The 57,671-nt window shown below is 53.6% G+C and carries 48 protein-coding genes, 1 other RNA gene, 3 pseudogenes and 1 riboswitch (1 of these 53 running past the window's edge); of the genes and pseudogenes, 28 read left to right on the forward strand and 24 right to left on the reverse strand.

Annotated features, from left to right (window positions below; genetic code table 11):
• From QN359_RS10170 to QN359_RS10185, 4 genes and pseudogenes are all read right to left on the reverse strand, one after another.
• Positions 1 to 200 (reverse strand): annotated as a pseudogene (locus QN359_RS10170) (IS21 family transposase); the annotation flags it as partial.
• Positions 201 to 587: 387 nt separating this feature from the next.
• Positions 588 to 1,403 carry an SDR family oxidoreductase gene (locus QN359_RS10175; protein WP_322249438.1) on the reverse strand — a complete coding sequence of 272 codons (816 nt, stop codon included), beginning with the start codon at positions 1,401 to 1,403 and terminating at the stop codon, positions 588 to 590.
• A 586-nt stretch (positions 1,404 to 1,989) separates the two neighbouring features.
• Entirely contained in the window at positions 1,990 to 2,349 is a 360-nt protein-coding gene (locus tag QN359_RS10180; protein ID WP_323493384.1) for a nuclear transport factor 2 family protein, read from the reverse strand.
• A gap of 47 nt (positions 2,350 to 2,396) precedes the next feature.
• Positions 2,397 to 2,612: a hypothetical protein gene (locus QN359_RS10185; protein ID WP_323493385.1), complete on the reverse strand. Its 216-nt coding sequence runs from the start codon at positions 2,610 to 2,612 to the stop codon at positions 2,397 to 2,399.
• Between the two features lie 126 nt (positions 2,613 to 2,738).
• On the opposite strand from QN359_RS10185, the pseudogene QN359_RS10190 reads away from it, so the two are divergent.
• Positions 2,739 to 2,924 (forward strand): annotated as a pseudogene (locus QN359_RS10190) (NCS2 family permease); the annotation flags it as partial.
• A 26-nt stretch (positions 2,925 to 2,950) separates the two neighbouring features.
• On the opposite strand, the gene QN359_RS20080 reads toward QN359_RS10190, so the two are convergent.
• Positions 2,951 to 3,394: a MarR family winged helix-turn-helix transcriptional regulator gene (locus QN359_RS20080; RefSeq protein ID WP_369124408.1), complete on the reverse strand. Its 444-nt coding sequence runs from the start codon at positions 3,392 to 3,394 to the stop codon at positions 2,951 to 2,953.
• 79 nt (positions 3,395 to 3,473) lie between these two features.
• On the opposite strand from QN359_RS20080, the gene QN359_RS10195 reads away from it, so the two are divergent.
• The 4 genes and pseudogenes from QN359_RS10195 to QN359_RS10210 all read left to right on the forward strand — a co-directional run.
• Positions 3,474 to 4,133, forward strand: coding sequence for a cupin domain-containing protein (locus tag QN359_RS10195; RefSeq protein WP_322249436.1), 660 nt, complete (start codon positions 3,474 to 3,476; stop codon positions 4,131 to 4,133).
• Positions 4,127 to 5,353 (forward strand): MFS transporter, encoded by a 1,227-nt coding sequence (locus QN359_RS10200; protein WP_322249435.1) that lies wholly within the window; start codon positions 4,127 to 4,129, stop codon positions 5,351 to 5,353. Before QN359_RS10195 ends, QN359_RS10200 begins: the two co-directional genes overlap by 7 nt.
• Before the next feature lie 343 nt (positions 5,354 to 5,696).
• Complete coding sequence (locus tag QN359_RS10205; protein WP_322249434.1) at positions 5,697 to 6,275, forward strand: recombinase family protein; 579 nt, start codon at positions 5,697 to 5,699, stop codon at positions 6,273 to 6,275.
• 3 nt (positions 6,276 to 6,278) lie between these two features.
• Positions 6,279 to 6,875 (forward strand): annotated as a pseudogene (locus QN359_RS10210) (DUF4158 domain-containing protein); the annotation flags it as partial.
• A 210-nt stretch (positions 6,876 to 7,085) separates the two neighbouring features.
• Here the strand turns inward: QN359_RS10210 and istB are convergent.
• The 7 genes from istB to ompA form a co-directional block, all read right to left on the reverse strand.
• Positions 7,086 to 7,892: an IS21-like element helper ATPase IstB gene (gene istB, locus QN359_RS10215; RefSeq protein ID WP_322249433.1), complete on the reverse strand. Its 807-nt coding sequence runs from the start codon at positions 7,890 to 7,892 to the stop codon at positions 7,086 to 7,088.
• Positions 7,892 to 9,409: an IS21 family transposase gene (gene istA / locus QN359_RS10220; protein WP_322249432.1), complete on the reverse strand. Its 1,518-nt coding sequence runs from the start codon at positions 9,407 to 9,409 to the stop codon at positions 7,892 to 7,894. The genes istB and istA overlap by 1 nt, the downstream gene beginning before the upstream one ends.
• Positions 9,410 to 9,632: 223 nt before the next feature.
• Positions 9,633 to 11,123 (reverse strand): site-specific integrase, encoded by a 1,491-nt coding sequence (locus tag QN359_RS10225; protein ID WP_322249431.1) that lies wholly within the window; start codon positions 11,121 to 11,123, stop codon positions 9,633 to 9,635.
• A 91-nt stretch (positions 11,124 to 11,214) separates the two neighbouring features.
• Positions 11,215 to 11,575, reverse strand: a transfer-messenger RNA (tmRNA) gene (gene ssrA / locus QN359_RS10230).
• A 9-nt stretch (positions 11,576 to 11,584) separates the two neighbouring features.
• Positions 11,585 to 12,298: an HAD-IA family hydrolase gene (locus QN359_RS10235; RefSeq protein ID WP_322249430.1), complete on the reverse strand. Its 714-nt coding sequence runs from the start codon at positions 12,296 to 12,298 to the stop codon at positions 11,585 to 11,587.
• A 47-nt stretch (positions 12,299 to 12,345) separates the two neighbouring features.
• A complete protein-coding gene (ubiG, locus tag QN359_RS10240; RefSeq protein ID WP_323493278.1) occupies positions 12,346 to 13,050 on the reverse strand; it encodes a bifunctional 2-polyprenyl-6-hydroxyphenol methylase/3-demethylubiquinol 3-O-methyltransferase UbiG in 705 nt (234 codons plus the stop codon).
• Positions 13,051 to 13,239: 189 nt separating this feature from the next.
• The gene (ompA, locus tag QN359_RS10245; protein ID WP_322249429.1) at positions 13,240 to 13,902 is read right to left on the reverse strand and encodes an outer membrane protein OmpA; all 663 of its coding nucleotides are present in this window, start codon (positions 13,900 to 13,902) and stop codon (positions 13,240 to 13,242) included.
• A 636-nt stretch (positions 13,903 to 14,538) separates the two neighbouring features.
• On the opposite strand from ompA, the gene gyrA reads away from it, so the two are divergent.
• The 13 genes from gyrA (at position 14,539) to cysM (ending at position 30,138) form a co-directional block, all read left to right on the forward strand.
• Positions 14,539 to 17,181, forward strand: a complete 2,643-nt coding sequence (gene gyrA, locus QN359_RS10250) for a DNA gyrase subunit A (RefSeq protein ID WP_322249428.1) — start codon at positions 14,539 to 14,541, stop codon at positions 17,179 to 17,181.
• A gap of 42 nt (positions 17,182 to 17,223) precedes the next feature.
• Positions 17,224 to 18,327 (forward strand): 3-phosphoserine/phosphohydroxythreonine transaminase, encoded by a 1,104-nt coding sequence (gene serC / locus QN359_RS10255; RefSeq protein WP_322249427.1) that lies wholly within the window; start codon positions 17,224 to 17,226, stop codon positions 18,325 to 18,327.
• Between the two features lie 178 nt (positions 18,328 to 18,505).
• Positions 18,506 to 19,579, forward strand: coding sequence for a prephenate dehydratase (pheA, locus tag QN359_RS10260; RefSeq protein WP_322249426.1), 1,074 nt, complete (start codon positions 18,506 to 18,508; stop codon positions 19,577 to 19,579).
• Between the two features lie 7 nt (positions 19,580 to 19,586).
• Positions 19,587 to 20,495 (forward strand): prephenate dehydrogenase, encoded by a 909-nt coding sequence (locus QN359_RS10265; protein WP_322249425.1) that lies wholly within the window; start codon positions 19,587 to 19,589, stop codon positions 20,493 to 20,495.
• Between the two features lie 42 nt (positions 20,496 to 20,537).
• A complete protein-coding gene (gene aroA, locus QN359_RS10270; RefSeq protein WP_322249424.1) occupies positions 20,538 to 21,869 on the forward strand; it encodes a 3-phosphoshikimate 1-carboxyvinyltransferase in 1,332 nt (443 codons plus the stop codon).
• Positions 21,870 to 21,920: 51 nt separating this feature from the next.
• Positions 21,921 to 22,595 (forward strand): (d)CMP kinase, encoded by a 675-nt coding sequence (cmk, locus tag QN359_RS10275; protein ID WP_322249423.1) that lies wholly within the window; start codon positions 21,921 to 21,923, stop codon positions 22,593 to 22,595.
• 309 nt (positions 22,596 to 22,904) lie between these two features.
• Positions 22,905 to 24,605, forward strand: coding sequence for a 30S ribosomal protein S1 (gene rpsA / locus QN359_RS10280; RefSeq protein WP_322249422.1), 1,701 nt, complete (start codon positions 22,905 to 22,907; stop codon positions 24,603 to 24,605).
• Positions 24,606 to 24,635: 30 nt separating this feature from the next.
• Entirely contained in the window at positions 24,636 to 24,941 is a 306-nt protein-coding gene (locus QN359_RS10285; RefSeq protein WP_322249421.1) for an integration host factor subunit beta, read from the forward strand.
• 161 nt (positions 24,942 to 25,102) lie between these two features.
• Entirely contained in the window at positions 25,103 to 25,417 is a 315-nt protein-coding gene (locus QN359_RS10290) for a LapA family protein (RefSeq protein WP_322249420.1), read from the forward strand.
• 62 nt (positions 25,418 to 25,479) lie between these two features.
• Entirely contained in the window at positions 25,480 to 26,655 is a 1,176-nt protein-coding gene (gene lapB / locus QN359_RS10295) for a lipopolysaccharide assembly protein LapB (RefSeq protein WP_322249419.1), read from the forward strand.
• Between the two features lie 98 nt (positions 26,656 to 26,753).
• A complete protein-coding gene (locus tag QN359_RS10300; RefSeq protein WP_322249418.1) occupies positions 26,754 to 28,127 on the forward strand; it encodes a UDP-glucose/GDP-mannose dehydrogenase family protein in 1,374 nt (457 codons plus the stop codon).
• Between the two features lie 8 nt (positions 28,128 to 28,135).
• Positions 28,136 to 29,068, forward strand: coding sequence for a D-glycero-beta-D-manno-heptose-7-phosphate kinase (rfaE1, locus tag QN359_RS10305; RefSeq protein ID WP_323493275.1), 933 nt, complete (start codon positions 28,136 to 28,138; stop codon positions 29,066 to 29,068).
• 167 nt (positions 29,069 to 29,235) lie between these two features.
• Entirely contained in the window at positions 29,236 to 30,138 is a 903-nt protein-coding gene (gene cysM / locus QN359_RS10310; protein WP_322249417.1) for a cysteine synthase CysM, read from the forward strand.
• Between the two features lie 122 nt (positions 30,139 to 30,260).
• Here cysM and QN359_RS10315 read toward each other — a convergent pair whose 3' ends face one another.
• The 5 genes from QN359_RS10315 to QN359_RS10335 form a co-directional block, all read right to left on the reverse strand.
• Positions 30,261 to 30,560, reverse strand: coding sequence for a hypothetical protein (locus QN359_RS10315; protein ID WP_110257001.1), 300 nt, complete (start codon positions 30,558 to 30,560; stop codon positions 30,261 to 30,263).
• A 360-nt stretch (positions 30,561 to 30,920) separates the two neighbouring features.
• A complete protein-coding gene (mltB, locus tag QN359_RS10320; protein WP_322249416.1) occupies positions 30,921 to 32,000 on the reverse strand; it encodes a lytic murein transglycosylase B in 1,080 nt (359 codons plus the stop codon).
• Between the two features lie 23 nt (positions 32,001 to 32,023).
• Positions 32,024 to 34,018: a DUF3488 and transglutaminase-like domain-containing protein gene (locus tag QN359_RS10325; protein ID WP_322249415.1), complete on the reverse strand. Its 1,995-nt coding sequence runs from the start codon at positions 34,016 to 34,018 to the stop codon at positions 32,024 to 32,026.
• A gap of 2 nt (positions 34,019 to 34,020) precedes the next feature.
• The gene (locus QN359_RS10330; RefSeq protein WP_322249414.1) at positions 34,021 to 34,992 is read right to left on the reverse strand and encodes a DUF58 domain-containing protein; all 972 of its coding nucleotides are present in this window, start codon (positions 34,990 to 34,992) and stop codon (positions 34,021 to 34,023) included.
• 12 nt (positions 34,993 to 35,004) lie between these two features.
• Entirely contained in the window at positions 35,005 to 35,925 is a 921-nt protein-coding gene (locus tag QN359_RS10335; protein ID WP_322249413.1) for an AAA family ATPase, read from the reverse strand.
• Between the two features lie 191 nt (positions 35,926 to 36,116).
• On the opposite strand from QN359_RS10335, the gene QN359_RS10340 reads away from it, so the two are divergent.
• The 3 genes from QN359_RS10340 (at position 36,117) to ylqF (ending at position 41,052) form a co-directional block, all read left to right on the forward strand.
• Positions 36,117 to 37,055: a histone deacetylase family protein gene (locus tag QN359_RS10340; protein ID WP_322249412.1), complete on the forward strand. Its 939-nt coding sequence runs from the start codon at positions 36,117 to 36,119 to the stop codon at positions 37,053 to 37,055.
• A 136-nt stretch (positions 37,056 to 37,191) separates the two neighbouring features.
• Positions 37,192 to 37,278, forward strand: a riboswitch (cyclic di-GMP riboswitch).
• Positions 37,279 to 37,332: 54 nt separating this feature from the next.
• Positions 37,333 to 39,954, forward strand: a complete 2,622-nt coding sequence (locus QN359_RS10345; protein ID WP_322249411.1) for a S53 family peptidase — start codon at positions 37,333 to 37,335, stop codon at positions 39,952 to 39,954.
• Between the two features lie 162 nt (positions 39,955 to 40,116).
• On the forward strand, positions 40,117 to 41,052 hold the full coding sequence (gene ylqF / locus QN359_RS10350; RefSeq protein ID WP_322249410.1) for a ribosome biogenesis GTPase YlqF: 936 nt from the start codon (positions 40,117 to 40,119) through the stop codon (positions 41,050 to 41,052).
• A gap of 6 nt (positions 41,053 to 41,058) precedes the next feature.
• Here ylqF and QN359_RS10355 read toward each other — a convergent pair whose 3' ends face one another.
• On the reverse strand, positions 41,059 to 41,727 hold the full coding sequence (locus tag QN359_RS10355) for a GntR family transcriptional regulator (protein WP_322249409.1): 669 nt from the start codon (positions 41,725 to 41,727) through the stop codon (positions 41,059 to 41,061).
• A gap of 201 nt (positions 41,728 to 41,928) precedes the next feature.
• Between QN359_RS10355 and QN359_RS10360 the strand changes: the two genes are divergently transcribed.
• A complete protein-coding gene (locus tag QN359_RS10360; protein WP_322249408.1) occupies positions 41,929 to 42,699 on the forward strand; it encodes an AraC family transcriptional regulator in 771 nt (256 codons plus the stop codon).
• Here the strand turns inward: QN359_RS10360 and QN359_RS10365 are convergent, their stop codons facing one another.
• Positions 42,700 to 43,662, reverse strand: a complete 963-nt coding sequence (locus QN359_RS10365; RefSeq protein WP_322249407.1) for a 4-hydroxyproline epimerase — start codon at positions 43,660 to 43,662, stop codon at positions 42,700 to 42,702. It abuts the gene before it with no gap.
• A 212-nt stretch (positions 43,663 to 43,874) separates the two neighbouring features.
• Between QN359_RS10365 and QN359_RS10370 the strand changes: the two genes are divergently transcribed.
• Positions 43,875 to 45,644: a TonB family protein gene (locus QN359_RS10370; protein ID WP_322249406.1), complete on the forward strand. Its 1,770-nt coding sequence runs from the start codon at positions 43,875 to 43,877 to the stop codon at positions 45,642 to 45,644.
• Positions 45,645 to 45,711: 67 nt separating this feature from the next.
• Positions 45,712 to 46,614, forward strand: coding sequence for a TIGR01777 family oxidoreductase (locus tag QN359_RS10375; RefSeq protein ID WP_322249405.1), 903 nt, complete (start codon positions 45,712 to 45,714; stop codon positions 46,612 to 46,614).
• Here the strand turns inward: QN359_RS10375 and QN359_RS10380 are convergent.
• A complete protein-coding gene (locus QN359_RS10380; RefSeq protein ID WP_322249404.1) occupies positions 46,606 to 47,868 on the reverse strand; it encodes a hypothetical protein in 1,263 nt (420 codons plus the stop codon). The two genes, QN359_RS10375 and QN359_RS10380, sit on opposite strands and share 9 nt — an antisense overlap.
• Before the next feature lie 32 nt (positions 47,869 to 47,900).
• Between QN359_RS10380 and QN359_RS10385 the strand changes: the two genes are divergently transcribed.
• Positions 47,901 to 48,578 carry a tRNA-uridine aminocarboxypropyltransferase gene (locus QN359_RS10385; RefSeq protein ID WP_322249403.1) on the forward strand — a complete coding sequence of 226 codons (678 nt, stop codon included), beginning with the start codon at positions 47,901 to 47,903 and terminating at the stop codon, positions 48,576 to 48,578.
• Positions 48,579 to 48,634: 56 nt separating this feature from the next.
• On the opposite strand, the gene QN359_RS10390 is transcribed toward QN359_RS10385, so the two are convergent.
• The 3 genes from QN359_RS10390 to groES all read right to left on the reverse strand — a co-directional run bounded on the left by QN359_RS10390 (position 48,635) and on the right by groES (position 53,341).
• Positions 48,635 to 50,629, reverse strand: a complete 1,995-nt coding sequence (locus QN359_RS10390; protein ID WP_322249402.1) for an OPT family oligopeptide transporter — start codon at positions 50,627 to 50,629, stop codon at positions 48,635 to 48,637.
• A 722-nt stretch (positions 50,630 to 51,351) separates the two neighbouring features.
• On the reverse strand, positions 51,352 to 53,001 hold the full coding sequence (groL, locus tag QN359_RS10395) for a chaperonin GroEL (RefSeq protein WP_322249401.1): 1,650 nt from the start codon (positions 52,999 to 53,001) through the stop codon (positions 51,352 to 51,354).
• A 49-nt stretch (positions 53,002 to 53,050) separates the two neighbouring features.
• On the reverse strand, positions 53,051 to 53,341 hold the full coding sequence (gene groES / locus QN359_RS10400; protein WP_322249400.1) for a co-chaperone GroES: 291 nt from the start codon (positions 53,339 to 53,341) through the stop codon (positions 53,051 to 53,053).
• Positions 53,342 to 53,752: 411 nt separating this feature from the next.
• Between groES and QN359_RS10405 the strand changes: the two genes are divergently transcribed.
• Entirely contained in the window at positions 53,753 to 54,925 is a 1,173-nt protein-coding gene (locus QN359_RS10405; RefSeq protein ID WP_322249399.1) for an ABC transporter substrate-binding protein, read from the forward strand.
• Positions 54,922 to 56,205, forward strand: a complete 1,284-nt coding sequence (locus QN359_RS10410) for a diguanylate cyclase (protein ID WP_322249398.1) — start codon at positions 54,922 to 54,924, stop codon at positions 56,203 to 56,205. The genes QN359_RS10405 and QN359_RS10410 overlap by 4 nt, the downstream gene beginning before the upstream one ends.
• On the opposite strand, the gene argP is transcribed toward QN359_RS10410, so the two are convergent.
• Positions 56,177 to 57,127 (reverse strand): HTH-type transcriptional regulator ArgP, encoded by a 951-nt coding sequence (gene argP / locus QN359_RS10415; RefSeq protein ID WP_322249397.1) that lies wholly within the window; start codon positions 57,125 to 57,127, stop codon positions 56,177 to 56,179. The two genes, QN359_RS10410 and argP, sit on opposite strands and share 29 nt — an antisense overlap.
• Positions 57,128 to 57,253: 126 nt before the next feature.
• On the opposite strand from argP, the gene QN359_RS10420 reads away from it, so the two are divergent.
• A protein-coding gene (locus QN359_RS10420) for a LysE/ArgO family amino acid transporter (RefSeq protein WP_322251018.1) crosses the window boundary here: on the forward strand, positions 57,254 to 57,671 show its 5' portion. It continues 176 nt past the right edge of the window; 418 of the gene's 594 nt are visible here — the first part of the coding sequence; the start codon lies at positions 57,254 to 57,256; its stop codon lies off the right edge, out of view.

Below are 57,671 nucleotides of genomic sequence, written 5' to 3' on the forward strand. Positions count from 1 at the left end.
TTTTGGGAGCCAACCAACAGGCGTCGCTCCAGCGCGGCCTCATCGAGGCTCTGTACTGCGGCCCAGTCCAGAGCGGCGGCAGCAGCTAGGCCTACGTACTTGGTAACGACACCCTTGGATAGCCCCAACGCATCGGCGATCTGTTGGTGCGACAGTTTGGCGTCAAGCTTAAGCCGTAATACATCCTTGATTTTACGCATATTGATCCTTGGTGCGGGCACACTTTCTCCAGTCAAAAGGCTAGAAGCGTACCCGGTAGATTGCAAAATGCGTAACACTATTATTGGGCAGTACAACGCCATTCCGGCATCGTGACCGTTGATTCCGGTATCGTGACCGCTGATTCCGCAAAAGGCATGAAATCGGTCACGTTCGCCCGGAATGGGCGGTCACGTTAAAATGGAATGACTGGTCACGATGCCGGAATCACTGGTCACGTTCCTCCGGAATACCCAGGAATCCTTACGGGCAAATAAATTCCCCGGCAAATCGGCGCGTCGAAGGACCTCGGCTAGATTGAGCCCCATATCGGCAATCATTAGTTTCCAGCCAGGCTGGACGAGAAACTCAGTGGCGTATTTCACCTATCAGAGCCCCATCTGCGCCTTGAGCCCACCGATGAAAGTGTCGTCGTCCTGAGACTTGCGATTCGCGATAAACTGCCGCGCGTCCTCACCAGCGGTGTAACGAAGCTGCTTCGTTCCGTCGGTTACTGCGCCAAAGATCACATCAGCCACGAGCTCTGGTGCCGATGCCTGCCGGGCCATGAAGCCAAACGCGGAAAACAGATGTTGCACCGTAGGCTGATATTCAACAATCGACTCGTCATTGCGGAAGTCGAAGGAACGACCGCCAAAATCGGTATGAATCAAGCCTGGTTCAACAATTTTCATTTTGACACCGATGGCTTCGAGTTCGTAGTAGAGGGCTTCAGACAGCCCTTCGACGGCGAATTTTGTACCGTGGTAAAGCGCGCCCAATGGAAATGCCATCTTGCCACCGATGGACGAAATGTTGACAATCGTGCCCGATCGGTGACTACGCATGTGAGGCAGTACCGCTTTGGTAACCGCAAGAAGACCAATGACATTGGTGTCGAACTGACGCCGAATTCTGTCCATGTCGAACGCTTCGAGCGGCCCGTAGGCACCGTACCCGGCATTGTTCAACAATGCATCGATCCGTCCAAAGCGTTCGATACCGCGGGTCATCGCTTGATCGATTGACTCCTTGTCGAGTACGTCAAGGCGCGTGACAAGTGTGTTCTCGAGGGCACTAAGTTCCTTCTCCCGATCAGGATTGCGCATGGTCGCGACGACGTTCCAGCCTTGGGCACAAAAATGTTTAGCGGTCGCTTTACCAATGCCACTGCTCGCACCGGTAATCAAAATGGTTTTGTTCATCTCAGTCTTCTCCAAAAAAACCGCGTGTTAACGGCGAACTGAATTTTAGAATACTATTTATATCTGATAACTGGCAAATGATGCCAATCCACATACATATCGCGTCATATTTGGTCCGCCAATCACACGTGCGAAGATTTTGGACTGCTGATCGGGGTTCAAATCCCTAATCTACGGATTTTTTAGAAACTGCTATCGGGCAACCAAGATTAGAAGGTTTTCGTATGAGATTGCAAACCAACAGTGTTTTTCGCGCATATTCGTAACTAAAAACAGCGAAAATTTATAGTTAGTAACTGTGGGTCCGCGAAAAGATATTTTCTTTGAAAAAAATGCACCAATATTCGGTTTCAAGTCTGTTCTGAAATTTTCATGGATTAGTGCTTGGAACCCTTCTATTGCGTTAGGAGTCCGTTTGTGCTTCGCTGAAAAGACCGAATCCTAATGGTTCGGAGCTCACCATCTGGTTCAGGCCTATGTGGATGACGTTGACCATTTCACCCTGTCTGGCAGCACTGCGGGCCATGTCTGGGGCATTAACAAAAACCCCGCCAAAGCGGGGTTCTGAAACAGGATTTCAGCAACATCAGCCATTACGATGCGAGGATGCGTCTTCTACCAGTTCCATTCCGAAACGACGTTCTACTGACTGGATACGCCAGCCTGACTCGGTTCGCACATAACCGATAACGTCTTCTAGATAGACCATATTGGGCGGCCCGGCATGACGACGGCTTGCGATGAATAGTAGCCAACGCGCATGCGCTCTTTCGCCATCGATCTGGATCACGGGATTGGTATAGCTGTGCATCGCGAAGTCGGTTGCACGGGTTCCCTCTTCTACGCCTACGACAATGGCCTCCAAACCTGCGGCGCGAACTCCCATCATCCGGCTTTGCCAAACGGCATCGGGCGCGAAAATGTCAGAAAGCGCGTTGATATCCACTGCGGCGCCCTCCCAGCCCTGGTTGACTCCAAGGGCATATTGTGCAGTTAGCTCGGCGATACGGCCAGCACCTTCAAGGCAGCCTCGGCGCTGTACAGCTCGCGCTCTACCCGCAAGGCCACGCTGTTGGCGGTTTCGCCCAGCGATCCAAGGGCGGCATCACGTTCGGCATTCTGCAGCAAGTTCAGCGCCATTCCCGAAGCCAGGATGACGGGAACTAAAATCCCGGTGGCCATCATTAAAAGGTAAGCGCGAATGTGCATCCAAAATACTCGGAAGTTGGAACCGAGGGGCTATAAAAGTATTGAAAATCAGCAAGTATAACGGGAAAACGTTGCTGGCACCGCTGGCAACACGCCGGAGCCCGAGACATGTGCATAATGTTTGCCATGCCGAACCGATATTTCAAGCTCGATGCCCACTTCACCGACGTGCGTACCGCTCTGGTCGCGGGTCTGACCACTTTCCTGACAAAGGCCTACATCACCTTCGTCAATCCGACCGTCCTCGGCGGTGCCGGCATGCCCAAAGCGGCCGTCTTCGCCGCGACCTGCCTGGCAGCCGCGCTGGGCAGCGCGAGGCGTAATTAATCAGCGGTTCCCTAGGGACATTGTTCTGCATTGTCTACGATTGTGCTTAACCTACTAAACGCTTCACGCTGTACCGCAGACAATTTTGAAGTGAAATGCTTCGCCACTATGGCTGCATGTATAGGATCTGCCTCCAACCGAAGCACGTCACCATAGTTTGTAATCTTGACAATCGTCCCAGCTGACGTGACCTTTTCACGCTCAACCAAACCTCTTTCTTCCATTCGGTGGAGGTGGTGGGAAAGTCTCGTCCTATCCCATCGCATCGAGTTGGCCAAATCCTGTTGTCGGCACGATGCGCCAGGTGACTCAGCAAGACGAGAAAGTATGCCGTGATCTGCCCCAGAAAGTTGGGTTAAATGCACCAACTCGCGTTCTATAACGAAGTTGATTTTTTCATACGTCTGGCGAAAGCTGCGCCAAAGATCCCGGTCTGCTGTAGCTGAACTTTTCATATGCCCCTATAATTTATGTTGACATGTCTACAGAATTTAGGCATTGTGTAGATACGTCAACATTATATAGGGTTTCATTATGAACGCAATGATCGTTAACGCGGATGCCAGCCCGTCCGCTACGCAAGTAGACCGTCCTGTAGAAACGACGCCGGGAAATTTCCACAACCTTGGGCTTCCTTTTGTTCTGCAGAACCAATCCGGGTTCAACTTTTGGGACGTAAAAACCGGCGACTACTTCATTGAGATGGAAGGTCGATACTATGGTTGGGATAACGCTACAGTTCAGATATCTGAAGTCGGCTGTGGTTATGGTGCACCTTCGCACATGCATAGCGTAGAAGAAATTTTCGTACTAGTCGAGGGGGAAGGCGCTATCGTAATCGATGGTAAAACTTTCCCAATCAAAGCACCATGTGTCGTCCGAGTTCCACCTAATACTCCTCACGCGATCGTCTCGCTGGGCACGGGTCGGATGAAAATGGTCGATTTTTTTCCGACTAATCATTCTGGCGGCGCTCCTAGTGACATGCTTGATCCCTTCGAATACATTAAAACTGGAGGAAATGAGCGAAATGCCATGATCGACAATTTTAAGAAAATTCTTGCTGATTTTGATGCCGACCGGGATGGAAAGCTTTCGAAAGACGAGGCGCCGATCATGTTACGAGATTCCTTTGAAAGGTATGATACCGACGGAGATGGATTTATTACCCTCGACGATGCAAAGACATGGTAGCCTGGAAGGTGGATACTTCCATTGTCGAAAAGCTCGACTCCAAGATCATGATTCCGCTGTTCGCTATTGTGGCAGTGGACGCTATAGGAGCTGGAGTTATATTGCCGTTGCTTCCCTTCTATGCTCTTCATTTCGGATGCACGCCCATCGTATTAGGTATCTTGGTGGCATCATTCGCGTTAAGTCAATTTATCGCGGCACCTTGGATTGGGCAGTTATCCGATCAGCATGGTCGTAAGCCAATACTGCTTGTTAGTCAATGCGGCACATTTTTAAGCCTCATACTTTTAGCATGTGCTAACAATCTTTGGCTCTTATTTATAGCACGCATAATTGATGGAATTACATCTGGAAATATTTCTGTTGCTGCCGCACTAGCAATAGATCATAGCACGCAGCGAACGCGGAAGCAGGCCATTGGGGTTATCAGTGCGGCGATTGGCGTTGGAATGGTGATCGGGCCATCACTCTCCAGCGTTTTGGTGCGTTACTCAATAACCGCTCCAATCTGGGGCGCTGCCTGTCTTTCAGCGTTGAGTTTTTTTACAACTTGGCTGATGCTGAACAAAAATACTTCCCGTCCCTCAAACGTTACGGTTACAAAGGCAGAAATTTCTATTTGGAAGTTCAGAGATATTGCCGGGTTGCCGCAAGTGTTAGCAATACTGGCGGCGTTTTATCTGGTTATGGCGATGTACATTTCACAGGCCGCGCTGTTCTTGAGTTCACGATTTTCCTTTCACAGCCAGCCCTTCGGTCCTAAGGAAATAGGAATCGTCTTTGCTTGTTCTGGTGCAATCAATATATTCGTTCAGTTAGTAGCAATAAAAAAAATCGGAAGAATTATTAACGATAAAATGATCAGCGTCTGGGGCTTTGTATTTTTAGGGTCGGGATTTATTATCCTCGGTACAGCGCAAACTCTAGTCACACTTGCGACGTCAATCATTTTAATCAGTCTAGGTGGATCGGTAATCCGACCTACACTCACCGCGGCTCTAACAAATTTAGTGCCGCGCAGCCAGCAGGGAGCAATTATGGGGCTAAACACTTCAATTATGGCCATGTTTAACGTTTTAGGCCCTCTCATTGCCGGTGTCGCAATAAATCGAGGATGGTACGCTGGCTGGGCATATTCCCTTTTTGCTATTTCAGCATGTGCAACACTATTCATGGTGGGGTTTATCATTAATAGGGTCTGGCCGTTAGCGACGCAATAATTAATTACCTATAGAAACCCCTAACTTTGCAGTTGCCACCTTTGGCATATATCGATAATCGTTAACACACGAAAAAACGTTAAAAGGATGCCATAATCATTGATTTTTATTATTTTAGCCACTTGACCGGATTAACCAAGATAAGTGAAGGCGAGGCCGAGAAATCTTAGTCAAGTCCGCTCAGTGCGGAATACAACCAGTCGGAAAACAAGTGTTTGGCGACAGATCGACAGGCGACACCGGAAGCTTACACGTGAAGGCGTGTGAAGGCGTAAAAAATATGCGGAAAACTATGTCGTCATGAGTTAGCATACGCCAACCACACTGCATAGGTTTTCCGTATATGCTTATCGGGTACATGCGAGTTTCGTCCGAGTCGGACCGTCAAAACACCGATTTGCAGCGCGACGCGCTGCTGGCGGCGGGTGTCGATGCCCGGCACCTGTATGAAGATCGCGCTTCCGGTGCCAAGGATGATCGGCCCGGCTTGGTCCAGGCGCTTGAATTCGTGCGGCCTGGTGACGTGCTCGTTGTCTGGAAGCTAGACCGGCTTGGACGTTCGCTGCCGAACTTGCTCACCATCGTGAACACGCTGAAAGACACACAGGTTGCTTTTCGTTCCCTCACCGAAGGCATGGACACCACGACAGCGTCAGGCGAATTGCTGTTCCATGTGTTCGGCGCGCTCGCCCAGTACGAACGCGGCTTGACCAAGGAGCGCGTGACCGCCGGGCTCGCAGCCGCGCGCCGGCGCGGCCGTGTAGGTGGCCGTCCGCCAGCGATCACCGGTGAGAAGCTGGACTCCATTGTTGCCGCCCTGAACGGTGGCATGTCCAAGGCTGCTGTATGTCGAACCTTCGGAGTCAAGCGCACCACGCTGATTGAAACGATCGCACGAATCGGCGGAACCGGGAAAACGTAACGCATGCCGCGCCGATCCATACTTTCCGCGACGGAGCGGGACAGCCTGCTGGCACTCCCGGAAAGCCAGGACGACCTAATTCAGCATTACAGCTTCACTGAGTCCGATTTGTCCTTGATTCGGCAGCGTCGAGGCGACGCCAACCGGCTCGGCTTCGCCGTTCAGTTGTGCCTGCTGCGCTATCCGGGCTATGCGCTGGCGGTCGACATGCCGGTGCCGGCCCCGATCATCCAGTGGATATCCCGCCAGATACAAAGCGATGCCGCCGCTTGGTCGCAGTATGGCGTGCGCGATCAGACCCGACGCGAACACTTTCAGGAATTGCGCGCCTACCTTAGCCTGTCCGCGTTCGGCCTGCCGGATTTTCGCAAGCTGGCGCATAGCCTTGCAGATCTCGCCATGCAGACCGATAAAGGGTTGGTGCTCGCAGCCCAAGCCTTGGAGACATTACGGCAGCGTAATATCATTCTACCGACTCTGGCGGTGATTGAGCGGGCCTGCGCGGAAGCCGTGACGCGCGCCAACCGCCGCATCTATCGGGCATTACTGGAGCCGCTACAGCCGCATCACCTGCGGGGATTGGATAATCTGCTCAACGTTGCGCCGCACTGTTGGCGCCGACTGAATATTGACCCACCCTGCCGATTGAATATTGACCCAGGGCGAGTTGCTGTTTTGTGAACCAGCAATTGTGGATAAGTCTAACAAACAGTTGGTTTTTAACCTATTCATTTGTCGTGTTACCCAGGTTAAGTAGTTGCGGGGTAGTCACTTCGGGCGTAGCCCGAAGTGACTACCCCGCGCGCAAACTTAACGTGCCTCTTCTTCCTTTTCTGCTTTTCCTCCTCCCTTGCGCCCTTGTTCACGCGATTGAATTCTGACTTTGGCTGCCGAACTGCTGTGATGGAAACGGTAGGATTCGTTACCCGTTTCGACGATATGGCAGTGATGCGTCAGTCGATCCAACAACGCTGTCGTCATCTTGGCATCACCAAATACACTAGACCATTCCGAGAAGCTGAGGTTGGTCGTGATGATCACGCTGGTATGTTCGTACAATTTAGAGAGCAGGTGGAACAGTAACGCACCACCAACCTGGCTGAATGGGAGGTAACCTAGTTCATCCAGAATGACGAGGTCCAAACGACTCATCTGCAGCGCAAGTCGTCCTGCCTTGCCGTCCCGTTTTTCCTTTTCCAGTAGATTGACTAGATCCACGGTCGAATAAAAACGAACCCGTTTTCCTTTTGTGGTAATGCCAGAGACAGCAATGGCCGTAGCAATGTGGGTCTTGCCTGTACCTGGCCCACCAATAAATACCGCGTTCTGTGCTGTGTCCGTAAACGCCAATGTGGCCAGTTGTTTGACCAGCACCTGATCGACACTGGATGAGCTAAAGTCAAATCCGGCCAGATCACGATGTACCGGAAACTTGGCCATGGCCATTTGATGACGTATTGATTTCATGCCGCGCTCTGTAAATTCAGCCTTTAGAAGATGTTCAATAATCCATTGGAGCGGCTCTGTGGGTGTGGTGCCCTGCGTTACCAATTCTGCCCAGGCGCTGGACATGCCGTGCAGGCGTAAGGAATTTAATTCTGCTGTGATGTTGTTCATTATTGCTCTCCCTGTGTGCTGGTTGTGACGTCATCCAGCTCTCGTAAGCTGTCATAGCGCTCAGTATTTGCTACTGGCGCTTCTTTTAATTCCAGACTGGTTTCGACAGTCTCTGATACTGGGCTTCCATCTAATCTGGCCAATACATTCAGAATGTGTTCAGCACTGAGCGCGCCGGATTCGTTGACCAACTCAACCGCAACCAGCACGACATCCAACCCTACAGTCGGCACGGTGGCCAATACTTGCGCCATAATCCGGTCACCGCCTGCATGACGCATCAACCCTTGTTTCAATCGCATCAAAGGCGCTGGCATGTCTGCAAAGGGTGCGCCGTTTCGAAGTGCGCCGGGCTTACGCTGGATTAGAGGGATGTAGTGTTGCCAGTCATAGCAAATCAGCGCACGTTCCGTTAACCGGAGATGACGGGCAACGATGACATCATTGGCGATGACGCTGACGTGGTTGGGATAGAGACGCGTGCTGACCAGTTGACCGGCCAATTCGCAGGGGACGGAGTATCGATTGCGGTGCGCGCTGATCAAGCAGGTTGATGATACACGCGCCAGTTTCTCAACGTAACCGTCAAATGGTGCTGGCATCGGCATCATTTCAGCGCGCTCATGTTCCAGCATTTCTGCCACACTAAACGCATCATGCTCTGGGTGTCGCAACTCACTCCAGAGAGCACGGCAGCGTTCGCCCAGCCAGACATTGAGCTCGGCAAAGGATGAGAATTGACGTTGCTGCGCCTCGATCCAGATTCGCCGTCGGCTGTCTTGCACGTTCTTTTCGACGATGCCTTTCTCCCAACCTGACGCCACATTGCAGAAATCGGAATCAAACAAATAGTGGGCGCACATCACGGCAAAGCGAGCATTGACCGTGCGGCCTTTGCTTTTGTTGACCTTGTCGACGGCCGTCTTCATGTTGTCGTAAATGCCGCGCCGGGGAATGCCACCCAGCGCCGTGAAGGACCGGGTGTGGGCATCAAACAGCATTTCATGGCCCTGGCTGGGATACGCAACCAACCAGAACGCACGGCTGGCGCACAGTTTGAGATGGGACACCTGCATGCGCCGATATACGCCGCCGATGACTAAACCTTCTTCGCTCCAGTCGAACTGAAAGGCTTCACCCAGTTCAAATTTTAATGGCACAAAGGCATGAGGTGCTTTGCCTTCACGGCCGCGCCAGTCACGGATGAAATCGGTGACGCCACTATAACTACCGTCGTAACCTTGGCCCTTGATTTGAGTAAACAGAGCTTTGGCGGTTCGCCGGTCTTGTTTGAGGCGATGTGCATCCGCTTTGAGAGCTTGCTCCAATTCGGCATGATAAGGACTGAGTTTCAGCGGCCCAAGTCCGCGCCGGTAGGATGGAACTGATAATTCACCTTCTGGTTTCCTGAGCCAGGTGCGTATCGTATTGCGCGACAGACCTGTGCGCCTGGAAATTTCATGCAGCGACAGTTTGTCGCGTAAAAACATCCGCCGTATCTTGCCTAACATGTCCATAGTGATCACCTTTTTCTCCCTGCCTAACTATTAGGCAGGGTAAGTAGAACACCTGGGTCAATTTTGAGTCGGCATAACTCCTGTTAGTGGGTCAATTTTCGGTCGGCGGCAACAGGGGTCATGAGCGTGCCAAATGTGCCTGCCGCTGTGGCGGGAGCCTTTCAATTTATTTTAAGGTTGTTCTTCAGTGCCCGTGACCTGCAACTGCATATTTTCTGTAATATTACTTTCGACGGTTGCCGTACAATCCAAAGGCAAACGGTACTTTTAACTTAAAATCAAATTCATCGATCGCGGCTTTGAGTACTTTTAACGGTTTTTGGTGCTGGTAGTTTTCAGCATGTGCAGACTCGACAATCTTTCTGCTGACACCAATGGCGGTCAAAATGTTGGCATCAATATGTCCGACCAACGCCATGTTCAAGATAATGTTGTTGCTGGTCGTTGATATCGATGAAATAAATGTATGCCTGAACGAATGGAATACAAGTTGCGGATCAGATAAATTGATCGAGTCCATATACTCCCCAAATCGCCGAGATGGATTCTTTCCATAATTGGAAGGTGGAATAAGTTCGCCGGTCTTAGCGTCATATTTTGGTTCCTTTTTCAGTTCTGGAAATAGCAATTGTTCGTTGCGTTTGCGCACAGTTTCCACGTAGTCCAGAAATCCACTGTTAATAATTTCCTTGTGCAACGGCACTTTACGTTCCGAGTTATCGTTTTTCATGCGAGGAATATCAAAATACCAGATTCCGTCCTCCTGTTTTATATTCTTGATTTCTAGCGAAGCAAGCTCTTCAAGTCGTGCACCTGTATAAAGGGCAAGAAATGGTAGCCAGTAGTAGTTCGGCTTTAGATTGTTAAAATTGCAATATGTCTCTTTTGAAAATATCTGATCAATTTGCTCGGAGTTGAATGCCAGGTAAGATACTTCTTTTTCGACTTTGGGAAATAGCTTGCCCTCAAATGGATTATAAAATTCGATGCGCTGATTCCAGCCTTGTGCTGTTCTGAATAACTCCGTCAGAGCACCGATTTTTTTGTTGATGGTTTTTTTCTGAATTTGTGTAGCTTGCAGGTGCTTGCGGTACGCCATTACGTCTTGATCTTCAAATTTGTTAACACGTCGATCACCAGCAAATTTCATGAAGTGATGAAACTGAGAACGCTTGTTTCGCCGTGATTTTATCGTCTGATCGGTTATTTCTTCGTCAATATAGGCATCAATCATCGCCGAAAGCAGGGGTAACTCAGTCTGTGCGGGTGCTGGTTGGTTGAGGATTTTTGTGATGATGTTTTGTTCTGTCTGAATCCGTGTTTCTCGCATGGCTCGTTCAGCAGCTTCTATTTTTAGATTTTCCTGTTCTAAAAGCTTCAGAGCAATTTCGTGGTCGCGTTCTTCTTTGCGATAGGCTCTGTACTCGGCGGCATCGGCTGAACTGGTCGTTTCGACCTCGACCGTACCATCGGAATGTGTCTTTTCCTTCCATTGCTTGATGTTATCAATATCGATATTCAAGTCAGACAAGTCAGGTTTGGATGATGCCGATTGTATTGCCATATGTTTTTTTAGATTAAATGTCAGAGCAATAATTCTAGCTCTAGTTGGGTCTTTTGTGCGCAAAGAAAATTTTTGCGACTTACCTTGATGGTAGACGCGGAGATAGAACACGCCGTGGCGTGACACACATAAGTGGTTTATTTTGAGCATGACGGTCTCACTGACCGTCTCACTTGAAGGGTAAAAACCCATCAATTTACATAGCTCTAGTCTATATAAATCAATGGGTTACGGTGAAAATTGGTGGAGTCGGCGGGAATCGAACCCGCGTCCAGAAGCACTCTACAGACAGTTCTACATACTTAGTGCTGCCATTTGATTTAACCCGTACCACGCGGACGCACGCGCTTGGGACAGACGAGTAACCTATTATTTAAGCCCTGACCAAGTTACCCGGCCTGAGACGATTCCATATGAATGTCCTTACTGCTGTTGCCAGCCCACCCTATGGACGAGGTGGTGTAAGGTTAGCCGGTATTACGCGGCTAATGCGTACGAATTATCGTTTGCAGTTGTAAATGTTCAGATTGTATTTACGAGGTAGTCTGGCCTCGGTATGCCCTGCGCTGCTTTGCAACCCCTGTCGAAACCTGGTCGACCCCTAAGCTCTGCTAGTATAGCGCAATTTTGTCAACCGTGTTGTTGCTTTCAGCTTCACAAGCTTGTTCATGCTTGGCGCGTATCAGTTCCAGCAATTCCAGCGGGCTATCGACGATGGCGTCGGCATTCCATTGTCGTGGTGTGGTCGCGCCACAATAGCCCCAGGCGGCGGCGATGCTGGTCATCTCGGCGGCTGCGGCGGCTTCGATGTCGCGCAGGTCATCGCCGACGTACCAACAATCCTTGGCGGCAATGCCAAGCTGTCGCGCAGCTTCGAATAAAGGTGCGGGATGCGGTTTCGGGTGTGCCGTCGTGTCACCGGAAATCACACAGCGTGCTTGTTCAAGCTCAAGCAGGGGAATGAGCGGCTGGGTGAAGCGCATGGCTTTGTTGGTGACGATGCCCCAGGCAATGCCGAGCGAGTCGAGACCGTGCAAGAGTGCCGGGATGTGCTCAAACAATTGGCTGTGCTCGGCAATGGAGGCGGCGTATTGATCGAGAAATTCCATGCGCATCGCTTCATACGTTGGGTCGTCGGGGGTGAGTTGGAAACCGGCCGCGAGCAGGCCGCGTGCACCGGCTGAAGCGTGCGGGCGCAGGCTTTGGTAATGGGCGGGAGGCAGATCGCGGCGTTCGCGCATGACGTTGATGGCGGCGGCCAGGTCGGGCGCGGTATCGGCAAGGGTGCCGTCGAGATCGAATAGTATGGCTTGGGGATTATGCATTGGGCCTTGGTGGTAGGCACGGGCTGTAGCAGCCCGTGCGGGTGGACTCAGAGCGGGCGAGTGCAGGCAATCATGTAATTGACGCTGGTATCTTGGTTGAGGCTGTAGATCTTACTCAGCGGATTGTAGCTCATGCCTTTGATGGCCTGTAATTCCAGGCCGGCGTTACGTACGTCTTGTATCAGTTCGGCCGGGGTGATGAATTTTGCGTAATCATGGGTGCCCTTGGGTAGTAGTTGCAGCAGGTATTCGGCACCGATGATAGCGAACAAGTACGATTTGACGTTACGGTTGAGGGTGGAAAAAAACACCCGCCCACCTGGTTTGACTAAGCGCGCGCAAGCGCGGATCACTGAGGCGGGATCGGGCACGTGTTCCAGCATTTCCATGCAAGTGACGATGTCGTACTGAGCCGTTTCGGCTTCGGCCATTTCTTCGGCGGCGATTTTTTGGTAGCGCACCTTGACGCCGGATTCCAAGCCGTGCAGATCGGCTACCTTGAGGGCTTTCTCGGACAGGTCGATGCCAGTCACGAGTGCGCCTTTGTTGGCCATGGATTCGGCCAGAATACCGCCACCGCAGCCAATATCAATAACTTGCTTGCCTGCCAGTGGCGCGAGGTGGTTGATCCATTCCAGACGCAGCGGGTTGATGTCATGGAGCGGACGGAATTCTGAGCTCGGATCCCACCAACGATGGGCGAGGTCACTGAATTTTTGAATTTCTGCTGGGTCGGCGTTGAGAGTAGACATGAGTGATCGCTGTGCACCGTGGTGCGAAGGGCAAAGACCGTATTGTAGGCCATACTCGCGTCGGCCGCATTGTTGACGTGTGTCGTTGAGCGGGATGGGTAGTTTGTATGTAGTTATCGGGCAATAAAAAACCCCGCCGTGGCGGGGTTTTTTCCTGAAACAAAACCAGGTTTTGTCAGAACTTAATGCTTATTTGCTTACGCTGCGGGTACCAACAACTTCGATTTCCACGCGACGGTTTTTGCTGCGGCCATCGGCTGTTTTATTGTCAGCAACAGGTTGTTTTTCGCCTTTGCCTTCAGTGTAAACACGGTTGGCTGCGATACCTTTGCTTACCAGATATGCTTTGACTGCTTCAGCACGACGGATAGACAATTTTTGGTTATAAGCAGCGGAACCGACGGAGTCAGTGTGACCAACAGCAACAACTACTTCCAGGTTGATAGCTTGCAATTTCGAAGCCATGTCGTCCAGTTGTTTTTTGCCTTCTGATTTCAGTACAGCTTTATCGAAATCAAACAGTGCGCTGGCAGCAAAACTGACTTTTTCCGAAGTAACAACAGGAACGATCACTTTCGGAGCTGGTGCAGGAGTGACAACAGGAGCTGGGGCAGGAGCTGGAGCAGGAGCGGCTTCGGCTACCAATGGTGCATCGCAACCTGGCAATGCATCAGCTGGTGTCCAGAAGCCAGTGCGCCAGCACAGACCGAACGGATCACGTGCAACAACACCACGGCTGTCTTGGACGTAAGCACTTGTTGGTGTGCTTGCTTTGATGTCTTGTTGTTGTGCGGAAGCAGAAAAGGATGCCACTGCGGACGCTGCGATAACGAGCTTAACTAAAATTTTCATATTTCTCCTCTCGAGTGAGATTGAATTACCGCAGATACACTGCGCAAATTACTGCATAAAAACCAGATAATACCACGTGCTTGATCACAATACTATTTCACTAAACAGGCTTTTCGTCAATCTTCGATATTCTGCCATATTTCATGGCTTTGTAACTGCTGTCGCTATGTCGGTAAAGTAAGGCATGGTTAAATATGTCGTGATTTGGCAACATAATGCAGGCAGTTTCTCGGTAGTAAGCCGATTGATGTCATTTTATTATAATTATTTTTCTGCAGAGAAATTGATCTGTATCATGTGCAATCGCGCGTAGCTGGCGAAGTTAATTGCGCCGGCGCTCTAATGTTTGTGCTTTGCGGCAAATTCATGCGCTCATCCACGGTGTTTATACGCGCTGTTCTGAGTGGCCGCGCTTGTTCTTCTGGCTGCTTAGTGCTCGCTGCCGTGGTAGTGCCCATGGTTTGGCGTGGTCCAATTTGCTAGAAATGGCGCTGATGGCCCTGCAGGCATGTTAGAATCAAGAGTTAAACCTCAGGTCAATTCGGGTCGGCTGAAATTTTTACCCAGCTCACAAAGCCCGCTACGGATTGTCATTGATGTCATCAATTAACCAAGCTTTAACTTGCCGGCCTGCCAATGGATCAATTCGCAAAAGAAACACTCCCGATTTCCCTTGAAGAAGAAATGCGCAAGAGCTACCTCGATTACGCCATGAGCGTGATCGTCGGTCGTGCCTTGCCGGATGTGCGTGATGGCTTGAAGCCTGTGCATCGTCGCGTGCTCTTCGCGATGCATGAAATGAATAATGTGTATAACCGTCCTTTCGTCAAATGCGCGCGCGTTGTCGGTGAAGTGATGGGTAAGTATCACCCGCATGGTGACGCCTCGATTTACGATACGCTGGTGCGCATGGCGCAAGATTTTTCTTTGCGGTATACATTAGTCGATGGTCAGGGGAACTTCGGTTCGGTCGATGGCGATAATGCGGCGGCGATGCGCTACACCGAGTGCCGACTCGATAAAATCGCTAATGAAATTCTGGCTGACATCGAAAAAGAAACCGTCGATTTCGTGCCTAACTATGATGGCAAGGAAAGAGAACCATCGGTGCTGCCGACGCGGATCCCGAATCTGCTCATCAACGGTGCTTCCGGTATTGCGGTTGGTATGGCGACGAATATTCCGCCGCATAATATTACTGAGGTCATCAACGGTGCCTTGCATGTATTGCGTAATGCCGATTGCAGCATCGATGATTTGATCGAAATCATTCCGGCACCGGATTTTCCTACCGCCGGTATTATTTATGGCGTCTCCGGTGTGCGTGATGGTTATCGTACCGGGCGCGGCCGAGTAGTCATGCGCGCTAAAACGCATTTCGAAGAGTATGGGAAAGAAAATCGCACGGCCTTGATCGTTGACGAATTGCCTTACCAAGTGAATAAAAAATCGCTGCTTGAGCGCATCGCCGAGCTGGTGCGTGATAAAAAGCTTGAAGGCATTTCCGATATTCGCGATGAATCGGATAAGTCGGGCATGCGTGTTGTGATTGAGCTCAAGCGTGGCGAAGTGCCGGACGTGGTCTTGAATAATCTGTACAAGCAAACGCAGTTGCAAGATACCTTCGGCATGAATATGGTAGCGCTGGTCAATGGCCAGCCTAAGCTGCTTAATCTCAAGCAAATGCTCGAGTGTTTCCTGTCGCATAGGCGTGAAGTGGTGACGCGTCGTACCGTGTTCGAATTGCGCAAAGCGCGCGATCGCGGTCATGTGCTCGAAGGTTTGGCGGTCGCCTTGGCGAATATCGATGATTTCATCGCCATCATCAAAGCGGCACCGACGCCACCTATCGCCAAGCAAGAATTGATGACGCGGGCCTGGGACAGTTCCATGGTGCGTGAAATGTTGACTCGTACCGCTGCCGATAATCCGGCCGGTATCGCTGCCTTCCGTCCGGAAAATTTACCGGTACATTACGGCATACAAACCGACGGTCTGTATAAATTGTCGGATGATCAGGCGCAAGAAATTCTGCAGATGCGTTTGCAACGCTTGACTGGTCTGGAGCAGGATAAGATCGTCAACGAGTATAAAGACGTGATGGCAGAAATCGCTGATTTACTCGATATTTTGTCTAAGCCTGAACGTGTCACCGTGATCATCACCGATGAGTTGACCTTGGCTAAAAACGAATACGGCGAAGGCAACAAGGATGTACGTCGTTCTGAAATTACGCACAACGCTACCGATCTCGAAACCGAAGATTTGATCACGCCGCAAGATATGGTCGTAACCTTGTCGCATACCGGTTACATGAAGTCGCAGCCCTTGTCGGAATACCGTGCACAAAAACGCGGCGGCCGTGGCAAGCAAGCTACTGCTACCAAAGATGATGACTGGATCGAACAACTATTTGTTGCTAATACTCATGATTACATCTTGTGTTTCAGTAATCGTGGCCGTTTGTATTGGCTCAAAGTGTGGGAAGTGCCGCAGGGTTCGCGTACTTCGCGCGGCAAGCCTATCGTCAATATGTTCCCCTTGCAAGATGGTGAAAAAATCACCGTGATTCTGCCTTTGTCGGGCGTGAATCGCAGCTTCCCGGAAGACCATTATGTCTTTATGGCGACTAGTCTTGGTACGGTCAAGAAAACACCACTGAAGGATTTCAGTAATCCGCGTAAAGCCGGCATCATCGCCGTCGATCTCGATGACGGTGATTTCCTCATCGGTGCCGCGCTGACTGATGGCAAGCATGATGTGATGCTGTTTTCTGATTCCGGCAAAGCGGTGCGCTTCGATGAAAATGATGTGCGTCCTATGGGCCGTACGGCGCGTGGTGTACGCGGTATGAATCTTGATGAAGCGCAGCAGGTTATTGCCTTGTTGGTCGCAGAAAACGAACAGCAATCGGTACTGACGGCAACCGAAAATGGTTACGGCAAACGCACGCCGATTCTTGAGTATACGCGCCACGGTCGTGGTACCAAGGGCATGATTGCGATTCAAACGTCCGAGCGTAACGGCAAGGTCGTCGCTGCGACGCTGGTGGAAGCGGCGGATGAAATCATGCTCATCACTACGGGCGGCGTACTGATACGCACACGGGTAGCGGAAATTCGCGAAATGGGCCGCGCCACACAAGGTGTGACTTTGATCGCTGTGGAAGATGGCACCAAGCTTTCCGGCTTGCAGCGCATTGTTGAAACCGATGCCGATACCGATGCCGTGGAAGCGATCGGTGAGGCGGACGACGGCGCGGAAGCGGCCAGCGAGTAATCACGAGGTAAGTAAGAACGAGGCAAGTAAGGGATGAGCGCGATGACGACGATTTATAATTTTTCAGCAGGTCCGGCCGTGTTGCCGCAAGCGGTATTGCAACAGGCTGCGGCCGAAATGCTCGATTGGCATGGCAGCGGTATGTCGGTCATGGAGATGAGTCATCGTGGTAGCGAGTTCATGTCGATTCTGGCAGCAGCACAGCGCGATTTACGCGATTTGCTGGCGATTCCCGATAATTATAAAGTCTTGTTCTTGCAAGGCGGCGCGATCGCAGAAAATGCGATCATTCCGATGAATTTAGTCGGACGCAAAGCACAGCCGGCCACAGTTGACTATATCAATACCGGTTCTTGGTCGAGCAAGTCGATCAAGGAAGCGGCCAAATATTGTCAGGTCAATGTGGCGGCTTCGTCTGCGGCGCAGCAGTTTTCCAGCATTCCGCCGCGTGCCGACTGGCAGCTTAGCGCTGATGCGGCTTACGTGCATATCTGCAGCAATGAAACCATCGATGGGGTGGAATACCAGTTCGCCCCTGAGGTTGCCGCCGCCACTCATGGCGCGCCGCTGGTGGCCGATATGTCGTCACATATTTTGTCGCGCGTCATCGATGTCTCGGCGTATGGTGTCATTTATGGTGGGGCGCAAAAAAATATCGGTCCGGCCGGTTTGACTATTGTCATTGTGCGCGAAGATTTGCTCGGTCATGCTTTGCCGTGTTGCCCCTCGGCATTTGACTGGAAGCTGATCGCCGATAATGATTCCATGTACAACACCCCGCCGACCTATGCGATCTATATTGCCGGCTTGGTATTCCAGTGGCTTAAGCGGCAGGGCGGTGTGGCGGCGATGGAGCAACAGAATATTGCCAAGGCCAAGCTCTTGTATGATTATCTCGACCAGAGTGATTTTTATGAAAACCGCATCGCACCCGATTGCCGCTCGCGCATGAATGTGCCCTTCTTTCTTAAAGATGAAAGTTTGAATGCGGCCTTCTTGGCCGCGGCCAAAGAGCGCGGTTTGCTGCAATTGAAGGGACATAAATCGGTAGGCGGCATGCGCGCCTCGATTTATAACGCCATGCCACTGGCTGGCGTACAGGCGCTGCTTAGTTTTATGCATGATTTTGCACTGACGCCTGCCTGAGTAGTCCAAGGATGTGCCCGGCGTTGATCGACGCCTGCGGCAACCCATTGCCAGCTTGGTTCTGGACCGTGTGGTGTTGCCGGACCCGACCACAAGTCTGGTGAGCGGACAGTCTTATTCTCCGCAGTGCGCTGCCGGCGCACTGTCATCATTATTCAACACGGTTTTCAGGTATTCCATGAGCGACAATAAATTACTCCCTTTGCGTCATCAAATTGACGCCATCGATACACAAATTCTCGATTTACTCAATGCCCGTGCGCGCGTAGCCGAGCAGGTTGGTCACGTCAAAGCAGAAACCAATGCACCGGTGTTTCGCCCGGAGCGCGAAGCGCAGGTTTTGCGCAGCGTGGCCGAACGTAACCCGGGGCCTTTGCTGAGTGCCGATATTCAATTGATTTTCCGCGAAATCATGTCGGCTTGCCGGGCCTTGGAGCGGCGTGTGGTCGTGGCCTTTTTGGGCCCGATCGGTACCTTCAGCGAACAAGCGGTGTATCAACAATTCGGCCACGCCATCGAAGCCTTGCCATGTGTGTCGATTGATGAAGTGTTTCGCGCTACCGAAGCGGGTACGGCTGATTTTGGCGTGGTGCCGATAGAAAATTCGACCGAAGGGGCGGTGAATCGTACCCTCGATTTACTGTTGCAAACCAGTTTGATTATCAGCGGCGAGTTGGCCATTCCGGTGCAGCACAGTTTGATGAGTAAGTCGGGCGGCATGGCTGGGGTGACGCGCATTTGCGCCCATTCGCAAGCGCTGGCGCAATGTCAAACTTGGCTCAATCAGCATTATCCGCAAATCGAGCGGCAAGCGGTGGCCTCGAATGCCGAAGCGGCGCGTATGGCCAGCGGAGACGCTGGTGTGGCGGCGATTGCCGGTGAAATCGCCGGCCAACAATATGCGCTCGGCATTGTCAGTACCCATATTCAAGATGATCCACATAACCGCACCCGTTTTGCCGTGATTGGTCGCTTGCAGACCACGCCGAGCGGGAAAGATCAAACCTCGATCGTGCTGGCCACGCCCAACAAGGCTGGTGCCGTATACAAGTTGCTCGCACCTTTAGAGGTGCATGGGGTGTCGATGACGCGCTTCGAGTCGCGTCCTGCTCGTACCGGCAATTGGGAATATTATTTCTATGTCGATGTCGAAGGGCATGTGCAAGAGGCCAAGGTCGCTGCGGCCATGGCCGAGCTCAAGGATCAAGCCGCCTTCTTCAAGGTGCTCGGTTCCTATCCTTGCACCTTGTGAGGCAGTGATGCAGACAGGGTTTCAGAAAATCGCCATCTTCGGCGTCGGACTGATAGGTGGCTCGTTTGCGCTGGCGTTGAAACAAGCCGGTGCCGTTGCCCACATCGTTGGGGCCGGACGCAGCCGCGCTTCCTTGCAGACGGCATTGGAACTTGGCATCATCGACAGTATTGCCGATTCACCGGCGCAGGCGGTGCGCGATGCCGACTTGGTATTGATTGCCGCACCGGTGGCACAGACCGAGGCCATTTTAGCGAGCATTGCGCCATTTTTAGCACCGACCACCATCGTTACCGATGCCGGCAGCACCAAGTCGGATGTCGTAGCCGCCGCGCGTGCTGCACTGGGCGAGCGTATCGGCCAGTTTGTGCCAGCCCATCCGATTGCCGGGCGTGAACTCAATGGACCGCAAGCGGCCTTGAGCGATTTGTATCGCGGCAAAAAAGCAGTGATCACCGCCTTGGCGGAAAATCGCCCGGCCGATGTCGCCCGGGTTGCCGCTGCGTGGCAGCAGTGCGGTGCGATTATTCATTATCTCGATCCGAGCACGCACGACACCGTGTTTGCTGCGGTTAGTCATTTGCCGCATTTGCTGGCGTATGCCTTAGTCGATGATATTGCGAAAAAGCCGCATGCCGATACCTTGTTCCAGTATGCGGCCAGCGGTTTTCGAGATTTCACACGCATTGCCGGTTCGTCGCCGGAAATGTGGCGCGATATCAGTTTGGCCAATCGCAGTGCCTTGCTGGCTGAATTGGATTCCTATATGAGTAATCTGCAGGCCTTGCGTGGGCATTTGCTGCAGGCCGATGGTGCGGCCATTAACGCGGTGTATGCCAATGCGCAAAGCGCGCGGCATAACTGGATTAGCGCAATTGAAGCGGCCGAACAACAGCGCGCCGGAGGCGGTGACTGAGGTCGCCGCGAGTTTGAACTGAGCAATGAAAGCAGAAGAGCCATGAATCAAAAACATTTCCCCCCTTATATTGACTTGGCACCAGTGATGCGTGTGCAGGGCACGGTGCGCTTGCCGGGTTCCAAGAGTATTTCGAATCGTACTTTGCTGCTGGCAGCCTTGTCTGAAGGGACTACCGAGATCAAGGATTTGTTGGCTTCGGATGACACCATGGTGATGTTGTCTGCCTTGCAAAAACTCGGCGTGCGCTGGCAACAACATGGCGATAGCCATGATTATCAAGTCATCGGTGCCGCTGGGAATTTTCCTCAGCATCAGGCAGATTTGTTCATGGGCAATGCCGGTACGGCGATACGCCCACTGGTCGCGGCGCTGGCGGTGTTGGGTGGCGACTATACGGTGCATGGGGTTGCTCGTATGCATGAGCGGCCTATCGGTGATTTGGTTGATGCCTTGAATCATGCTGGTGCGCAAATTGCCTACACGGGCACGCCTGGTTTTCCTCCTTTGCATATCCGCCGCGGTCATTTGCATGCCGCTCGCTTGCAAGTCAAAGGAAGTGTTTCCAGTCAATTCCTGACCGCGCTCTTGATGGCCGCACCACTGATGGCAAAACAACATGAAGTGGTGATCGAGGTGGTGGGGGACTTGATTTCCAAGCCCTATATAGAAATCACGCTTAACCTGATGCAGCGCTTTGGCGTGACGGTGCAGCGCGATGGCTGGCAAACGTTTACAATTGCATCAGGCCAACACTATCGTTCGCCCGGCAGTATTCATGTCGAAGGCGATGCCTCGTCGGCTTCGTATTTTTTGGCGGCCGGTGCGATTGCCGGTGGGCCGGTGCGGGTGGAGGGGGTTGGGCGCGATAGTATTCAAGGCGATGTGCGCTTTGCCGAAGCGCTGGAGCAAATGGGGGCGACGGTGACACGTGGCGAGAATTGGATAGAAGTGCAGTCGAATGGGGTGTTGCGCGCCATTGATATGGATTGCAATCATATTCCCGATGCCGCCATGACGATCGCGATTGCCGCCTTGTATGCGGACGGCACCACGACGCTGCGCAATATCGCCAGCTGGCGCGTCAAGGAAACTGATCGCTTGGCGGCCATGGCGATCGAGTTGCGCAAGCTAGGTGCCGTGATCGAAGAGGGGGTCGATTATATGCGTGTGACGCCGCCCGGTAAAATGTTGCCAGCGAGCATAGCTACCTATGATGATCACCGTATGGCGATGTGTTTTTCACTCGCCAGTTTGGATGGCAAGGCACGTCGAGGTGCGGCCGTTCGCATCAACGATCCGCATTGTGTGGCAAAAACTTTTCCCGATTATTTTGCAGCCTTTGCCAGCATCGTGCATGAAGACTTATTTTAAATGGCCTATGATGGTGGTATTCCTCGCATTTTTCACCCTACAAAGTCGCGCATGTCTATGTTAAGTCCTGTCATTACGATCGATGGTCCCACTGCTTCCGGCAAAGGGACAGTGGCGCACCGGGTCGCCAAGCACCTCGGTTTTCATTACCTCGATTCCGGCGCTTTGTATCGCTTGACGGCCTTGATGGCGCAGCGCCATGAGGTCGCGCTCAGTGATGCGCCGGCTATCGCGCTGCTGGCGCGTAGCTTGCCGTGTCGTTTTGCGCACGGGCATGTATTGCTCGAAGAGCAGGATGTGACTGACTTGGTGCGTGCTGAAGCGATAGGCGTGGCGGCATCGCGCATTGCGGTCTTGCCAGAGGTCAGAAAAGCATTAATTGATTTGCAAGTGTCGTTTCGTCAGGCACCAGGCTTGGTGGCCGATGGCCGCGATATGGGCTCGGTAATTTTCCCTGATGCGAGTTTAAAAGTTTTCTTAACAGCAAGTGCTGAGGCGCGCGCCGGACGCCGATATAAGCAATTGATTGAAAAGGGAATTTCTGCTAATATGGAAAACTTGGTAAAAGATTTGACAGAACGCGATGCGCGCGACAGTGAACGCGCTGCTGCGCCGCTTAAGCCGGCGCCGGGCGCAAAAATTCTCGATACCTCTGATATGACGGCAGAGCAAGCCGTCGAACAAGTGCTGCAGAGCTACGCTCAGGTCTTGCGTGCGGTGCAGTAGCGTATGCGATAAGCGCTGCGTAATACGGTAAAGTAGCGACTGTAAAGTAGCGACTGTAAAGTAGCGACGGTAAAGTAGCGACGGTAAAGTAGCGGCGACTGCTTTGCTGAACATGGTCGAGGCTGATCGGCGCGCTGGTTCTTCATTCCAATCATTTTTATATCGGCAGACCGGTTAATTGGTCTGCTGTGCATCAAGTCCTGCTGCTCTTGTCGTGCTGATGAGGGAGCGGGGTGTGTTAACCTAACCCGGTAAACAAAGCCTTTGTTTTGTTCCGGCTAACTCGTAAATACTATGTCTACTGTTTTCATGTCTCAAGATTTCGCAACCGGTGCAGATAGCTTCGCAGCTTTGTTCGAAGAGTCCTTGTCACGCCAGGATATGCGTTCCGGTGAAGTGATTTCTGCTGAAGTCGTTCGTATCGACCACAACTTCGTGATCGTTAACGCCGGCCTCAAATCAGAAGCATTTATTCCTGTTGAAGAATTCAAAAACGACCAAGGCGACTTGGAAGTTAATATCGGCGATTTCGTTTCCGTAGCGATTGATTCGCTGGAAAACGGTTTCGGCGATACAATTTTGTCCCGCGACAAAGCGAAACGTTTGGCTTCGTGGCTCGCGCTGGAAAAAGCGCTCGAGTCCGGCGAGATCGTTACTGGTACGGTCAATGGCAAAGTCAAAGGTGGTCTGACTGTTCTGACCAACGGCATCCGTGCCTTCTTGCCAGGTTCTTTGGTCGATACACGTCCGGTGAAAGATACCACACCGTACGAAGGCAAGACCATGGAATTCAAGGTCATCAAGCTTGATCGTAAACGCAACAACGTGGTCTTGTCACGTCGTGCCGTGGTTGAAGCATCGATGGGTGAAGAACGTCAGAAATTGATGGAAACACTCAAAGAAGGTACCGTTGTTACTGGTATCGTCAAAAATATCACTGACTATGGCGCCTTCGTTGACCTCGGCGGTATCGATGGCTTGTTGCACATCACTGATTTGGCATGGCGTCGTGTTCGTCACCCTTCCGAGGTGTTGACGGTCGGCCAAGAAATCACGGCTAAAGTCTTGAAATTTGATCAAGAGAAAAACCGTGTTTCCCTGGGCGTAAAACAATTGGGCGATGATCCATGGACAGGTCTGTCGCGTCGTTACCCAGCCAATACCCGTTTGTTCGGTAAAGTCACGAACCTCACCGACTACGGCGCCTTCGTTGAAGTCGAACAAGGTATTGAAGGTTTGGTCCACGTTTCCGAAATGGATTGGACTAACAAAAACGTGGCACCAAATAAAGTTGTTCAATTGGGCGACGAAGTAGAAGTCATGGTTCTGGAAATCGACGAAGAACGTCGTCGTATCAGCTTGGGTATGAAACAGTGCAAAGCCAATCCATGGGATGATTTCGCGATCAACCACAAGAAGGGCGATAAAGTCCGCGGCGCGATCAAATCGATCACTGACTTCGGCGTGTTCATCGGCTTGTCCGGTAACATCGACGGTCTGGTGCATTTGTCCGATTTGTCGTGGAACGAAGCTGGTGAAGAAGCGGTTCGCAAGTTCAAAAAAGGTGACGAACTCGAAGCCATCGTGTTGGCCATCGATGTTGAACGTGAACGCGTTTCCCTTGGTGTTAAGCAACTCGAAGGCGATCCGTTCAATAACTACTGCGCAATGAACGACAAAGGCGCTGTAGTCATCGGTACCGTTAAATCGGTTGAAGCCAAAGGCGCAGTGATCCAATTGGCTGAAGATGTAGAAGGCTACTTGCGTGCTTCCGAAATTTCGCGCGACCGCGTGGAAGATGCTGGTACACACCTGAAAGTCGGCGACAGTGTTGAAGCTTTGGTATTGAATATCGATCGCAAAGCCCGTGGCATCCAATTGTCGATCAAAGCGAAAGACAGTGTTGAAACTCAAGAAGCAATGCAAAAAATCTCTACAGATTCGAACGCTGCTTCCGGTACAACTAGCCTGGGCGCGTTGTTGAAAGCTAAGTTCGACAACAAAAACTAAGCGCAAGCTCAGTCCGCAGGTTTTATTCATATGACGAAGTCGGAGCTGATAGCTCGTCTGGCGGAGCGGTATCCACAACTGGTAGCTAAAGATGTGGATGTCGCTGTCAAAACCATCCTTGATGCGATGTCCGATGCCTTGGCAACTGGGCAACGTATCGAGATCCGTGGTTTCGGCAGCTTTGCTCTCAACAGCCGTCCACCGCGCATCGGTCGCAATCCGAAGTCGGGCGATAAAGTGATGGTTCCCGAAAAACGGGTACCACACTTCAAACCGGGCAAGGAATTGCGCGAACGTGTAGATGCAATGGTAGGGCAACCGATACACGATGACTAGGTTTTTACAGACGAGTCATGGTGCTTCGTGATTGACATAAATTAAAAAACGGTATATCGGTTTCCTCCGGTATGCCGTTTTTTTTGAGTACAATATCCTGTATGTGGACGCAACATCGATTTAGCTTCCACGTTTTTTTCTTCACTGATGAGGATACTCCCATGAAATATGTTTCCAGACTGTTTGCCGTCATTCTATTCATCCTATTTTTTGGCTTTGCCTTGAAAAACGATGGTGAAGTGACGCTGCGCTATTTTTTCGGTTATGAGCAGAAGGGGCCACTGGTATTGATGTTGCTGGTATTTTTCGTCGCCGGTGCCGTCGTTGGTATTTTGGCGATGGTGCCTATCGTGTTTCGCCATCGTCGAGATGTGTCGCGTCACAAAAATACTTTGGCCGAGATGGAAAAAGAACGTATTGCCGCCGAGCGAGCGAGCACGGAAGCACCGCAAGCTGATAGCATTCGCTCTACCTGAAACTATTTGTTCAAGCCCCCGGCAGGCGGCACCAATTGAACCAAGAAAGAAAATAAGAAAAAATGGAATTTGAAATTTGGTGGTTGCTGGGCATCCCCTTGTTTTTTACTCTCGGCTGGTTGGCTGCGCGCGTTGATATTCGGCAATTGTTATCAGAATCGCGCAGTTTGCCCAACGGTTATTTCAAGGGCTTGAATTTCCTGCTCAATGAGCAGCCTGACAAGGCCATCGATGCCTTCATCGAAATCGTGCGGCTCGATCCCGAGGCGGTAGAGCTGCATTTCGCGCTCGGTATTTTGTTTCGCCGTCGCGGTGAAACCGAGCGGGCGATACGGGTGCATCAGAATATGCTGGCGCGGCCCGATTTGCCAGCCGAATTGAAAACCCAGGCCTGCTACGAACTCGGTCAAGATTATTTGAAGGCGGGCTTGCTAGACCGTGCCGAGGAAACTTTCAACCTGCTGTTGTCGGGCAACTATGAAGCGCAGGCACGTCGCGCTTTGTTGGAAATTTATCAGCGCGAAAAAGAATGGGCGCGTGCCATTGAGGCTGCCCATGCCTTGCAGGAAGCCGGTGCCGGTGGCCGTCAGAAAGAGATCGCGCAGTTTTATTGTGAAATTGCGCAAGATGAGTTGGTGCATACCAATTCCGCTGCGGCCTTGGCATCGCTCGATAAGGCCTTGGCGACCGATCGCATGAATGTGCGCGCCACGATGCTGATCGGTGATGTGCAACTGGCCAACGGCGAGATCGAGCAAGCTGTGCTGACGTGGCGGCGCGTCGAGCAGCAAAGCGTACCCCACGTGGCCTTGGTCGCCCAGCGCCTGATGGATGGCTACCGTAAGCTGGAACGGCCGCAGGAAGGCTTGAATTTGCTCAAGAACTATCTGGCCGAAGCACCCTCGGTCGATTTGCTCGAAGTGGCGTTCAAAGCCACGCTGGAGCTCGATACGGTGGAAGCGGCCAATGTGCTGGTCAGTGATGAGTTGCGGCGCACCCCGACGCTGTTGGGTCTCGATAAATTACTCGATGCCCGCATGCTGAATGTACCAAACGAATTTCGGCCGGAACTGGCACTGGTTAAAAACCTCGTGCATGGCTATGCGCAAAAGCTGGCGCGCTACCAATGCTCGCATTGTGGTTTCAAGGCCCGCCAGTTTTATTGGCATTGCCCTGGATGCAGTCGCTGGGAAACTTACCCACCGCGCCGCACCGAAGAATTGAATGTAATGAATTGACTGCAATTAACTGATCGGCGTGCTACCCAGCTGTCCTTATGGCGGTAAGTACAGGCTTACTCTTTGAACACAACATTTTTTGAAATTGTGATCACCAAATGAAAATTACTATTATCGGTACCGGTTACGTTGGCCTCGTTACAGGCGCTTGCCTGGCTGAATTGGGCAATGATGTGTTTTGTCTTGATGTTGATGAGCGGAAAATCCAAATCCTTAACGGTGGCGGCATTCCGATTCATGAGCCGGGCTTGGAAGAAGTCGTGGCGCGCAATCGGGCGGCCGGGCGCTTGACTTTTTCGACTGACATCGAAGCCAGTGTGGCCCACGGTGATGTGCAGTTCATTGCGGTCGGCACGCCGCCGGATGAAGATGGTTCGGCCGACTTGCAATATGTGTTGGCAGCCGCGCGCAACATCGGCAAGTATATGAAAAATTTCAAAGTGGTGGTCGATAAGTCGACGGTGCCGGTCGGTACCGCCGATCGCGTTGCGGGCGCCATCAGCGCCGAACTCGCTTTGCGTCCTGCCCAGATTGGTTTTTCGGTGGTCTCGAATCCGGAGTTTTTGAAGGAAGGTGCGGCGGTCGAAGATTTCATGCGGCCTGATCGCATTGTCATTGGCTGCGATACCTCGCCTTCTGGCGAGAAGGCGCGCGCATTGATGAAAAAACTGTATGCGCCGTTCAATCGTAACCATGAACGCATGCATTGGATGGATGTGCGTTCGGCAGAATTTACCAAATACGCGGCCAATGCCATGCTGGCGACGCGGATTTCATTCATGAATGAGTTGGCGAATTTGGCCGACCATGTCGGTGCTGATATCGAAGCGGTACGGCATGGTATCGGTTCTGATCCGCGCATCGGCCACAGCTTTTTATATGCCGGCTGCGGCTATGGCGGCTCATGCTTTCCGAAAGATGTGCAAGCCCTGGAGCGCACGGCGCAAGATTACGGTCTTAATTTACTGATACTGCAAGCGGTCGAAGCGGTCAATGCACGGCAAAAGCAGGTGCTGGGAACGAAGATTTTGCAGCGCTTTGACAATAAATTGGTCGGTCGGCATTTTGCCGTTTGGGGTTTGGCCTTCAAACCCAATACCGATGACATGCGGGCAGCGTCTTCCCGTGTCTTGTTGGGCGAATTGCTGCGCAATGGCGCCTCGGTGGCCGTGTATGATCCGGTCGCGATGGAAGAAGCGCAGCGAGTACTGGAACTCGATTTCTACGATGCGCCGGAATTGTTGGAAAAAATACGCTTCGCTGCCAATCCTATGGATGCCCTTGATGGTGCTGATGCCCTGGCCATCGTGACCGAATGGAAGGCTTTTCGTAGTCCCGACTTTGACCAAGTCAAAGCACGCTTGAAGCAAGCCGTGATCTTTGATGGCCGTAATTTGTTCGAGCCCGCTCTGATGACGGAACTTGGCATTGAATACCACGGCATTGGCCGCTCGGTACTGACGCGTAAGTGAGGATGCTTGTGAACGCCTTACTCGATAGCGCCAAAAAACGCATACTGATTGCCGGTGATGTCATGCTCGACCGGTATTGGTTCGGCGAAGTCAATCGTATCTCGCCGGAAGCACCGGTGCCGGTAGTGCGCGTGCAGCGGCGCGAGGAGCGTCTGGGCGGTGCCTCGAACGTGGCGCTCAATGTCGCCGCACTTGGCGTGACGACCAGCTTGCTCGGCGTGATAGGCGAGGATGAAGCTGGCGACGCCATCGAGGCGATGCTGAAAAAATCGGGCATCACCAGTTATTTGAGTCGGGATCGCGAAATTTCAACGATCATCAAATTGCGCGTGATCGGGCGGCAGCAGCAATTGATACGGATCGATTTTGAAGAGCGCCCGACCGCCCATGTGCTGAGCGATAAACTCAACCGCTACAATGCCTTGCTGACTACCTGTGATGTGGTGGTCTTGTCCGATTATGCCAAGGGTGGCTTGGTCAATGTGGCCGCTATGATCAGTGGCGCGACGGCGGCCGGCAAGTTGATCTTGGTCGACCCGAAGGGCAGCGATTTTTCTCGCTACCGTGGCGCCAGCTTACTCACGCCGAATAAATCGGAATTAAGGCAAATTGTCGGTGAGTGGGATAGTGAAGCCGAATTGACTGAGAAGGCGCAGGCGATGCGCACCGACTTGGGGCTACAAGGCTTGTTGCTGACCCGTTCGGAAGAAGGCATGACGCTCTATACCGAGGCCGCCGTAACGCACGTGCCGACCATGGCGCGCGAAGTGTTTGATGTCTCGGGCGCCGGTGACACCGTGATCGCCACCATGGCAGTGATGATGGCGCAAGGCATGTCGATGGAGCAGTCCGTGGTCATCGCCAACCGCGCTGCCGGGATTGTGGTTGGCAAGCTGGGTACCGCCACTGTGTCGCAGCAAGAATTGTTTCCAGCGCAGTGAAGCACGGGTGAAAACGCTGTGACGGCGTAGCCGTCGCGGCGGTTTCATTCGTCACGTGATTCACATTAGCTTATTTGAAATCTGTCTATAGCCCGGCGCGATCGTTGCCGCAGCGCGAAGGACGAAAACGATTAGAATAGGGCTCTGACTGTTTTGAAATGAAGACTATGCGCTACCTGACTATTGAAGACACAATCGGCCATACCCCGCTGGTGCGTTTGCAGCGTATTCCCGGCGCGGACAATGTCCTGCGTAATAATATTATCCTCGGCAAGCTGGAAGGGAATAACCCGGCCGGTTCGGTGAAAGACCGTCCAGCCTTGTCGATGGTGTTGCGGGCCGAGCAACGTGGCCAGATCAAGCCTGGTGACACCCTGATCGAAGCGACCAGTGGCAACACCGGTATCGCGCTGGCAATGACGGCGGCGATGCGTGGTTATAAGATGCTCTTGCTCATGCCCGAGAACCTCAGCATTGAGCGGCGCCAGAGTATGGCCGCCTATGGCGCGCAAATTATTCTCACCCCCAAGACAGGCGGTATGGAATATGCACGCGATTTGGCCGAGCAAATGCAAAAAGAAGGCAAGGGCGTGATTCTTGATCAATTCGCCAATCCCGATAATCCCTTGGCACATTTTGAAGGGACTGGTCCGGAAATTTGGCGTGATACCGGCGGCCGCGTGACGCATTTCGTCAGTGCCATGGGGACCACCGGCACCATCATGGGTGTGTCGGCTTATTTGAAGCAGGAAAATCCACAGATTCGCATCATCGGAGCGCAACCGGAAGAAGGCTCACAAATTCCCGGCATCCGTAAATGGCCACAAGCCTACATGCCGAAAATCTTCGACAAGGCGGCGGTCGATGAAGTCCTGTCCGTTTCGCAGTCGGACGCCGAGCAAATGGCGCGTCGTTTGGCGGTAGAAGAGGGGATTTTTTGCGGTATTTCTGCCGCCGGTGCCTGTGAAATTGCTTTGCGCATCGCCCAAACAGTCGAAAATGCCACCATCGTGTTCATCGTCTGCGATCGCGGCGACCGCTATTTGTCGACGGGCGTATTTCCGGCCTGATGATTGATTGTTACATTAATACAATTTTCTAAAAAAAATACCGAAATGACTCTGACAGAGTGATTTCGGTATATCGCCTTCAAGCCGCCGTTACCGGCACTTGATGGGAATCGCGGCGCAAATTATGCGGCGTCTTTCGGCTTGAATTGCTTGTCGCTGATGCGGAATTTGGCGCGACGGTCACCCATCAGTTCGCGCAATTCTTTGATGCTGACATCACTGATTTCATGCATGCGAATTAACAAAGACGCGCCTACAGGCAAACGACGATGTCTGATTTTACTGATCACTGGTGGTGCCACTTCCAAAGCGCGGGAAAGTGCTGCATCATTTTTCAAATGCAATTGTTTGATCAGCGTGTCTAAAAGATTATTCGGATCGTAATCGATCTCGTCCGATTCAAGCTGTGTCAGATTTGCCATAATTACCTCGTTGTCTTGTCTATTGATGCTGGAGATTAAGTTGCTTCAATGAGAATTAATCATACGGTAATATTGTATCTTTAAAATAGAAAACCCTTATCATAGTAATAGCAAAACATTGTTAAATCTGCCGATATATTGCTTTGTTTGCATGCCATAATATCAACTAGATGTTCGCACTGTAGTTCAAATTACAAGAAAGTACAAATTGTTTTCAAGGATTTTTTCAAGATTCAATATTTTTATTGCCTAAAATCACATGCTGGCAACACAGTATTGGATAAAACTTTCCGTATAGCAATTGATTAAAGTGAAAGATATTGTTAAACCTTAAATATCAAATGTCAACTATCCACTACCTCAGCGGTTTTCGCGCGCGATCGCGATGACACGGCCAAGCTCAAACACCGACATCGCGTAAAAATAACTGCGGTTGTATTGTGTGATGGCGAAGAAATTTTCACTCCCCAGCCAATACTCGGTGGCGGCATCACCATTTTGTAAGTCGACCACGCCATATTGTATCGTGCTCGGTGCGGCACTGCTGGCCGTACTGAGGAAGCCGCTGAGTTCAGATAGTAGATAAGTGGCTTTGAGTCCTTGGCTCAGGCTGCTTTGCAGTTCTGCCGTATGGGCCTCGCTGCCGGTCAGCGTGGCCGGAAATGCGACCGGCAAGTTGGCTTTCCAACCATGGGCGGCGAGATAGTTGGCGACACTGCCGATGGCATCGACGGCGGAGGTACTGAGATTGATTTTGCCATCGCCATCGAAGTCAACCGCATAGGCGCGTATACTGCTAGGCATAAATTGCGGCCAGCCGATTGCACCGGCATAGGAACCGGTGAAGGCAAACGGGTCGATTTCCGATTCTTTAGAAATTAACAGCAGACTTTCCAATTCTTGCTTGAAAAATTGCATTCTTGCATCGCGCGTCGGGGTTTCCGGGTAGTCAAAAGCCAGCGTGGTCAGCGCATCGATGCTGCGAAAACTGCCGGTATGTTGGCCGTAAATTGTTTCGACGCCGATCAAGCCGACGATGATTTCCGCTGGTACGCCATACTGTTTTTGCGCCCGCTCCAAGGTGGCGCTGTATTTATCCCAAAAGGCCAGCCCGGCAGCAATCCGTTTGCCTTCGACGAAGCGGGCGCGGTAGGCTTGCCAATTTTTGGGCTTACCGGCCGGTGCCGGACGCATTAATTGTCGTGCGCTTTCGATATAGCGCGTGCGCGCGAAGACCGCGCGCAGATAAGCCGGATCGATGCCATGCTTACTGGCCATATCATTGGAGAACGCGGCGACTTCTGGCCATTGCTCGAAGTGAACGGTGTTCGTTGCCGCGGCGGGAGGGAGTTTGCTTTTCGCGGCAGCGATGGCGTCACTGCCGGGCTGTATCAAGCTGGCTGAAAGGCAAAAAAATGAGACTAAGCGAGAAAATTTCAAAATGGTAATCGCAAAAAAAAAGATCAGCGGCAGGCCGCTAGCAAGGTTTTCAATTGTTTGACGGAAATAGCTTCCGTCAGCGTCGGTTTGCCGTAGGTGAGCGCGATATAGCAGCGTAAAAACGCCTGCGCCGGCAGATACGCGTGCGGCGGCAGGCTGTGTTCCAAGCGTTGCAAGTACGCTGATGGCCCTTCGGCTAAATGCTTGGGACAGTTTTTACTCGCCATGCGTCGGCAGAATGCCAAGTATACTGCATTCGTTTTCGACAGGGGCGCTTTGTTACGCATGATAGGTAGGGCAAGCAAGGCCAACAGGCCGGCCGCAATGCCGAAAAACAGCAGGGCAAGCTGGGCCCAGTCTACCTCTTTCCAGCCGAGCGAGGCCAGCAGCGCGAGCTGCGATTGCTGGTTGTAAGCCAGCACGCGTTGGTTCCAAGCATGGTTCATGGCATCCCAGTGCATGCGCAGGTTTTGCGCCCAGGAGTTGCGGCTCCAAGCATTGCCAACCAAGGCGGCCAAGCCGCGCGACGGTAGGGCACGGGCTAAATTTTGCATTACCCGTTCCGGTGCCACGGCGGCAGTTGGGTCGACGCGGGTCCAACCTGTGCCATCAAGCCAGACTTCGGCCCAGGCGTGGGCGTCGGACTGACGGATTTCGTAAAAGCCATCGACATCGTTGCGTCGGCCCCCTTGATAGCCGGTGACCACCCGTGCCGGAATGTCGGCGGCGCGCATCAGGACCACGAAGGCGCTGGCAAAATGTTCGCAGAAGCCGGCCCGCGTAACGAACAGGAAATCGTCGACACTGTTGCGTCCTAACAGCGGTGGCTCTAAGGTGTAGCTGAATGCTTCTTGGCGAAATTTCATTAACACGGCTTGAATCAGCGTCGCCGGGGCTGGGTAAGTGCGCGCGAGTTCGGCGGCTAAGGCGAGTGTGCGTGGGTTGTAGTTGGGCGGTAATTCCGTGGCATCGGCGCGTTCGCTGCGGGTGAGCGCTGCGGCGCGCTGCGCGTTCGGTGCCGAGCGCACTTGATAGCGCAGACGTTCGGTGACGGCGGTGTTGCTACGCAATTCATCTTGATGGTTACGCTTGCCCAGTATTTGCGTGCCATTGCGCGCGCCGGTCAGCGGCAGATCGAGCGCGAACAGCCAACTTTGACCTTGCGGTTCGAGCACAATGTCTTGGCCGATTTGCAGTGCCGGCGCATCTTCCACTGCGCTCTCATCGATGGCGCTGGTAGCGCTGGCATGCCAACTACGGCCATCGAAGTCGCTCATGACGATGGCGCGCCAGTACAACCACGATTTATTCGCAATTGCGCGGTCAAATTTGACGCGAAACACCAATTCTTCCGATTGTGCCAAGTCGCTGATGCCGCCCGGTGCCATGGCGGAGGACAAGCCGGTCTTGCCTGCGTGTGCATCGCCGGGCAAGCTCCAGAGCGGCCCGGAAATTCGTGGAAACAAGACAAAGGCGCACAGACACAGCGGCACCGCCAGCCCGACTAAGGTGGCCGCGAGTTGCAAGCGCTGACGTAAAGGCGGCAAAGCCACGCTGTAGTGAAACGACATTTGCGCGCACAGCAGCAGGGTGAGGGCCAGCAGAGAAAGTACGGCGATGGCGATGCTTTGCTGATAAAAGTAATTGCTCAGCAATAAGAAAAAAGCCAGCGAGGTGACCACGAACAGATCACGTTTCGCATGCATTTCGAGTAACTTGCAAGTCAATAGTAAGCTCAGCATAGTGACCCCGACTTCGCGCCCGAACAGGCTGTGTTGCGTCAGGTAAACTGCCAGCATCAACGCTGTCGCCACTGGCAGCAGCAACCAAGGCGGCGGCAAGCGCCGCCCGCTGAGCGTCAAGTAACTGCGCCATAGCAACATTGCCAGGCAACTCAGCGTGACCCAGGTGCTCAGATGCAAGGCATGGGGTAGCAGCACGACACTACAGGCCAGCAGCAATAACAGGGTTTCGGTTTTATCGCGCGACCAAGTCGGCAGTTTGCTGAGTAAACGCACGCTTAACTTTCATGCAAGGCTAAGGCGCGCAGGCAGGCGTCGCGGTGCGCTGCTCCGAGGGCGGCGGAGTAAGCATGCACGCCGAGGCGAAAGGCATATGCTTGCTGGGCTTGTTCAGCTTGTAAGATCCAGCTGGTCATGCGCGAGAGTTTAAGTTCGGTATCGAGTTGGCGTGGCAGCTTGGCGAAATCGAGCGTGAGTTCGCCGCCGGCCAGACCGGCAAATTGTTTGCTGATCAGCGGTGCACCGGGGGCGCTGTCGAGGCGTGCGATTTGTTTCCACGCTAAGTGTTTCATCGCATCACCAGCTTGATACCCGCGCACGCCGGCGAATTCGCCGTGCTCGGCCTGCGCCGCCACGCCAGCGTCGCGGTAGCCGGTCTGTGGCAAGGGGGGCGGATTGGCTTCCGGTTGCGGGTAGACCAGCGCCTGACTATCCGGTAACCAGGTACTCCAGGCGCGCAGCCAGCCGAGTGGAAACCAAGTTTGCAGGCGGATGCGCGGGATCGCTTGCCAGCCGCGCTGATTGGCTGGACAACTGAGCTGCACGGTAGTGGTATCGTGTGCGGCGATGTCACAGACTTGTTCGCTGCTGCGGCCGGTGTTGAAACCGACCGAGATGGCGTGGCGCGCGTAGGCGCGGCGGTTGATCAGATGAATCGTGTAATGGCACTCGTCGCCGACAAACACGGCCGCCGCCGAGCCACTGCGCAGATGCAAATAGGCCAGATTGCGGAAGCACCAAAAGGTATTGAGGATGGCGACACCAGCGAGAAGGAAGGTCAGTGCAAAGCCCAGACTGAGGCTGTAATTGGTGGCGGTAAGAAACATGATCAGCAACAGCAACACGAACATCCAGCCTGCTTTACTCGGCAAGGTGAATACCCGTCTTTGCGTGAGATAGACTTCGCCGCTTTCCGCTTGGCGTTCCAGAAAAATCAGCTCGCGCAGACGCCGGCGTAAAGTGGTCAGCATCACAGCGCCTGTCTACAGTGGCACGCTGTGCATTAATTGCGTCAGCAATTCATGGCTGGCACCGGGTTTGCCGAGTACCGATTTCAGCGGGCGCAAACGGTGCGCTATGACTGGTATCAAGACTGCTTGTATATCTTCCGGCAGCACATGGTCACGCCCTTCTAAGGCCGCCCAAGCGCGCCCCGCCTGCAATAAGGCAATGCTGGCGCGTGGACTCATGCCCTCGGCAAACACGTCGCCACGGCGGCTGGCTTGTGCGAGTGCTTGCACATAATCGATCAAGCTGGCGGCGGTGTGGATCTGTTTCAGGGCTTGCTGGGCTTGCAAAAATTGTGTCGGATTCATCACTGCCGGTAAGTTGGCCAGCAAGCTGCGACGGTCTTCGCCAAGCAGCAGTGCGCGTTCGGCGGCGGCATCGGGGTAACCGAGCGAGAGGCACATCAAGAAACGGTCGAGTTGCGATTCCGGTAAGGCAAAGGTACCGACTTGGTGGGAGGGATTTTGCGTGGCGATGACAAAAAATGGTGTCGGCAAGGGCCGGGTCTGTCCTTCTACCGAAACCTGATGTTCTTCCATTGCCTCGAGCAAGGCCGATTGGGTTTTCGGCGGTGCGCGGTTGATCTCATCGGCCAGCAAAACTTGACTGAAGATCGGGCCAGGATGAAACTGGAATTGGTTTTTTTCGCGTTCGAAGATGGAAATGCCGGTGATGTCTGCCGGCAATAAATCGCTGGTGAATTGCACACGATTGAATTGCAAACCCAGCGAGCGCGCCAAAGCGTGGGCCAGTGTGGTCTTGCCGACGCCGGGCACATCTTCGATCAGCAAATGACCGCCGGCCAACAATCCGGCCAAGGCCAAGCGAATGCTTAACTCCTTGCCGATGATGATTTGATTGACTTGCGCAGCAACAGCATGGACTTGAGAAAACATCGGCTTCCTTGTTGGACGAATTTTGCACAGTGTAAACGGAAATGTTGCTGTCCGTAATAATTGTCGCGTCTCAATAATGCATATTTGCAAAAGTGTCGGAATAGGCGGACACTGCTAACATGATAATCACAGAGCAGCATTGCCACGGCCGCCGGCCGCCGCAGCGTGTCTGTTCGCGCCAATATTGAGACATGACTACTGCGTACTACACCCACGCCGATTGCAAGCGCCATGAAATGGGCGCTTGGCACCCGGAATCGCCGGACCGTTTACAGGCCATCGAAGATCAACTCATCGCCAGCCGGATTCATGATTTGCTCGACCATCGCAGCGCGCCGCTGGCGCAAGAAAGCGACTTGGCGCGGGTACACAGCGCCGATGCGATTTACCGTATCCGTGAAAATTGCCCGGCCGAGGGTTCGGACTACGCGCATTTTCCGCTCGATGCCGATACCTCGCTCAATGCTTTTACTTGGCGCGCCTCACTGCGCGCCGCCGGGGCAGCGTTGGCTGCCACCGATGCCGTGATTGATGGCAATATCGAAAATGCCTTTTGCGCGATTCGTCCGCCTGGTCATCACGCCACTTCGCGTGAATCCATGGGTTTTTGCATGTTTAATAACGTTGCCGTTGCTGTAAAGCATGCACTGGAAGTACGTGGCTTGCAGCGGGTCGCCATTGTCGATTTTGATGTTCATCATGGCAATGGCACTGAAGACATTTTCGCCGGCGATGAGCGGGTGTTGATGGTCAGTTTTTTTCAACATCCGTATTACCCCTACAGCGGCGCCACGTCGGCGGCCGCGAACATGCTCAATGTGCCGGTGCCGGCGCACAGTTATGGCGAAACGATTCGTGAATTGGTGTTGCAGCAATGGTTGCCAGCCCTGCGTACATTCAAGCCGGAAATGTTGTTCATTTCCGCCGGCTTCGACGCGCACCGTGACGATGAGATGGGGCAGCTTGGCTTGGTCGAAGCAGATTACATCTGGTTGACACAACAAATCATGCAAGTCGCGCGTGAAACCGCGCAAGGGCGCATCGTCAGTTGCCTTGAAGGTGGGTATAACTTGGCGGCGCTGGGGCGTAGCGTCAGTGCGCACATCAAAGTTTTGGCCGAACTCGATTAAGGGCTGCGGCGATCGTTAAATTTGATCAGGCAAACGTTAATTTGTGTTGTTTAGACGACGTTTTTGCAGTGTTTAACAGTTTCTTTGTGGAATTTTTTTGGGAAATTTCCTACAATTATCATTGATTGTTTGAAATAGATTTACAGGGCAAACCCGTTGAAAAACGGCGACGCAAAGCCACCGGCCTAAGGCGCACCAGCGCTACGGCAGCGGGGTTGCCAACGCAGACCTGATCTCGTTGCGCATATGCCGTCCTGCACCCTTACGGAGCGTTGACATGATGCATAAATTTTCCCCCTCAGCAGTGACAGTCGTTTTTCCTCGTACTGTTTTGGCCGCCGCCTTGCTGAGCTTGCTCAGTGCCTGTGGCAGCGGCAGCGGCACTGACAACAAAACCGCAGCGGCCGATGCGCCGGCGGCAACGGCAACAGCATCAACGACTTTGGAAGTGAGCTTGGGTGACATTCCGCTGTTGACGCAAAGCGCGCAACCGAGCTTTCACGTCGCGCCGGTATTACTCGATGTGCCGGCCGATATTGATCAGGGTAATGGCAGTGTTTCAGCCCTGATGGCGCCGCGCCAGCAAACTGTTCCGGTGCAATTCCAGCATTTATCCGCGCGCGGCTTGACTGCCGCCACTTTGCATTCCGCCCAGCAAACCATACAAGAGTCGGCCGTCAGCCAAACCCTTACGCCCAGTGCGACACCGACGGTGGTGTCGACCTATACGCCGGCACAAATTCGCGCAGCCTACGGTTTGCCGGCTTTGCCTGCCAGTTTTACCGGCCTGACGGCGGCCCAGGCGGCGCAATTCGGTGCCGGCCAAACGATTTACATCGTTGACGCACAGCATGATCCGAATGCGGCCCTGGAATTAAGCACGTTTAACCAAAAATTCGGCTTGCCAGCGTGCACCAGCAAGACTGTCAGTTCCGTGCCCTTGGCCGCTGCATCGCTGACTTCCTGTGAATTGATCGTCGCTTACAACACCGCATCCGGTACCTTAACCACGACGGCACCGGCTTATAATTCCGGTTGGGCCACTGAAATCGCGCTCGACGTCCAATGGGCCCACGCGACCGCACCGCTGGCACGGATCGTGTTGATTGAAGCGCCCGATGCCTCGCTCAACAGTTTGATCGGTGGCGTGCAATTGGCCAACGCCATGGGCCCCGGCGTGGTGTCGATGAGTTTCGGTGCTGCCGAAGCCGGTTACACGGCTTCGGTTGACAGCGTGTTTACGGCTGCCAAGATGACTTACATCGCCGCCACCGGTGACGGTGGCGCAGCGGTCAGTTGGCCGGCGGTATCGAGCAATGTGCTTGCCGTCAGCGGCACTTCCTTGACGTATTCGGGAACTGGTGCGCGTGCGGAAACGGCGTGGTCTGGTACTGGCGGCGGCATGAGTGCATATACTGTCACCCCAGCTTACCAAAACAATAGCGTACCTGGCATGGGCTCGCCGGCCCATCGCACGGTGGCCGATGTCTCATTCAATGCCGATCCGAATACCGGTCAATATTTGGCCACCATCAGTCCGGGCAGCACGGCAGTGAGCTGGTTGTCGGCCGGCGGCACCAGTTTGTCGACGCCGCAGTGGGCCGGCATCGTCGCCGTCGCCAATGCTGTACGAGCACAAACTGCCCAAGCCGCCTTAGCCGGTCCGCATGCCATGCTGTACACCAAAATTGCCAGCGTTCCCGGCAGTTATGCCAGCGCCTTTGCTGACATCACCAAAGGCAGCGACGGCACTTGCGCGACTTGCACCGCCAAGCTCGGTTACGATCCGGTTACCGGTCTCGGTACGCCGAATGTCACGGCCTTGCTGACTGCCTTGAATGCCGCTGCTCCGGTCAGTGCGCCGGTGGTTGGCAACGCCGGCATCAGCGGCCAAGTCGGCACGGCCTTGTCATTCACGGTCTCGGCCAGTTCGGTCAATCCGCTTACTTACAGCTTGAGCGGCGCACCGGCTGGTATGGCGATTAACAGCAGCGGGATCGTCACTTGGGCGGTACCGGTGGCCGGCACGTACACGGTCACGGTCACCGCCAGCGATGCCAAAGCCAATCTGTCCGGCAAAGGGATTTACACGGTGACGATTGCCGCGCCTCTGCCTCCGGTCGTCAGCGCTGCGAGTATCAGCGGCAAAGTCGGTACGGCCTTGTCGTTCACTGTCAGCGTCGTCAATGCCAATCCGGTTACGTATAGCATGACGGCCGCCCCGAGTGGGATGACGATCAGCACGGCCGGTGTGGTGACATGGGCAACCCCTGTATTGGGAACCTATGCGGTGACGGTGACGGCACTCGATGCCAAAACTGGTTTAAGCGGCAAAGCGGTCTACACCGTGATAATTGCTGCGCAGCCTGCACCGGTGGTGAATGCTGCGGCCATCAGCGGCAAAGTCGGCACGGCTTTGGCTTTCAATGTATCCGTGACGGCTAGTAATCCACTCAGCTACAGCTTGAGCGGTGCCCCGAGCGGGATGACGATCAGTAGCGCCGGTGCGGTCAGTTGGGCAGTACCAGTGGCCGGCACGTATGCGGTGACAGTGATTGCCAAAGACAGCAAAACCGGTTTGAGCGGGCAGGGCGTGTACACGGTCAGTATCACCGCAGCCGGCGTGGTCGGGCCGGTGATTACCGCTCCCGCCATGACCGGTGTGCTGGGTAAAGCACTTAGCGGTACCATCAGCATCGTCGATGTCGGTGCCAGTTCAGCCTCGATTTCGATTGCCGGCGCACCGTTGGGGATGTCGTTCTCGCTGTCCGGGGCAATCGTGATCACGGCTAGTTGGGCAACACCGGTCACCGGCAACTATACGCTCACCGTCACGCTAACCGATAATCTCGGCCGCACGGCCAAGGCCTTGGTACCGATTACGATTACTGCCAAGTAAAACGGGCCTGAGCTAGCCCGGCGCGCACTGTTTTTCGGTGCGCGTTTTGTTGTCTGCACACTGGTTTTACCGGCTTTGAGCACGAGAAATGTAAACTTTTGGGTCAATGGCGGCATAGTTCCGTACAATATCGCTTTGATTTCGCAAAAAAGAAGAACAGGCATGTCTATACAATGGTTCCCCGGCCACATGAACGCCGCCCGCAAGAAGGCGGCGGAAACCATGGAAAATACCGATCTGGTCATCGAAGTACTCGATGCGCGGATTCCTCAGGCCAGTTGCAATCCTATGGTGGAGTCGCTGCGTTTGTTTCGGCAGCGTCCTTGCCTGAAAATTCTCAATAAAGCCGATCTGGCTGATCCCCACGCGACCCAGCTTTGGCTCGATTTTTATAATGCCCAAAAAGATGTGTATGCAGTGGCGATGAGTTGCAAGAAGCCGGCCGATGTTGCCAAGGTGCCCGGCTTTGCGCTGAAAATGGCACCGCATCGCGGCGTGCCGACCAAGCCTTTACGTATGATGATCATGGGGATTCCCAATGTCGGTAAGTCGACCTTGATGAACGCCTTGCTCAAAAAGCGCGTGGCCAAAGTCGGCGATGAACCGGCTGTGACCAAGACGCAGCAGCGTTTATATCTGGGCAGTAATATGATTTTGACCGATACGCCGGGGATGTTGTGGCCCAAGATTGCCCATCCTACCGATGGTTTGATGCTCGCTGCCAGCCATGCGATCGGCATCAATGCCTTGATCGAAGAAGAGATCGCTACTTTCTTGGCCGAGCAATTGCTGCAGCATTATCCGCAATCCTTGGTCACGCGTTATGGCTTTACCCTGGCCGGCATGGATGCCGTGGCGGTGGTCGAAGGGGTGGCGAAGAAACGCGGTTACAAGCTCAAAGGCGGCGAATGGGATTTTGAAAAAGCCTCGCACACTTTACTGCTCGATTATCGCAGCGGAGCCTTGGGACGGGTGAGCTTGGAAACACCTGCCAGCCGCCAACATTTGCTGGCGACCTATGTGCCACCGCTCTTGTTAGGGCAGGGTAAGGATATCACCAGCAGTATGCCGCAAGCCGACACCGAGCCGGCCGACTGAAACGCCTCAGTGGATAGACAAGCGCGTGAAGGACTCCAGATAATTGAGCAGACCATCGGACGATTTGCCGGCCAATTCCACATTGCCCTTGGCAATCGCTTTGGCGATTAACAAGTGGCAGCGCGCGCATTCTTCAATATCGCCCTCATGTTGGTAGGCGTACCAAAAGCGACGGCTTTTGATGATTAAGGGTATGACGGCCGCAACGGCAGACGGATTGAGGCAGGCATCGTGCACGATATGGTCAAAGGCTTGATCGGCCGCCATGTATTCAGCCAGCGTATGCCGTTTGGCCGCAATCAGCATTTGTTCGGCACAGCTGACGAGTTGCTTGCGCTGTTCGGCGCTGACATGTTGTGCCGCGCGTTGGATGATCAAGCGTTCGATCACGCGCCGAGTTTCGAGCAGGGTAAGGTGTTCCTTGACTTCGATCTGACTGACGATGAGGCCGCGTCGTGGCATCGGCGTGATCAAGCCGTTGGAAGACATGCGCATCAGGGCTTCGCGCAGAGGGGTACGCCCGAGTCCGGTTTTTTCCATCAGCGCCGCTTCGATGATGGGGGCGCCGGGTATTAATTCCATCGTGACGATCATGCTCTCGATGGCGTCGTAAGCGATGTCTGCTGCGCGTTTTTTTTGCACCGGCGCGAGCGACGTGGAGGGAGGGTTGAGCATGAACGGACCTTGGCTGAACGAAAGAGTAATACTGATGATACCCGCTTAACTCTGAATATTACTTTGTTTAAAGTGTAAATGACAAATTAACGCGCTGTTTTCTACTAAATCGCCGCCTTATTTTTTGTCTTTGAGCAATTTTACCTGGCGCAGCCAAGTTTCTTGCCAGCTTGTTTGCGTCGCTGAGGATGGATACCTGCTATGCCTGTCAAGGACGATGCCGTGCGATTGACGGCTGCCGCCAGTGCCCAATTAGCGCGCCAAGTCGCTGATGTGTTTTTTGCCGAAGCCTTGTTCGATCGCATGAGCGATATCGTGTTTTTTGTCAAAGATTGTGCCGGTCGCTATGTGGTAGTCAATCAGACCTTGGTACAACGCTGCGGTTTGCGCAGCAAGCAGGCCGTGCTCGGGCGAACTGCCGAGGCGCTGTTTCCGGCTGGGCTGGCGGCCAGTTATGCCGCTCAGGATGCCTTGGTGCTGAGTGGGAAACGGCAATTATTTGATCAACTCGAGTTACACCTTTACACAAATCGGCGTCAAGGTTGGTGTTTGACGCAAAAGATTGCGCTCTATGATATGCGCCGTAACATTATCGGCATGACCGGTATTTCGCGCGATTTGGCGGCACCGGATCGGCCGCATCCGCAGTTTGCTGCTGTCGCACTGGCATTGCGGTATCTACAAGAGCATTATGCGCGTGCCGTATCGATGGCTGAGCTGGCGGCCTTGAGCGGCTTGTCGGTGGCGCGGCTCGAGCATCACTTCCGAAAAATTTTCTCTCTCACGCCACGGCAGATGATGCTCAAACTGCGACTCGATGCCGCCGCACGCTTACTCAGTGACCCCGGCGTCAGTATCACCGAGGTCGCATTGACTTGCGGTTATCAGGATCACAGTGCGTTTTCACGCATCTTCAAAGCCACCGTCGGCATGACTCCGAGCGCTTACCGCGTACATATTGCGAGCCTTTAATCAGGCCGTGCTGGTGATACCCCAGATGAAGGGATCGCGCGGGTCGAGCAAGAGCTGCGCCTCGGCGGTGATGAAGGCGCTACCGCGCACGACCGGCAAGATGTGTTGCGGCTGTCCTGCAGCATTCTGGACGCTGCGGTACGAGGCGCAAAACACGCTGCCGATCAGACTTTCCTGACGCCATATCTGGCCCGGAGCGAGTACACCATCTGCCGCCAGACAGGCCAACTTGGCGCTGGTGCCAGTGCCACATGGCGAGCGATCATAGGCGCCGCCCGGGCAAAGCACGAAATTTCGACTGTCGTTGCGGCTGTCGGCAGCAGCGGCGAAGAGTTCGATATGGTCGATAGGCGCGCCGTTGGCACCCTGTATGCCAAGCTGTTCCAGTGCCAAGCGCACCGCGCGCGCATAGCTGCCAAGTGCGGCTGCATTGGATAAGTGCAAGCTTTGTTGGTGCTCGCCAATGAGGAAAAACCAGTTGCCACCCCACGCGATGTCGCCGCAGACCGTACCGATGCCGGGTACTTCGAGCGTGACGGCGCGGGCATGGCGATAGGCCGGTACATTGTGCACGCTGACACTGTGATCATCATGCAGTTCGGCAGCGACGATACCGACCGGAGTTTCTATTTTGTGTCGCCCTACAGCAATTTTTCCTTGATATGCCAGAGTCGTGATGAAGCCTATCAGTCCGTGTCCGCACATGCCCAAGTAGCCGACATTGTTGAAAAAAATCACACCGGCGACGCATTCGGCATCCTGCGCCGGGCAGACCAGTGCGCCGACGAGGACATCGGCACCGCGCGGCTCGCACACGCTGGCGCGGCGATAATGGTCGAATTCCGCTCGCATGAGCTGTAATTGCTCGGCAACGCTGCCGCCGCCGAGCGCCGGGCCGCCGGCGATGATGACGCGGGTCGGTTCACCGCCGGTATGCGAATCGATGACGTGTATGCTGTGCATGGCTACTCCTGAGCGCGTGTTTTGTTATCATAGCGCCCGACGCGATGGCATGTCTTGAGCGATTCCGGGCCGCAGCGCGGCGAAATCGGCACAGTCGCTCGGTTTGCTGGCCCCGACGCACAAGCTGTGTTGTTTTTTGCAACGGTACAATGGTAAAGTAGTCGCATCGCTTGGCGATCTGCAAAAAAATTTTGTGGAAGATGTCGTAACGAATGAATGTATTTGTCAATAAACCCGATACCACATTTTCTGAGCCTATCAGAAGGCGTCTGGCCGTCGCCTTGTGTTTATCCTTGCTCTTGCATGGGATCTTATTGTCTTTGCAATTTGCAGCCCCAAGTGCAGCGCGCCTCAAGAATACGACCGTGCTGGCGGCCGTCGAGACGCCGGCACCCTTGGTGTTGAACTTGATGCCAACTGCCGAGCTCGAGCAATTAAGGCCCTCCAGTAGCTTGCCGACTGCACTGCCGCCCCCGGCCGTAATTACTGGCATGCAAATTTTGGCCGCTCGTCCGGTTCCGCCACCTGTGAAAAAAGTGAAAAAATCACGGCGGCATCGTGCTGCAAGCTTGCTGCCGCCGCCACCACCACCGCCACCAGCTTTGCCGCTAGCGAATTTACCCGACCTGATTACTCAGGATGTCCATCGCGATGAGAATTTTGTAGTGGCCGTGCGCGCCCCAGAAGATCCTGCGCGTAGCGATACGCGGCTTAGCGCTGCGAGCTTGCCGGTTGCTGTGCCTGAAGCGGCCAGTGCGAGCCTTGCTGTTGATACGCCCTCAGTTGCCAGCCCAGCGGTTGTTGCAGCGTTGCTTGTTCCCGCTGTTACTCCTGCAGTTGTGCCGGCGCTTGAAATCCCGACTGCAAGCTTGCCAGAACCTGTGCCCGTGGCCGAACCGGAACCGTCGCGTGCGAAATCGACTCGGCGTAAGGCAATCGCTGCACCGGATTTGAGCGAACACAAGGCCGATCTACCTGCTCGTCAGAACTTGCTGCAGCAATTATCGAGCGAGACGAAGCAGGAGGCCGAAGCCGCAATACGTCTGCAGCAAGCTCATGAGGCGGCGAGGCAGCAAGAACGCGAGTCGGCCGCCACGCAAGAGCGTCTGGCGGCCGCCGCCGCCAGTTTGACGCAACTCACGCAACAGCGTCGGCAACAGACACTGCCGGACCCTGCACTCGAACAGCAATTGCAGGAAGAAGTGCAGCAGCGCGAACAACTGCGTAAGCAGCATGCTGCGGCTATCGAGCGCCGCCAGCAGGAGCAGGAGTTGCTGGCTCGAGCTCAACAGGAGGTGCAAGCAGCCCAAGCTGAGAAAGATGCCCAAGCTGCCCAAGCCGCCCAAGCCGCCCAAGCCGCCCAAGCCGCCCAAGCCGCCCAAGCTGCGAAAGATACCCAAGCCGCCCAAGCCGCCGCAGCGCTGGTCGCACGAAACCAAGCCGAACCCGGCGATGCGCTTTCCGGCACCATCGACGGCAAGTTAGGCAAGCGCAGCGCCGTCAGTGACGCCGTGGGGCAGGGAGACTTGAGCAGCGACTTGGCGAATCGCTCAAGGCAGCGCGGACTCGATTATTTACGCGCCGTTCCGCCCTTGCCACGACGCGATAGCGTTCTCGTGCCACGACGCTATAGCGATCAGGGCAGCCGCGAAAAGGATATCCAGTTGCGCATGTACGCAGAGAGCTGGAAGCAGAAAATTGAGCGCAATGGCAATCTCAACTATTCCCAACTCTCGGCGCAGCGTGCGCGCGGTGATGCCTTGGTCAGTATCGGCTTGCGCAGCGATGGCAGCGTGACGGAGATCAGGATTTTACGCTCGACTGGCCGCGTCGATCTTGATGCGGCAATCAACAACATCGTGCGCCTCAATGCCCGTTATGCCGTGTTTCCAGCGGCGATTGCCGATCAATACGATGTCATTGAAATTCGGCGCATTTGGAGTTTTGACGAGCAATTGAAAATTCTCGACGAACTGCGATGAAGCACTTCGGTGACCTTGGGCGCAAACAGTTACACTATGTGTTTTCAACTTCAGTGGAAAACTCGCCATGCACATTTTGATCACTGGCGGTACCGGCATGATAGGCCGTCGTTTATGTGCAGCCTTGTTGGCTGACGGCCATCAACTGACGGTACTGAGCCGCCGTCCGCAAACGGTCGCCAGCATCTGTGGTGCGGCCGTGCACAGCATGGCTGATCTCAATGAATACCACAGTGAGATGGTGTTCGATGCCATCATCAACTTAGCTGGCGAAGCGATCGCCGATGCGCGCTGGAGTCCGGCACGCCAGCAAATTCTGCGCACTAGCCGAATCGCCCTGACCGAATTATTATTACAGAAAGTCCATGCCGCACAGCGACGCCCCCAGGTGTTTCTCAGTGGGTCGGCGGTCGGCTTTTATGGTGACAGCGGTGCCACCCCGCTGAGCGAGCAAGCCGCTGCCGGCGGCGATTTCAGTGCGCAATTATGTGTTGATTGGGAAGCCGCAGCAAATCAGGCGGCCGCGCTGGGCATCCGCACCTGCATCTTACGTACTGGCTTAGTGCTCGATGCAAGCGGCGGCATGCTCAAGAAAATGCACCTGCCGTTCCAGCTCGGACTCGGCGCGCGCCTCGGTCAGGGCAGTCAGTGGATGAGCTGGGTTCATGTGGCCGATTACGTCGACATGCTGCGGTTTTTGCTGACGCAAACCGAGGCCGCCGGGTGTTTCAATATGGTGGCACCGGAACCTGTATCGAACCGCCAGTTCACCGCCGCGCTCGCGCACGCGCTGCACCGGCCGGCACCGTGGCTGATTCCCGCTTTCGTATTGCGACTTGCCATGGGGGAAATGTCGAGTTTGCTGCTGGGCGGACAGCGTGTGCTGCCGGCCAAGATCAGCGCGCTTGGCTACCGCTTTCGGTTTACGCGCTTGGCCGATGCGCTGGCCGATCTTTATGCGTCACGGTAGGGCTGCCGGGGCAGCGTAATACTGGCTGCTCAGGGTTTTGAACTGTCCCCCATCGCTATTGATGGTGGTTTGATGCGACTCACCGGCACTGAACACAGCCCCAAAGCCGCCGACGGCAACCAAGTCAGTTGCATGGGTGAGGAAATAATGGGCGCGGTTGTCGCGCCAAGCATTGGCCACGCCACCGGGCTGCACCGATGGTGCGCCGAGTGGCGTTTGCCACCATAGCAAAGGTAATTGCAAACCTTGGTGATATGTTTGTGCCAGGCTCAGATGTTGGCTGAAATTCGGCGTGCTCAGATTATTTTCATCCCAATACCACGGCGTGCTGCTGCTGCGTTGGCAGTAGCTTGCTTGAACGCTTTTTTCAAAGCAACCGGCATCGCGGTCCAGTGTTTCCATGACGATGAAATCGGCCTTGTCGGCACCGAGTTTTTGCATGAATCCCAAGGCCGTGCCGGCCAAGTCGGGAAACAAGGAAGTCGGGAAGCCGACGTAGGCAAGTGGTGCATACTTGCGTGCAGTTTGCAGCAAACATTGGGCGACACCTTTGACATCGTTCGACAGCGTGCTGCAATCGGGATTGCTGCTGACCACGGCCGCGACGGTGCTGGGATCGGCATTGCTCGACAAACGCTGCGCATAGCCCCAGAAATCCGGCTCAAAATTGACCAGCACTGGTTTGCCAACAATTTTGATTTGCTGGAATAATAGGCTCACATTAGCCCAATAGGCCGTCATGAATATCGGATCACTGAGACCACTCAGATTGCCATCGCCATTGCTGGCCATTTGGTAGAGCGTGAACATAGGCACGGCACCGAGACTGGCGGCATTCGCCGCCACGAGTTGCACATAGGCACCGCTTGGGCTATTCCAAGTCGGCCACGCCGTGCTGCCGACGCCGTTGAGATACTGATCATAGATTTCTATGTGCAGGTTTTGTTTATTGATATCAGCCACACTGGTCGAGCCCAAGCCGAGCAAGAGGTGCTTGCCGAGGCCGAGCTGCGCGCTCAGGGCGGCGGCTTTTTGCGCCAGCGTCAAGGGCGGCGGTGGCGTGCTGACTACCGGCGGGGTCACTGGTGGCGTGACTGGCGGTGTTACTGGTGGGGTGACCGGTACCGTGATTGGTGGTGTGACCGGCACGGTCACCGGCGTAGTGCCGCTGGCCAGTGCGGCACTGCCACCACCACCACCGCAGGCGGCCGGTAGCAGGAGCAAGCTATAACTGAGTAAGGAAGAAAGTTTCATGAATTTGAATTTGTAGAAGAAGGCTTGAACCTATGATATCCGATGTAGCAAATGATGATGCAGCAAATCAACGCCTTCATTGTCCGCGTTGTCAGCGTCCTGCCGACACCTGTATTTGTGCCTGTAGCCGGCCGATTGCCAACTGTTGCGAAGTATTGATCCTGCAACATCCGCTCGAAGTCAAGCAAGCCAAGGGTAGTGCCGGCCTGCTCGATTTATGCCTGCAGCGCTCGCAGATTTGGGTGGGGGAACAATTTGATGAAGCCAGCTTACAGCGTGCGTTGTATGGCACCTCGGCAGAGTACCCGGGCCAGTCTCAGCCGGTGTTGCTCTACCCCGATACGGCCGACAACCAAGCGCCGGCCTTACGTGGCACGGCAGCGCCAGTTGTCGTTCCAGCCTCCTTGCCAGACCAGCCGCGGCAACTGCGTCTGGTGCTGCTCGATGCAACCTGGCGCAAGAGCCGCAAAATGCTATACCTGAACCCCTTGCTGCAAGCCTTGCCACGCGTTTCCTTGGCGGCGATGCCGCCGTCGCATTACCGCATACGCAAAGCCCACAAGCCCGATCAACTGGCCAGTCTGGAAGCTTGTGCGTATGCACTCATGCAGCTCGAACAGAATGAGGCGCGCTATCTGCCCTTGCTGGCTGCCTTCGACGCCTTCGTCGCGCTACACAGTGCGCGCACCGCCGCCTATCGCCAGCAATAAAAAAAAGCCCCGCTTGCGCGGGGCCCAATGGAGTCTGGTCAGGGTCGGTTGTTGTTTCAGATTAAGACGTTAATAATGGCATTACCGATGCCGATCAGGGCCGCGCCCGAAATCAAACCGGCACAAATAGGCTCACAACCTTCCACCCAGAAGCGATAGCCACTGCTATTGGTTTCTCGGTGGCGGCGGCCCATCCACCAGAATACCAAGGCACCGAGCCACATCGCCAGACTGGCGTCAGGTGGCAACACTACACCCAAACCGATAGAGACGGCCGACAAAGGGAAGCGCCCTTTGGTGGAAATCCGCGCCAGTTCGATGGCGACGGCACAGATTGCCGCGACCGTCATCGCGATCAGGGCCGAAACCGGCAAGCTGTGGATGCCATGAGCGATCAAATCGGCCACGCCCTTCCATTGCACGGCGGCGGGGAAGGCAAATTGATCGCTGACAATGGTGGCAGTACTGCGTACACCATTGCTGTCCGGTGGCAGGAACAACAAATAAAACAAGGGAATACAGGCCAGCGCGCCGGAAATAATGCCGATCACATGGCCGATCGCTTGCTGGCGCGGTTTGGCACCGAGCATGTAGCCTGGTTTGATGTCAGACAGCAGATTGGCGGCATTGAGCGCCACTTCCGCCGTCATCCCGGCCGGAATCAGATTATTAGCCGGATTGGCATGGTCGATGGCACCGATGGAAAACTGGGTGATTTTTGACAAAGCACCGGTCGGCACCCAAGAAGTCAGGGCCATAGAGTTGACGCCGATGACGGTGAGGATGAAAATCAGTGGCAAGGAAATGAAAGACAGCAACCAAGGTACGCCGAAAAATTCATGTGTGGCGGCCGCACCGATGACACTGAAAATCGGCACGCCGACATACGAAACCCACAGCGGCAATTCGATATCGCGTAAGACATCGTTAGCCAGCGGCTGGGCCGGCGCAGTGCCGGATTTTTTGCGCAGGCTTTTAAAGGCATTGGTAAAAATTTCCGGTTTTGCCAACAAGCCGACCAGGGAACCGACCACCATCATCGCCACGCCCCACCAGAGTGACCATTGATTAACGATTTCGGCGCGGTTGAGTGCCAGCAGGTGACCGTCTTGTGCTAAGCGTGGAGCGATGTCGCCACGGTTAATCATCCATGGTGCCAGCAAGGCAAAGTTGAGGAAGCCGCCCAGCAGCACGCTGCTAGCCACGCGTATGCCCATCAGTCCGCCGACACCAAGCATGGCGGCATCGATGGTGAAGCGCAATCCCAGTGTACGGATATCGACGCCGGCAATTTTCGGGATCCACAAATCGTATTTGATTGCGGCCGTGTAGTAGTAGTCGTCGAGTCGCTCACGCACGCTGAAGGCTTGGGTCATGCCGGTCCAGCTCTGCATTTGCAAAACTTTAAACTGAATCAATTTCATCCAACCATCACTGGTGATCATTTGGTAGCCGCCCGATACCAGTGCCGTCAGGCCCAGCAGACGCGCTTTGTACATGCCGGCTGCCGCGTCGCCGGTGTAGAGTGAGTCGAGCACGACGCCGCAGGCGCGGCCTTCCGGAAACGGCAACTGGTCTTCATTGATGAAGCGGCGTTTCATTGGAAAGGCAATCAAGACGCCGAGTATGGCGACCACCACCATCCAGATCATCATTTGCCACCAAGGAATGATTTTACCGCTCACCAGCATGAAGGCGCTCAAGCTGGCAATCAGCGGCGAAATCATATAACCGGCCGCCGTGGCGATCGATTGCGTACAATTATTTTCGAGTACAGTGAAATCGGTCGCGATGCCGGCTTTATTGAGCGCCTTGAAGAGCGCGAAAGCCAGAATGACCGAAGTCAGACCGACGCCGATGCCGACCCCGGTTTTGGCACCGATATACAGTGCCGTGGCAGCCAGAATGCCGCCGAGAAAGAAACCGGTGAAGGCGGAACGCAAGGTCAATTGCGCCATGTCGCCGCGATAGATATGGCTGAACCACCAAGCATCCTTTTGGGAGCGGGTCCAGCTCGCGATTTGCTCGTCTGATAGTTGTTGCAGCGCCATTTTGTCTCCAATATTGCTAATAAGTCTTAAAACTGACGCAATAATGACAGATTATTTTCTGAATTTTTTATTGCGCCTTTAAATCTGAAACTTTTTTTTCAGATGGCGCAGTATCCGAGTCACTCAGCGTGCTGTCAAGTTGTCTCGCGGTAATTCCGAATTTTTAATGGTTTTCCAGAAAAATGGCAGAGAAACCAAGTTTTAAAGCCTTGCATACATTCAAAAATAAAGCGCGAAATCGATAAAAAATGTCTGCTGCCTAGCCATGTTGATCAAAAATCTGACTAGGGTTTGAAACCCCGGCCTTCAGAGGCTGTCGCAAAAGCCTAATGGACGCTTTTTACACCTGAAACACCGTATGCCTCGTCATTCCTGCGTAGGCAGGAATCGAGTGGCACGCTAGTGCCTTCAGGGTGGGAGGGTCGATCAAGTGTACTTTTTTTCTGTGAGATGAACACGTCCTGCTGCGCCTGAGATAAAAGCCGCCTGCGCGGCAATGACGAATTGGGCAGCTGGGTGAATACAAACCCCTTCCAAAGTCTGTTCCATCGTCGCTTGCGACGATCCATTTAGTTGTCTGCGCCGCTAGGGAAACTCGTTGTGGCGAGCCTCAGCGTACGTCAGCCAAATTCGGTGCTCACGTCATGGTGAAATAAAAAAACCCCTGCAAGCAAACTTGCAGAGGTTTTTTTTGCATCAGGCAATACGCCCGATAAGCAATCTTACATCATGCCGCCCATACCACCCATGCCGCCCATGCCGCCCATATCACCCATGCCGCCGGCTGCTTTGTCTTCCGACAATTCTGCAACCAGTGCATCGGTAGTCAGGATCAGACCGGCAACCGATGCGGCATTTTGCAATGCCGAACGAGTGACTTTAGCTGGATCGAGAATACCCATTTCTATCATGTCGCCATATGTATCATTGGCAGCATTGAAACCGAAGTTGCCTGTGCCATTGATGATGGCATTGACGACGACGCTAGGCTCGCCACCGGCATTGGCAACGATTTCGCGCAATGGCGCTTCGATCGCTTTCAATACCAGTTTGATACCGGCTTCTTGATCAGGATTGTCGCCTTTGATGACGCCGGCTGCTTGACGAGCGCGCAACAGAGCAACGCCGCCGCCAGGAACAATACCTTCTTCAACGGCAGCGCGTGTTGCATGCAATGCATCTTCAACGCGTGCTTTTTTCTCTTTCATTTCAACTTCAGTTGCGGCACCAACTTTGATGACTGCAACGCCGCCAGCCAATTTGGCTACGCGTTCTTGCAATTTTTCGCGGTCGTAGTCGGAACTGGCTTCTTCGATTTGCGCGCGGATTTGTTTAACGCGGGCTTCGATACCAACAGCTTGACCGGCACCGTCGATGACCGTGGTGTTTTCTTTACCGATTTCGATGCGTTTAGCTTGGCCGAGGTCAGCCAAAGTGGCTTTTTCCAGCGTCAGGCCAACTTCTTCAGCGATGACTTGGCCACCGGTCAGGATAGCGATGTCTTCGAGCATGGCTTTGCGGCGATCGCCGAAACCAGGTGCTTTGACAGCAGCAGTTTTCAAAATGCCGCGGATGTTGTTGACTACCAAAGTAGCCAAGGCTTCGCCATCGACATCTTCAGCGATGATCAGCAATGGACGACCGGCTTTAGCAACTTGTTCCAAGATTGGCAACAGATCACGGATGTTCGAGATTTTTTTGTCGAACAGCAGGACGAAAGGATTTTCCAGAATCACTGATTGTTTTTCCGGATTGTTGATGAAGTATGGCGACAAGTAGCCGCGGTCGAACTGCATACCTTCAACGATGTCGAGTTCATTGTCGAGCGATTTGCCATCTTCAACAGTGATCACGCCTTCTTTACCGACTTTGTCCATCGCACGGGCGATGATGTCGCCGATGTTTTGATCGGAATTGGCCGAGATCGAACCGACTTGAGCGATTTCTTTGTTGGTGGTAGTTGGACGCGACAGTGCTTTAACTTCAGCAACGATGGCGACGACAGCTTTGTCGATACCGCGTTTCAGATCGGTTGGATTGAAACCGGCGGCAACGTATTTGAAGCCTTCGCGAACGATGGCTTGTGCCAGTACAGTTGCGGTTGTTGTGCCGTCACCAGCGTTGTCGGAAGTGCGCGAAGCAACTTCTTTAACCAACTGTGCGCCCATGTTTTCGAGCTTGCATTTGAGTTCGATTTCTTTAGCAACAGAAACACCATCTTTAGTCACTGTCGGCGCGCCGAACGAGCGTTCCAACACCACGTTGCGACCTTTAGGGCCCAAAGTGACTTTTACTGCATTGGCGAGGATATTGACGCCATTGACGATTTTTGCACGTGCTTCATCGCCAAATATTACTTGCTTAGCTGCCATGTTATTTTCTCCGAAATAAGGGAATACGATCAGTTACAAGGGTGCGGAATTACTTCTGCACGATGGCGAAGATGTCTTCTTCGCGCATAACCAAGACTTCATTGCCGTCAATTTTGACAGCTTGACCGGAATATTTACCAAACAATACGCGATCGCCGACTTTGACTTCCAGGGCGCGCAAAGTACCGTTTTCGAGTTGTTTGCCTGTACCAACAGCCAATACTTCACCTTGATCTGGCTTTTCAGCAGCAGCGTCAGGCAGAACGATACCGGATGCAGTTTTTGTTTCTTGATCCAGACGTTTGACGATCAAACGATCATACAGGGGACGAAGGTTCATACAAGCTCCTTAATTTGCGAGTAATTAATAGGGAATGAAATAGTAGCCGGGGAAAAGCTGTTAGCACTCTCTCCCGTCGAGTGCTAATTATATGGGCGACCTGCAAGCATTTCAAGCAACAAAAATCAACTAAATCAATTTTTCTTTTAAAAACAGTGAGTTATGCTGCGAAGAATCTTAAGGAAAACATCCGTTATTCAATGCAGCGGCAGGGTTTTGCTCTGCCTACCTGCCGCTTATTAACGGCTAGTAAGGAATTTACCAAGCATTTTTCGCAATCGGACAGTGAAAAAACATTAAAAAATTAATCTATTTGATCGATTTTCCCGTTGAATTTGTGATTTTTTGTCACGAAGCTACATTTCCTTGTGAAAACGTACAAAATGAGCGTGTGCGTATTTTTAAATAGTAATGCTCAGTCGCAACGTAGCGCGTACTGGCGTAGTGGAGGTCGTGATGGGTGGGTATCGTTTGTTGCATCAGTTGGTACTTTGCCTGCTCTTGGCAATGCCAGCCTGTGTCTCAGCGATGACAGTGGCGTTTATCAATCCTGGCAAGTCTGATGAAATTTTTTGGCTGACTGCCTCGCACAGCATGAGCGCTGCCGCCCATAGCCTGGGAATTCGGCTGGAAGTCTTGTATGCGCAGCGCGACCATTTACAAGTGGTGCAATTGGCGCGGCAATTGGCCGCCCGCACGCCGCTGCAGCGACCCGAATATGTCATTTTGTCGAATGATTATGGCGTTGCGGCAGAAGCCATCCGCATTCTCGACGGTGCCGGCATTAAAACCTTTCTTGCTTTCAGCGGCATTCGCGATCCGCAAGAACGGCAGCGCATCGGCTTGCCGCGTACTAAGTATCCGGGCTGGTTAGGCAGTTTGGAACCGCTGACGGCCGAGAGTGGTTATCTGACGGCGCGCGCCTTGATTGCCCGTGGTAATGCCGAGCACTGGCAAGACCCAGAAGGGCGCTTGCACCTGTTAGTCATCGCCGGTGACCGCTCGACTACCACTTCGCTCAAACGCAATGAAGGCATGCGTCGTGCCGTGGTCGAAGCCGGAAATGTGGTGATCGATCAAGAAATCTATGGTGAGTGGGCGCGCGCCAAAGCTGAAGAGCAAAGTCAGTGGTTGTATCAGCGCTATCCGCAAGCGCGTTTGATTTGGTCTGGCAATGATTTGATGGCCTTCGGGGCGATGAACAGTTGGCGTTTGCGTGGAGGCAAGCCTGGCGTCGATGCCCACTTCAGCGCCATTAACACCTCCGACGAAGCCTTGACGGCGTTGCAAAGTGGCAGCATCAGCGCTTTGGCTGGCGGTCACTTCATCGCCGGCGCATTTGCTTTGGTGATGCTTTACGATTACCACAATGGCAAAGATTTCAGTCAGGAAGGCTTGGAGCAGGAGCGCTCGATGTCGATCTTATTCAGTCGCGACGATGCGCGGCGCTTCAAGCAATTGTTTGGCGACCTTGATTTTGATCGAGTGGATTTCCGAAAATTCAGCCGAGTCTTGCATCCGGCCAGCACCGATTACACATTCAATTTTCGTGCTTTGTTGTCTGCTGGCAAGGAGCGTAAATGAGCATTACCCCCTTGCAACCAATAGCCGGCTTATTGATACGACGTGTGTTCAAATGGGTCATGCTGGCCATCATCGCTTTCAGCAGCCTGCAGGCTTGGCTCAATTACCGGGCGATTGAAAAGAATTTTGACATGACCATCAATGATGTCGTGCAAACGCACCTGCCCTTATTGTCATTGGCGATCTGGGATATTGAACCGCAGGCGATACAAAAGCAAATCGGCTTGCTGGTGAAAAACAGCCCTATCATTTACGCACATATTCGTGCCTCTACCGGTCAGCAATTCGAAGGTGGGCGTCGTGAATTGCGCAGCAACGGGCAAATATTGCAATTTGACATACCCGCGCAAACCGAGGGCACCGCAGCCTTGGGCGTGCTGGAGCTGGTGATAGACCGCAGCCGCTTGCGCGAAGAATTGCTGCGCAATTTCATCGTCGTATTCATTGAAGTGCTGGTACTGGCCATCTTCATCCTGATCGCCTTGGTCGCGGTATTGCGGCAGGATTTGCAAAGACCGATGCGGCAACTGGCCGATTTCGTTAAAAATTTACAAGCCAATCAAATTTCCACGCCGCTGGCTTTGGATTTGCCGCCCGGCCATGCCTACAATGAAATTGATCTTGTCATCGATGGTTTCCGAACCATGCAAGAGAGCATACAAAAACATATTTCGCAGCAAGATCAGTTGGTGTTGCAACGCACCGAGCAACTCGAAAACGCCATGTCTACGTTGGAAAAATTGTCGATTACCGATGGCTTGACCGCTTGTTACAACCGCTTGCTGTTCAATCAGCGTATGCCGACCGAAATGCAGCGTGCGACGCGCTATGTGCGCGAACTGTCAGTGCTGTTTTGTGATATCGATTTTTTCAAACGCGTCAACGATAGCTATGGCCATGCGGTTGGAGACAAAGTCTTGGTTTCTTTTGCCAACTGCATCAAAGATAATTTGCGCTCTGACTCAGATTGGGTAGTCCGTTATGGCGGGGAAGAATTCGTCGTTGTGTTGCCGGAAACCAGCTTGATCGCCGCCGTCGAGGTGGCCGAGCGCATGCGTGCCGCGGTTGAACAGGCCTTGGTCGTGCCGCTGGCAGACGGCACGATGCTGCAGATTACCGCCAGCTTCGGTGTGGCACAAAAAAAACCCATCGATACACTGGAAAATTTCATGCAGCGCGCCGACCAAGCCCTATATGTGGCCAAGAATCATGGTCGCAATCGGGTGCAAGCCGCGGATGGCCGCGTCACACTCAGAGAGATTCGCGACCGCGCGTCCTGAGCGGCGCTGCAACTGGGTGTAAGACCGCTTGGGCGGCACCAAGCAACTTGGCTGACAGGCGCTGCAGGCGCGGTGTCTGCACCTTCCACTGGTGCCAATACAAGGCTATATCGACGCTGCTGTGCGGCATCAGCCTTACCAACTCTGCCATGTCCGGTCCAGTCAGCATGACTTCGGGTATCAAACCCCAGCCCAGTCCGAGCACAATCGATTGATTATAAGCACCTGTCGCGGGAATGAAATGACTGGGGTAGCTGGCGCTCGGCAGGCCGAAATGGCTTTGCAAAAAAGTGCTTTGCAAGCTGTCTTTGCGGTTGAAACAGAGTACAGGTGCCAGCGCCGCACTGCTGCGCGTCATCCCCATCGGAAACCAACGCGCACAGTAAGCTTTGCTGGCTACAGCGTGATAACGCATGATGCCCAGAGCCATAGTATGGCAACCACGCATGCTGTCGGCTTCGGCAGAAATGCAACCGAGCACCAAGCCTTGTTCCAGCAGGGCATGGGTATGGTCTTGATCATCGATGATCAGTTCGAGCAAAATATTTTCCGCGATCAAAAAATCTGCCAGCCCCGGTAACATCCAGCTACCAACGCTATCGGCATTCACACCCAAGCTTACGCGCAGCGCAGAATGTCGCTCTCCTGCATATTCGGAGTGCAAATCCTGCTCCATTTCTTTGACTCGTCGCAAATGCTGCAAGAGCTTTTGCCCGGCCGGCGTCGCCCGGCAAGGACGGCTGCGCGTCATCAGCGTGACCCCAAGAGCGCTTTCCAAGGCCTTCAGCCTTTGCGACACGGCCGAACTGGTCAGGTGCAAAGCTTGTGCCGCCGCTTCAAAACTGCCGCTGTCGATCACACTGAGAAAGGCTTGCGCTTGCTTGCTGTCGAGGTGAAAGGCGGTTTGGCTGAGGAAAGTCATGATTAAGAAATTTTAATGAAATCGGAAATATTTTAAATTTACTTTAACTTCTCACTTTTAAAAAGCACAATCTGTCTTCCATTCTCACCAGAAAGTTTTTTTATGTGGCTATTTTTTTTCAAGGGCATGAGTTTGAGCGCAGGATTAATCCTTTCCATAGGCTCACAAAATGCCCACGTGTTGCGCATCGGCATTCGGCGTGAGCACGTCGGTTTGACCGTATTGATCTGCATACTCTGCGAAGCGGTCTTGATCTTATTCGGCGTGGCTGGCATGGGCAGTCTGATCAGCCGGCATCCGGCCGCACTCGATGCGGCCCGCTTTGGTGGTGCGGCCTTTCTTACTTGGTATGGTTGGCGCGCTTGGCGGGCCGCATGGCAGGCACAAACGCTGCGTGCCGACCCGCGCGGCCTCAAGCTTGATCGACGCACGGCCAGTTTAGCGGTGTTGGCCGTTACCTTGCTCAACCCGCATGTGTATCTCGATACCGTCATCTTGCTCGGTGCTGTAGCTGCACAGCAAGGGTTGCTTGGTCAATACTGGT

This window comes from Undibacterium sp. 5I2, from assembly GCF_035019605.1.
GTDB lineage: Bacteria > Pseudomonadota > Gammaproteobacteria > Burkholderiales > Burkholderiaceae_D > Undibacterium.

Bases quoted from the DNA above. Each gene is read 5' to 3' on its own strand.
- QN359_RS10175 (WP_322249438.1), bottom strand. From the start codon at position 1,403: ATGAACAAAACCATTTTGATTACCGGTGCGAGCAGTGGCATTGGTAAA.
- QN359_RS10185 (WP_323493385.1), bottom strand. From the start codon at position 2,612: ATGCACATTCGCGCTTACCTTTTAATGATGGCCACCGGGATTTTAGTT.
- QN359_RS20080 (WP_369124408.1), bottom strand. From the start codon at position 3,394: ATGAAAAGTTCAGCTACAGCAGACCGGGATCTTTGGCGCAGCTTTCGC.
- QN359_RS10195 (WP_322249436.1), top strand. From the start codon at position 3,474: ATGAACGCAATGATCGTTAACGCGGATGCCAGCCCGTCCGCTACGCAA.
- QN359_RS10200 (WP_322249435.1), top strand. From the start codon at position 4,127: ATGGTAGCCTGGAAGGTGGATACTTCCATTGTCGAAAAGCTCGACTCC.
- QN359_RS10205 (WP_322249434.1), top strand. From the start codon at position 5,697: ATGCTTATCGGGTACATGCGAGTTTCGTCCGAGTCGGACCGTCAAAAC.
- istB (WP_322249433.1), bottom strand. From the start codon at position 7,892: ATGAACAACATCACAGCAGAATTAAATTCCTTACGCCTGCACGGCATG.
- istA (WP_322249432.1), bottom strand. From the start codon at position 9,409: ATGGACATGTTAGGCAAGATACGGCGGATGTTTTTACGCGACAAACTG.
- QN359_RS10225 (WP_322249431.1), bottom strand. From the start codon at position 11,123: ATGCTCAAAATAAACCACTTATGTGTGTCACGCCACGGCGTGTTCTAT.
- QN359_RS10235 (WP_322249430.1), bottom strand. From the start codon at position 12,298: ATGCATAATCCCCAAGCCATACTATTCGATCTCGACGGCACCCTTGCC.
- ubiG (WP_323493278.1), bottom strand. From the start codon at position 13,050: ATGTCTACTCTCAACGCCGACCCAGCAGAAATTCAAAAATTCAGTGAC.
- ompA (WP_322249429.1), bottom strand. From the start codon at position 13,902: ATGAAAATTTTAGTTAAGCTCGTTATCGCAGCGTCCGCAGTGGCATCC.
- gyrA (WP_322249428.1), top strand. From the start codon at position 14,539: ATGGATCAATTCGCAAAAGAAACACTCCCGATTTCCCTTGAAGAAGAA.
- serC (WP_322249427.1), top strand. From the start codon at position 17,224: ATGACGACGATTTATAATTTTTCAGCAGGTCCGGCCGTGTTGCCGCAA.
- pheA (WP_322249426.1), top strand. From the start codon at position 18,506: ATGAGCGACAATAAATTACTCCCTTTGCGTCATCAAATTGACGCCATC.
- QN359_RS10265 (WP_322249425.1), top strand. From the start codon at position 19,587: ATGCAGACAGGGTTTCAGAAAATCGCCATCTTCGGCGTCGGACTGATA.
- aroA (WP_322249424.1), top strand. From the start codon at position 20,538: ATGAATCAAAAACATTTCCCCCCTTATATTGACTTGGCACCAGTGATG.
- cmk (WP_322249423.1), top strand. From the start codon at position 21,921: ATGTCTATGTTAAGTCCTGTCATTACGATCGATGGTCCCACTGCTTCC.
- rpsA (WP_322249422.1), top strand. From the start codon at position 22,905: ATGTCTCAAGATTTCGCAACCGGTGCAGATAGCTTCGCAGCTTTGTTC.
- QN359_RS10285 (WP_322249421.1), top strand. From the start codon at position 24,636: ATGACGAAGTCGGAGCTGATAGCTCGTCTGGCGGAGCGGTATCCACAA.
- QN359_RS10290 (WP_322249420.1), top strand. From the start codon at position 25,103: ATGAAATATGTTTCCAGACTGTTTGCCGTCATTCTATTCATCCTATTT.
- lapB (WP_322249419.1), top strand. From the start codon at position 25,480: ATGGAATTTGAAATTTGGTGGTTGCTGGGCATCCCCTTGTTTTTTACT.
- QN359_RS10300 (WP_322249418.1), top strand. From the start codon at position 26,754: ATGAAAATTACTATTATCGGTACCGGTTACGTTGGCCTCGTTACAGGC.
- cysM (WP_322249417.1), top strand. From the start codon at position 29,236: ATGCGCTACCTGACTATTGAAGACACAATCGGCCATACCCCGCTGGTG.
- QN359_RS10315 (WP_110257001.1), bottom strand. From the start codon at position 30,560: ATGGCAAATCTGACACAGCTTGAATCGGACGAGATCGATTACGATCCG.
- QN359_RS10330 (WP_322249414.1), bottom strand. From the start codon at position 34,992: ATGCTGACCACTTTACGCCGGCGTCTGCGCGAGCTGATTTTTCTGGAA.
- QN359_RS10335 (WP_322249413.1), bottom strand. From the start codon at position 35,925: ATGTTTTCTCAAGTCCATGCTGTTGCTGCGCAAGTCAATCAAATCATC.
- QN359_RS10340 (WP_322249412.1), top strand. From the start codon at position 36,117: ATGACTACTGCGTACTACACCCACGCCGATTGCAAGCGCCATGAAATG.
- QN359_RS10345 (WP_322249411.1), top strand. From the start codon at position 37,333: ATGATGCATAAATTTTCCCCCTCAGCAGTGACAGTCGTTTTTCCTCGT.
- ylqF (WP_322249410.1), top strand. From the start codon at position 40,117: ATGTCTATACAATGGTTCCCCGGCCACATGAACGCCGCCCGCAAGAAG.
- QN359_RS10355 (WP_322249409.1), bottom strand. From the start codon at position 41,727: ATGCTCAACCCTCCCTCCACGTCGCTCGCGCCGGTGCAAAAAAAACGC.
- QN359_RS10360 (WP_322249408.1), top strand. From the start codon at position 41,929: ATGCCTGTCAAGGACGATGCCGTGCGATTGACGGCTGCCGCCAGTGCC.
- QN359_RS10365 (WP_322249407.1), bottom strand. From the start codon at position 43,662: ATGCACAGCATACACGTCATCGATTCGCATACCGGCGGTGAACCGACC.
- QN359_RS10370 (WP_322249406.1), top strand. From the start codon at position 43,875: ATGAATGTATTTGTCAATAAACCCGATACCACATTTTCTGAGCCTATC.
- QN359_RS10375 (WP_322249405.1), top strand. From the start codon at position 45,712: ATGCACATTTTGATCACTGGCGGTACCGGCATGATAGGCCGTCGTTTA.
- QN359_RS10380 (WP_322249404.1), bottom strand. From the start codon at position 47,868: ATGAAACTTTCTTCCTTACTCAGTTATAGCTTGCTCCTGCTACCGGCC.
- QN359_RS10385 (WP_322249403.1), top strand. From the start codon at position 47,901: ATGATATCCGATGTAGCAAATGATGATGCAGCAAATCAACGCCTTCAT.
- QN359_RS10390 (WP_322249402.1), bottom strand. From the start codon at position 50,629: ATGGCGCTGCAACAACTATCAGACGAGCAAATCGCGAGCTGGACCCGC.
- groL (WP_322249401.1), bottom strand. From the start codon at position 53,001: ATGGCAGCTAAGCAAGTAATATTTGGCGATGAAGCACGTGCAAAAATC.
- groES (WP_322249400.1), bottom strand. From the start codon at position 53,341: ATGAACCTTCGTCCCCTGTATGATCGTTTGATCGTCAAACGTCTGGAT.
- QN359_RS10405 (WP_322249399.1), top strand. From the start codon at position 53,753: ATGCTCAGTCGCAACGTAGCGCGTACTGGCGTAGTGGAGGTCGTGATG.
- QN359_RS10410 (WP_322249398.1), top strand. From the start codon at position 54,922: ATGAGCATTACCCCCTTGCAACCAATAGCCGGCTTATTGATACGACGT.
- argP (WP_322249397.1), bottom strand. From the start codon at position 57,127: ATGACTTTCCTCAGCCAAACCGCCTTTCACCTCGACAGCAAGCAAGCG.